The organism is Lentzea sp. NPDC051838 (genome assembly GCF_040681245.1).
Taxonomy (GTDB): Bacteria; Actinomycetota; Actinomycetes; order Mycobacteriales; family Pseudonocardiaceae; genus Lentzea.
On sequence record NZ_JBFAYI010000019.1, the window covers coordinates 114,603 to 162,118 of the forward strand.

A 47,516-nucleotide genomic window follows, 5' to 3' on the forward strand; every position below is an offset into this window, starting at 1 on the left:
ACGCCCTGATCGGCGCGCTGGCCAAGACCGTCGACGGTGCCGCGTGGGACGACTCGAAGCGCGACGCGATGCTGACCAACGTCGGCTCGTACAGCGGCTCCGGCGCCACCGGTGAGGTCAAGTTCGACCAGTACGGCGACAGCACCAACAAGGTTCTGACCGTCTACTCGGTGACCTCTGGCAAGTGGAAGGACGTCGAGACCGGGACCTTCACCGGCTGACGACTACCTAATTACTGATTGAAGCCACGGCGGGGGCGGGCGTTGTTTGCTCGCCCCCGCCGTTTACGGAGGTAGTCGTGTCAGTCCTGTTTCAACAGCTGGTGAACGGGGTGATGCAGGGCGCGTTGATCGCCCTGATCGCTCTCGGGTACACGATGGTGTACGGCATCATCCAGCTGATCAACTTCGCCCACGGCGAGGTGTTCATGGTGGCCTCGTACGGAGGCCTTGCCACCTACACGTGGATCCTTCCTGAAGACCTCAAGAAGGTCCCGTACGTGGCTCTGCCGCTGATGTTCCTCGGCGGCATCATCGTCGCCGTCGTCGTCGCGGTGATCATGGAGCGGTTCGCGTACCGGCCGCTGCGCAACGCGCCCCGGCTCGCACCGCTCATCACGGCACTCGGCGTGTCCGTGTTCCTGCAGGAGTTCGTCCGCAACGTCTACCCCAACGCGACGTCGAACCTGCCCTACCCCAAGGTCTTCCCCGAGGGCGCGCTCGTGCTCGGCGGCGTGACGATCTCGTGGACCGGCCTGATGCTGGTCGTGCTGTCGGTCGGCCTCGCGGTCATCCTGCAGACCTACATCAACCAGTCGCGGATGGGCCGGGCGATGCGCGCCACCGCGCAGGACCCCGACACCGCGAAGCTGATGGGCGTCAACCCCGACCGCGTGATCGTGCTGACGTTCATCTTCGGCGCCGTGCTCGCGGGTGTCGCCGGCATCATGTACGGCGGCTACCTGAGCAACGTCAACATCGACATGGGCTTCCAGACCGGCATCTTCGCCTTCACGGCGGCGGTCCTGGGCGGTGTCGGCAGCATCCGCGGCGCGGTCGTCGGCGCGTTCATCATCGGTCTGATCAAGACCCTGGCCGGTCAGTACGCGCCGGGCGGTACCCAGTACGACTACGTGTGGATCTTCGTCGTGCTGATCCTCGTGCTCGTCTTCCGCCCGCAGGGTCTGTTCGGCGAGCCGGAAAGGGTGCGCGCATGAGCACGGTCACTACTTCTGGCGAGCGTTCCGCACTCGCTCCGCTCGGCAGGCCGTTCGCGATCGCCGGTGGCGTGCTCGCCATCGTCGCCGCGCTGCTGCCGTGGGTCACGTTCACCCTCAACGACGGCAACTGGCCGGACAAGTCGACGCTGCAGTTCTTCGACGCGCCGTTCGCCGTCACGGGCTTCCGCTGGCACATGCTGCTGCTCGGTGTGCTCGTCCTCATCGCGACGTTCGCACCCGTCCCGTCCCGCGGCCGCGTCATCCGGGCCCTGGGCTGGGGTACCGCGATCGTCTCGTTCGTCAACGGCGCGTACATCACCGTCAAGGGTGGTGGCCTCGCCGCCATCACGGCCCTCGACGGCGTCACGGCGTTCGGCAGCATCGTCGGCCTCGTCGCCGGTGTGCTGGCGATCCTGGCGGGCCACGGCATCGGCTTCGAGCCGGTGGGCCAGTGGAAGGTCAAGCTCTCGACCCCGCTCGCGTACCTGGTGCTGCTGGCGTCGTTCGCGGCGGTGCTGTACGCCGTCGCCGCGCTGCTGACCACCGGTGGTGTCGGTGCCGCGAACCCGTACGCGGGTGCGATCTTCCTGTCGTTCCTCGGTTTCGCCGGCGCTGTGCTCGGTGCGCTGAGCGGTGTCGGGTTCATCAAGTGGCTGTCGGCGCTGTCCGAGCAGCACCGCGTGTTCAGCGTGATCGTGCTGGCGGCGTGCGCGCTGCTGCTGCCGTTCACGGACGCGGGCAACGAGTACTGGATGACGGTCGCGGCGAACATCGGCATCTACGCCGCCACCGCGATCGGCCTGAACATCGTCGTCGGTCTCGCGGGTCTGCTCGACCTCGGGTACGTGGCGTTCATGGGCATCGGTGCCCTGGTGGCGGCCAACTTCTCCGGTGCGGCCACCGCGCACTTCGGCATCCACCTGCCGTTCCCGGTCGCCGCGGTGATCGCCGCGATCGTGGCCGGCATCTTCGGCGCCATCGTCGGTTCGCCGACGCTGCGCGTGCGCGGTGACTACCTGGCGATCGTGACGCTCGCGTTCGGTGAGATCTTCACCCGGTCCGCGCAGAACAACATCGGCGGCATCACCAACGGCTCCAACGCGATCCCGGGCATCCCGGCGCTGTCGCTGTTCGGCGCGGAGTTCAACAAGTCGGTCACCCTCGGCGCGGTGAAGCTGCCCGCCGGTGTCCTCTACTACGTCCTCATCGTGCTGCTCGTCGCGGCGACGATGGCGGTGTTCGCGAACCTCAAGTTCAGCCGCATCGGCCGGGCCTGGATCGCGATCCGCGAGGACGAGGACGCGGCCCGCGCCATGGGCATCCGCACCGGCAAGATGAAGATCCTCGCGTTCCTCATCGGTGCGACTCTCGCGGGTCTCGCGGGTGCGGTGTTCGCGCACAAGAACGGCACCGTGTCCTACGAGTCGTTCAAGTTCCTCGAGTCGGTCACGCTGCTCGCGGCGGTCATCCTCGGCGGCATGGGCTCGATCCCGGGCGCCGTCCTGGGTGCGGCGCTGCTGTTCGTGCTGCCCGAGAAGCTGCGCGACTTCGCGGACTGGCGCCTCATGATCTTCGGCCTCGCGCTGATCCTGATCATGCGGTTCCGCCCTGTCGGACTGATCCCCGATGCGCACAGGCGCGCCGAGATGATCGAGCGCGCCGATGAGAACGCCGAAGAGGCGCACGAGGAGGCGAAGCGGGCATGACGCCTGTGTTGGAAGCTCGCGACGTCTCGATGGTCTTCGGTGGCCTCAAGGCGTTGAAGGGCGTCACGCTGACGCTCGACGAAGGCAAGATCGTCGGACTGATCGGCCCGAACGGCGCGGGGAAGACCACGTTCTTCAACTGCCTGACGGGTCTCTACACGCCGACGACGGGTCAGGTGCTGCTCAAGGGCAACGTCCTGCCCGGCGACCCGGCCCAGGTGACGGACGCGGGTGTCGCGCGCACGTTCCAGAACATCCGTCTGTTCCCCAGCATGACCGTGCTGGAGAACGTGATGGTCGGCCGGCACGTGCGGATGAAGCAGGGCCCGCTGGCCTCGCTGTTCCACGGCCCGGCCTACCACCGCGGTGAGAAGGCGGCGCGTGAGCGTTCGCGTGAGCTGTTGTCGTTCGTGGGTCTCAACAACCTGGACGACGAGCTCTCGCGCAACCTCCCGTACGGCGACCAGCGCCGTCTGGAGATCGCGCGCGCGTTGGCGACGGACCCGGCGGTGCTGCTGCTGGACGAGCCCACGGCGGGTATGAACCCGCAGGAGACGGAAGCGACGCAGCAGCTGATCTTCCGCATCCGCGAGACGGGTGTGTCCGTCGTCGTCATCGAGCACGACATCAAGTTCATCTTCGGGCTGTGCGACTCGGTTTCCGTACTCGTGCAGGGCGAGCTGCTCGTCGAAGGCAGCCCCGAAACCGTGCGGGCGGACCCGCGGGTCGTCGAGGCCTACCTCGGCAAGCCGCCGGAGGAAGTCCAGCACGACATCGAGGCCGCCGCTGCTTCTGCTGAGGAGGAGCAGGCATGACCGCGCTGCTCGAAGTCCGCAACCTCTCGGTCGCCTATGGCGCGATCGAGGCCGTCCGCGACGTCTCGTTCACCGTCGAGGCCGGGCACATCGTGTCTTTGATCGGCGCGAACGGTGCGGGCAAGACCACGACCCTGCGCACCATCTCGGGTCTGCTGCGTCCGGCGTCCGGCGAGATCCTGTTCCAGGGCAAGCCGATCCACGCCGACCCGGCGCACGCGATCCTCGGTGAGGGCATCGCGCACTGCCCCGAGGGCCGGCGGCTCTTCCCGCGGATGACCGTGGAGGAGAACCTGCAGCTCGGTGCCTACGTCCGCAAGGACGACGGCGTCGAGGCCGACATGCAGCGGGTGTACGAGCTGTTCCCCGTGCTCGGGGAGCGGCGGCACAACAAGGCAGGGCTCTTCTCCGGTGGTGAGCAGCAGATGCTCGCGATCGGTCGCGCGATGATGTCCAAGCCCCGTCTGCTGATGCTCGACGAGCCCTCCATGGGTCTCTCGCCGATCATGACGCAGCGGATCTTCGACACCATCAAGGAGCTGCAGTCGTTGGGCACCACCATTCTCCTGGTGGAGCAGAACGCGCTGGCCGCGCTTGCCTTGTCGGACCACGGCTACGTGATCGACCTCGGTCGCACCACTTTGGACGGTCCGGGTCACGACCTGCTGGCGGACCAGCGGGTGCGGGACGCGTACCTGGGTGAAGCGCACTGAGGTACTGCTTGTGAGAGCGGGGCGGAGGACTTTCCTCCGCCCCGCTTTTCGTCATGCGCGGTCGAAATCGGCCAGGATGCGGGGCAGGGCGATCTTGGCCGCCTTGCCGTGGTTCACGTCCGCGCCCAGGTCGATGAGCGTGGACTTGGCGTGGTGCTGCTTGAGCCGTTGGTCGCAGTAGGCGGAGGTTTCGAGCAGGGTGTCCTTGTCGCCCGCCGACGAGTAGATCTTCACCGGAACCGTTGGGCGCCAGTCGCAGTAGCTGTCCGCTTCACGCAGCCTGGTCTTCAGGACGCCGGTGGGGTTGCGGAGGCGTTCGAAGTAGGTGTCGGTGAGCAGGTCGCGCATGGTGGCGGGCAGGTGCGGGAAGATGTCCTCGTTGCGGTGGTCGCCGTCGAACAGCGCTTCCACCGACGGGTCCTTGAAGACTTCGGCGGGGTTGTCGTAGAGGTGGAAGAGGCGGTTCCAGGCCACCGTCCAGTACGCCATGTACGCGACACCGTTGGAGATCTCGTCGTTCAGGGCCTTGCCGACGAGCAGGCTCGGCTTGAACGGGCCGCCGATCGGGGCCAGCGCGCCGACCGTGAACTGGCGGTCGTGCTGCAGCGCTTCTCCCATGGCCATGGTCGCGTGGCCGCCCTGCGAGTGGCCGGTGATCATGACGCGCCGGTCGGGCTTGAGGCCTTTCCGCTTGGCTAGTTGGCCGGTGGCGCGGAGTGCGTCCACCGAGGCCGTGACGGTGGACGGGGCGTCCACATAGGGGTGAAAGCCGGGACCGGTGCCGAGGCCCAGGTAGTCCGGCGCGGTGGTGAGGTAGCCGGCCGAGGCGAACAGCAGGGCCGCCGCGCGGTCGTTGCCGTCCGCCACCGAGGCGACAGAACCCCGGTAGCCGGTCGTGCCGTGCAGCCAGGTGACCTGGCGTGGTCGCCGGTCGTCGTTGCGCGGTAGGACGACCAGGGCGCTGGCCGTGGTCGGCTTTCCCGTCGCGTCGATGGTGCGGTAGGTGATGCGCTTCGCGTCCACGGCGAAGCGGACGCGCGAGGCGTCCAAGGCGTGGTCCCCCAGATACTTCGTGACCTGGTTGGTGTCCATCGTGGACACCGGGACGACGTCGAGGAGCTCCCCGCGAGTCGAGTGCGCCGACGCGGTGGCCGGGATCAGCGCCGCGGTCACCACGCCGCACAGGACTGCCGCGGTGGTTCGAGTCGAAAGGGTCATGGGACAACCCTGTCGTGCTGATCTTGGCGAGTCAGTGGTGCGGGCCGCAGTGTCCGTGGTGGGGTGAGCCCTACGCGCCCGGCGGCTTGGGACGCAGGAGGCAGGTGAGGCGGGCGGTGCAGGTGCGCTTGCCCTCCTCGTCCGTCACGACGATCTCGTACGTCGTGGTGCTGCGGCCGAGGTGGATGGGGCGCGCCACGCCGGTCACCACGCCGTCGCGGGCCGCGCGGTGGTGCGTGCAGGACAGCTCGAGTCCTACCGCGATGGAGCCGAACTGGGCCGCGTGCATGGCGGACGCGACGGAGCCGAGCTGTTCTGCCAGGACGGCGTTGGCGCCGCCGTGCAGGAGCCCGAACGGCTGGCGGTTGCCCTTGACCGGCATCGTGCCGATCATCTCCTGAACATCCCATTGGGTGATTTCGATGCCCATGCGGGAAGCCAGCTGCTCGGCTTCGAGGTCGGACGGCAGGTCGAGGGTCACGCGGGCTCCCAGGGCTCAAGCAAAACTGTCAGACCCCCACCCTAGACTCGGGCTCGTGACTCCCTCAGACGTGAAGCGGCTCCTGCTCATCGACGGTCACTCGATGGCCTACCGAGCGTTCTACGCCCTGCCCGCAGAGAACTTCGTGACGAAGACGGGCCAGGTCACGAACGCCGTGTACGGCTTCACGTCCATGTTGATCAACATCCTGCGCGACGAGCAGCCCACGCACGTCGCGGTGGCGTTCGACGTGTCGCGCAAGACGTTCCGCTCCGAGCAGTACCCGGAGTACAAGGCCGGTCGCTCCAAGACGCCGGACGAGTTCCGCAGCCAGGTCTCCCTGATCAAGGACGTGCTGGCCACGCTGGCCATCCCGACCATGGAGAAGGAGAACTACGAGGCGGACGACATCATCGCCACCCTGACCACGCAGGCCGTGGCGCAGGGCATCGACGTGGAGATCGTCACCGGCGACCGCGACGCGTTCCAGCTGGTCAACGACCACGTCACGGTGCTGTACCCGGTCAAGGGCGTCTCGGAGATGGGCCGGTTCACGCCCGCGTACGTCGAGGAGAAGCACGGCGTGCGGCCGGACCAGTACGCGGACTACGCGGCGGTACGCGGCGACTCGTCGGACAACCTGCCGAACACGCCCGGCGTGGGCCCGAAGACGATCATCAAGCTGCTCAACCAGTTCGGCGGCCTCAACGAGCTGGTCGACCGCATCGACGAGGTGCCGGGCAAGGTCGGCGAGGCGCTGCGCGGCAACCTGGCGAACATCATCATGAACCGCCAGCTCACCGAGCTGATCAAGGACGTCGAGCTGCCGTACGAGATCGACGGGCTCGAGGTGCAGACCTGGGACCGCGACGCCGTCCACCGGCTGTTCGACGAGCTGGAGTTCCGCGTGCTGCGCGACCGGCTGTTCCAGACGCTGTCGACCGCCGAGCCCGAGGCCGAGGAGGGCTTCGAGGTGTCCGGTGGCGTGGTTCCCGCCGGCACGCTGGCCGCGTGGCTGGACAAGAACGCGCGCAAGTCGCGGGTCGGCGTGGCGTTGCGTTCGGCGGGCGGCGACCTGGAGGGCGTCGCGCTGTGCACCACGTCCGGTGAGGGCGGGTACGTCGCCGTCGCGGACCTGAACGAGGCCGACGAGAACGCGCTGGCCGCGTGGCTTTCCGACGAGAGCGTGGCCAAGGCGGGCCACGACCTGAAGCTGCCGATGCGCCAGATCCGCGCGCGCGGGTGGAAGCTGCGGGGGCTGACGTCGGACACGGCACTGGCCGCGTACCTGGTGCGTCCCGGTCAGCGTTCGTTCGCGCTGGACGACCTGGCGCTGCGGTACCTCAAGCGCGAGCTGCGGGCGGAGGAGTCGGGCGACGGCCAGCTGTCGTTGCTGACCGATGAGTCCGAGGAGGCGCAGAAGGTCGCCACCAGCACGATCCTGCGCGCGCGTGCCGTCGCCGAGCTCGCCGAGGCCCTCGACTCCGAACTCGTGACGATCGGCGGCGCCGAGCTGCTCGCGAACCTCGAGCTGCCGCTGATGAACGTGCTCGACGAGGTGGAGGCCGTCGGCATCGCGATCGACGTCGAACACCTGTCGTCGCTGGAGGCCCACTTCGCGGCGGGCGTGAAGCAGGCGGCGCAGGACGCGTACTCGGTGATCGGCAAGGAGATCAACCTCGGCAGCCCGAAGCAGCTGCAGACGGTTCTCTTCGACGAGCTGAGCATGCCGAAGACGAAGAAGACCAAGACCGGCTACACCACGGACGCGGACGCGTTGCAGGACCTGTTCGAGAAGACCGAGCACCCGTTCCTGCAGCACCTGCTCTCGCACCGCGACGTCACGCGCCTGAAGTCCACTGTGGACGGCCTGCTGAAGTCGGTCGCCGACGACGGCCGCATCCACACGACGTTCCACCAGACCATCGCCGCCACGGGCCGGTTGTCGTCCACCGACCCGAACCTGCAGAACATCCCGATCCGCACCGACGAGGGCCGCCGCATCCGCCAGGCGTTCGTGGTCGGCGACGGTTACGCGGAGTTGATGACCGCGGACTACAGCCAGATCGAGATGCGCATCATGGCCACACTGTCCGGTGACGAGGGTCTGATCGCGGCGTTCAACAGCGGCGAGGACCTGCACACCTACGTGGCCTCGCAGGCGTTCTCGATCCCGACCACTGAGGTGACGGGGGAGATGCGCCGTCGTATCAAGGCGATGTCCTACGGTCTCGCGTACGGCTTGTCCGTCTTCGGTCTTTCGCAGCAGTTGCGCATCCCGACCGAAGAGGCGCGCGAGCAGATGGAGGCGTACTTCTCGCGCTTCGGTGGTGTCCGCGACTACCTCAACGAGATCGTCGAGAAGGCTCGCAAGGACGGTTACACCGCAACGGTTCTGGGTCGCCGTCGCTACCTGCCGGACCTCACCTCGGACAACCGTCAGCGCCGCGAGATGGCCGAGCGCATGGCTCTCAACGCGCCGATCCAGGGCAGTGCCGCGGACATCATCAAGGTGGCCATGCTGGGCGTCTACCGCGCTCTGGAGTCCTCAGGCCTGCGGTCCCGGATGCTGCTGCAGGTGCACGACGAACTGGTGCTGGAGATCGCGGAAGGCGAGCGCGAGGCCGTCGAAGCCCTGGTGCGCGAGCACATGGGCAACGCCTACGAGCTCTCGGTGCCGCTGGAGGTCTCGGTGGGTGTCGGCCGCTCCTGGGACGACGCCGCCCACTAACCGCTGTGCCGCCGCAGCCCGCCTCCGTGTGGTGGCGGGCTTCAGGGGTTGGGATGCTTCGGGTACCGGTGGAGTGCCGCCAGCCGCTCGAACTCCTCCTCGGAGATCGGGAGCGTGGTGTACCCGACCAGCATGCTGTACGTCCGCTCCCAGCCGCGTGGTGTCCACAGCTCGTACTCGAGCTCGTAGGGGTTCGGCATGCGCTTGGCCAGGAAGAGGATGTTGTCCAGGTCGTAGACGCTGTAGCCCTTGCGGAAGACCGCCTGGTAACCGAAGCTCGGTCCGCGTGTCGTCATCACGGCGATGTAGCGGGAACTGCGGAAACCGCGCTCGCCTAGTTCCAGCACCCACCAGCCGGGCTCCAGCCGCGCGAACAGGTCGGTGGCCTGCCAGCCGAGGTCGTCGATCGTCTCGTCGGCCGAGCCTGTGCGGCGGACCAGGACGTGCTGGTAGCCCCCGTCCTTCACGGCGCCGCCGAGCCAGACGTCGAAGTACCTGACTTCCGCGGTTTCCCTGCCCAGGCTGATCCGTTGGACGTCCTCGCGGCCGACCGGCCGCACGTACCTCTGCCGGGGCTCCTGGCTCAGCACCCACGTCCCGTCGTGCAGGAACAACTCCCAGTTCCCGTGGCCGTCCGCCGGGCAGCGGATCAAGGCGTGCGCGCGGTCGACGTTCACGACGTCGCCCAGCCCGTCGAACTCCGCGAAGTAGTAGTGGCCGTCCACCGGTTCGGCTCGCCGCCGCGCCGCCAGCAGCGCGAGAACGGCGGCCGGCTCCTCGTCCTGCTGCCGTGGCGGTGGCTCTGGCCGTTCGGCGTCGGTCCGGCGCATGAGCTGCTCGATCTCGGCCGGGGTCGCCTCGCGGTACTCGTCGTCGGAGTCGCGCTCGCGGGCATACGACAGATCTCGGCTCGACCCCCACCTGCCGTGGCCCTCGTACCGTTGCTCCTCGTAGACGGTGACAGAGCGGTAGAGACCTTGGGCGTTGAGGACGTCGGACATGCCGCGCCCATCTCTGAACAGCGCGTAGTAGCGGTAGTCGGCCAGGTACGGCTCGAAGATGCGATCACCCCCCAGTGATTGCCCCCATTGGAACTTATAACGCACCGGGGGACTTGCCGCAAGACCCCGGGTCGCCCTCACAATTCGTTCCCTGAAGCAGAGGGGATTTCACGATGCTATTTCTGGTGTCCACGATCGGCTCGCGGGGAGAGGCGCAGCCGGTCACCGCGCTGGCCGTGCAACTGAAGGCGCTTGGCAACGACGTGCACGTGGTCGCGCCTCCGGACTTCGAGGAGCTCGTGACGAGCAACGGGGTCGGCTTCACGCCGGTCGGGCCGATGTTGCGGACGTTCAGGTCTGCCGACGTCAAGCCCGGTGACCTGGCACGACTGGCCGAGGAGTCGGTGCGGGAGCAGTTCCGGGTGATCGGCGAGGCGGCACGAGGAGCGGACGTCCTGGTGGCGGGTGGCGCGCTGCAGCACGCCACGCGGTCGGTCGCGGAAAGCGTGAATGCGCATTACGTGTATGCGAGCTTCTGCGCGAACACGTTGCCTTCGCCCAATCACGCACCGCCCGCGATGTTGGGTCGCGTTCCGGTGAACGGAACGCCCGAGGAAAACCTCCGGCAATGGGAACAGCAACGCCCGCTCTTCGGTCACGCGCGCGAGACCATCAACGCCGAACGCGCCGAACTCGGCCTGTATCCGGTCGACGACGTCCGCGACCACATCTTCAGCGACGCCCCGTGGCTCGCCGCGGATCCGGTGCTCGGCCCGTGGCCCGGTCCTGGCGAGCTCGTCACGACGGGCGCCTGGCTGATGGATGACCAGCGGCCGTTGTCGAAGGAGCTCGAAGCGTTCCTCGACGACGGCGAGCCACCGGTCTACTTCGGGCTGGGCAGCATGCACGGAGCCCACGACGCCGCGCACCAGGCCGTCGAGTCCGCGCGCAAGCTGGGCAAACGCGTTGTCCTGCAACAGGGCTGGGCCGGTTTGCAGCTCGCCGACGACGCACCCGACTGCATCGCGATCGGCGAGGTGAACCAGCAGGCGCTGTTCCGCCGGGTCGCCGCGATCGCGCACCACGGCGGTGCGGGCACCACCACGACCGCCGCGGCCGCCGGCAGGCCGCAGATCGTGCTGCCCCACATGTACGACCAGTACTACTGGGGCAACCAGGTCGAACGGCTCGGCATCGGCCGCTCCAGCACGGCGGTCACGACCGAGGTCCTCGCCGAGGTGCTCGACCTTGCCGACGAAGCCGCCGAGGTGGGCACGCGGGTTCGCACGGACGGCGCCGCGGTCGCCGCGGAACTTCTGATGAAGGGGTGAACCGGACGAACTGAGACGTACGTGTGTTGGGTGTCCGCACATGAGGGGTGACCCGCACATGTCGTACCAGGTTGGGCTCGATCTCGGATCCGCAGGCACCACCATCACCACCGACCGGGGCGTCGCGACCCGCGCCCGGCGTCGTCACGACGCCCCGGCCAGGGAGGTCGCGCAGATTCTCGGCGACCTCGCGTCGAGGCTCGGGGAAGCACCGAGCCGGGTCGCGATGACGCATCCGTTGTCCTGGCCGCACGAGCACCTCGAACAGGTGCGCCTGGACCTCATCGACGAGGGGCGTGCGGACGTGTTGTTCGTGCCCGCACCGCACGCCGCGGCCATCGCGTTCGACGACACGGTGGTGCTGCCGGAGCACAGCGCGGTGGCGGTGTTCGACTTCGGGGCGACGGCCGCGGACATCACGTTGCTGCGCAAGCAGGGTGTGTTCCTCACCGCCGGCCGCCCTGAGCGGGTCGACCTCGGCGGGTTCGACCTCGACGACCTGGTGGTGGAGCACGTCGTGGCGAAGATCGGCACGCACAGCCAGGAGCTCGTCCAGAGCTGCGTCGAGGCCAAGGAACTGCTCGGCAGCTACCCCGAGGTGCGGATTCCGGTGGTCTCGAACGAGGTGCGCGAAGTGCGCGAGGTCAGGCTCAGCCGGCTGGAGTTCGAGGCGATCATCAGACCGTCCGTCGAGCTGGCCGTCGACGCCCTGGAACGGGTCGTCCGAGCGGCCGGACTGTGCGAGCCGGACGTCATCCTGCTCGTCGGTGGCTCGTCGCGAATTCCATTGGTGGCCAAGGAGATCTCCGCGAGGCTGGGCATCGCGGTGATGCGGGCACCGGACGGCGCGGCCGCGATGGGCGCGTACCTCGAAGCCAGGCAGCTGGAACCGGAACCGGCTGAGCAGCCCGCCGTCTGGCTGCCGGAGCCGCGCGAGGAAGCCAGGCCGAAGCGCCACCTTCCGACGACGCCGTTCATCGCGGCCGGGCTGTTGGCGGCCGTTCTGGGAGGCGGGTGGGCCGCGCACGAGGCGATGAACCGCCCGGAGGTGGAGACGACCAGCGTCGAGCTGGCACCGGCCGGAACCGCTTTGCTGCCACGGATCTAGAGCGCGCGGATCTCCTTCAACGTCCGATCGATCTCCTCGGGTGTGTTCAGAATGGACGTTCCGACCCGCGCGTACGGGATGCGGTACGCCGCCGTCGTGACCTGGATGCGTTTCGCGGCGAGCCTTGCCACGACCTGATCTCCGGTCTGGCCGGGAACGTCGAAACACGCCAACCCGGCCGACATCGAAGGATCACGCGGTGTGTGGATCACGACGCCGGGGATCGCGGCGAGACCGTCCTTGAACCGGGCAGCCAGCTCGGCGATGCGGGCGGCCACCCGGTCACGGCCCAGCCCCTGGTGGAACTCGACGGCCGCGCGCACCCCGTAGTAGTGCTCGAACGGGTGGAAGCCACCAGGGCCGAGGGCTGCTGTCGCGCTGCGGTTGCTCAGGCTCGGCAGCAACGGCACGATCTGGTCGCTGACGGCAGGATTCACCCAGACCATGCCGGTGCCGCGCGGCCCGAACAGCCACTTGTGCGTTCCCGCAACGAAAACGTCGGCACCCAGCCGGGCCGCGTCCGCGTCGACGGCGGCCAGACCGTGCACGCCGTCGACGATCAACAGACAGCGGTCGGCAGCAGAACGGCCGCGGTTGGCCTCGGCGACGACGTCCGCGCACGCTCGCACCGGCATCCGCACGCCCGTGCTCGACTGCACCCACGTGATGCCGACGGCACGGGTCTGCGGCGTGATGGAACTCCGCAACCGGGTGGCGACCTCGTCCTCGGTCACGCGGGCCGAACTTTCATAGAGCGTCCCGATTCTGACGCGCGCCCCGGCCCGTCCGGCGGCGAGTTGCGCGGCCTGCTGGTGCCACGCGTGGTCCTGGTCGCTGAGCAGCAGCTCCTGGTCCGCGCGCAGCCGCAGCCCGCCGTAGACGATCGACAGCCCGATGGTCGTGTTGGGCACCAACGCGATGTCATTCGCCGCGCCACCTACGTACTGCCCGAGGGCGGCGGCCACCTCCTCGGCTTGCGCGGGCATCAGGTCGTGCGAGTTGGCGTCGAGCTTGCGCTTGAACGTGTCGACCGCCGCACGCACCGAGCGCGGGTTCGACGCCAGGTAGAACAACCCCAGGTTGGTCAGCGTCGGATCGAGCCGGAACTCGCGGCGCACGGCGCCCCAGTCCAGTCCCGGCGCGGCCGACGCGGCGGTCGGCGTGACGGCGAGCAGCCCGGTTCCGACGAGGAAGTCACGACGCTCCATGCCTCCCATAGAACCGCTCGCGGACGTTGTCGGACAGTGCCTTCTTTTCGGGCGCGAAGGGCACTCCTGTGTTAAGAGCCTTGGCGCCGAGCGTGCACAGCTCGCCGAGCATGCTCACGCCGATCGACAGCTGCGTCGGCGCGTGCCCGCCGACCAGCAGGCCCAGACCGAGCGAGGCGCCGATCGACGTCACCCACACGAGCAACGTCCATGGCGTGTACCGCTGCCACAGGTGGCCGTCGCGGCTGAACAGCTTGATCGTCATGCCCCGCAACGCACCGAACGCGAACCCCACCGCCAGCGGCAGCAGGTAGATCAGGTGAAAGCCCTCCAGCGCCCGGATCCCGAAGAACAGCAGGAACGCGGGCGGCGCCAGCAGGTCCCTGGCGTTCAAGGGCTCGCCAACGAACCGGCGCACGAGCACGTACAGCACACCGGCCGCTATCAGCACATATGTCATCGACATCCCCCTAAGTAGCATGACCTTGCTACTTAAACTAGCAGGGTCATGCTACAAAAGGCAGGTGTCTCCGAGAGTCGTCGATCCCGTGGCCCGTCGCCAAGCCGTCGCCGAGGCGGTGTTCCGCGTGGTCGTCAGGGACGGCGTCGAGCAGGCGTCACTGCGCAACGTCGCCGAGGAAGCAGGCCTCGCGATCGGCTCGATCCGGCACTACTTCGACAGCCACGACGACATGATCATCTTCGCGGTCGAAGCGTTGATCCACTCGATCGACGAACGCGTGATGGCCCACGTGCAGTCGCTCGGAGACCGCACCGGAGATCTCCGCCGACCGGGAGAACGCGTGCTGTCCGAGGTGCTGCCGCTGGACGACCGCAGGCGCGACGAAGCCGTGCTGTGGCTTGCTTTCGTGACTGCGGCGCGCACCCGTCCGTCGCTCAGGCCGCACGCCGAACGGCTCTACGACGGACTCCGCCAATTGTGCCACCGAGCCCTGACAGTGATGACCGAACACGGGACGGTGGGCGAGATCGACGTTCAGCTGGAAGCGGAACGGCTCGCGTCACTGCTGAACGGCCTCACGGTCGACGGCGTGCTGCACCCGGACCGGATGACCCCGGAACTCATGGTGTCGTTGCTGCGCCGCCATCTCGACTCGCTGCGGTAGCTTCCACGACCCACACGGGCAGCGACGGCAGGTCGTTGACGCCGGTCAGCACGATCGTGTCCGACGAGAACCGGGTGATCTCCCAGCCGGCGTCCTCCACCGCGGACCGCAGTTCCGGCGCGCTCACCTCGAACGGCCCGCCCTCGACGGCGAGCGACGTCAGGTTCAGCAACGCCCCATCGGCTGCCGCGGCGCGCAACGACACCATCAGTCCAGGACGTCCTGAAACCGGCAGGCAGTGGAACAACGCACTCGCCAGCACGGTGTCGAACGGTCCGGTGAACGAGGATCCGACCACCCACTCGACGCCGTCACCACGAGAGCGAGCCGTCTCGATCGCGGATGGTGCAATGTCCACACCCGTGACGCGAAACCCGCGCGAGGCGAGGAAGAGCGCGTTGTCGCCCGTCCCGCACCCGGCGTCCAGCACGTGCCCGCGGAACCGCCCGGCGGCCTCCCACGCCACGACGACGGGCTGCGGCGCCCCGATGTCCCACGGCACACCGGTGTGCGGCATTCCCTCGACCAGCGCGCCACCCCGGTAGAACCCCTCGAAATCAACCATGCGCCCAGCCTGGCCAGAGCAAACTCGATCCAGCGGCCAAAAGCAGGAATGCGGCGGAATCCGCCACGAACTACCATCCGAAAGGTGGAATCCCTCGACCGGAGACTGGCGCACGCGCTCCAGATCGACGGCCGCGCCCCGTTCGCGAAGATCGCCGACGTCCTCGGCGTCTCCGAACACACCGCCGCCCGCCGCTACCTCCGCCTGAAGGAGCACGGCATCAGGGTGCGGGGTGCGCTCAACCGGTTCCGCCTCGGCCACCACGCCTGGACGTTGCGACTGCGCTGCACCCCGGACGCCGGCCCCGCACTGGCCCAGGCGCTCGCGAAACGCGACGACACCTTCTGGGTGCACCTGATGTCCGGCGGCACCGAGATCTCGTGCCTCCAACAGGTGCAGACCCCGGACGAGCTGCTCCTCGACCGGCTGCCGAGACGTCTGGTGGACGTGAGCGCCCACAACATCCTGCGGGGCTTCGCGTCGCCCGGCACGTGGCGCGGCATCGCCTGCCTGGAACCGGACGAGGTCGCCGCACTCGACCCGGAAGTCGAACCGGAACCACCCACCGAACTGACCCCGCTCGACGAGGCACTCCTCAAAACGCTCGAAGCGGACGGCCGCGCGAATTTCGCCGAGCTGGCCACCAAAGCGAAGACGTCCGAGTCGACCGCGCGCAGACGGGTGGAGCACCTCAGGAGATCGGGTGTGCTGGAGCTGCAGTTGGACGCCGATCCATCACGATTCGGTTTCCCCACGCAGGCCAGGCTGTGGATGCGGGTGGAACCCCGGAATCTCGCCGGGATCGGGGCAACCATGGCCACCCACCCGGAGGTGTACTTCGCAGCGGCCACAACAGGACCCGCGAACCTGGTCGCCAGCGTGACGTGCCGGAGCGGAGGAGAGTTGTACGAGTACCTGACCGAGAGCCTGGGGAGCCTCGACGGGGTGAGGGAGATCGAGACCGCACCGGTTCTCCGAACGCTGAAACGTGTCGCGATGGGCGAGGATGATGCATTCTCGTACCGCACCTGAAGGTCATCTGGGGGATGGAGGTGTGAGCGTGCGAGCGCTCGTACTAGGGCCGGTCGAAGTGTGGGTCGGCGACAGACAGGTGAGCCTCGGCGGACCGAAGCCGAGAACACTGCTGGCGGCACTGCTGCTGCAACCACGTCAGGTCGTGCCGGTGGAACGGCTGATCGACCTGATCTGGGACGAGTCACCGCCGCAGACAGCGGGCGCGCTCGTGCACACCTACGTGTCCTCGTTGAGACGCGCCGTCGGCAAAGCCCTGGTCACCAGGGCGCCGGGCTACCTCCTGGACGTGGACAGCGACGTCGAGCAGTTCAACAGGCACCTGACCACGGCACGGCAGGCGGAACGGGCGGACGACCCGGCCACCGCCATCACGCACTACCAGCACGGTCTCTCGCTGTGGCGCGGTCCGGCGCTGCACGGCGTCGAGTCGGCGTTCGCCCGCGGGCACGCGCTGACGCTGGAGGAGTCGAGGCTCAGCGCCGAGGAGGGGCTCGGCCGCTGCGAACTGGCGCAGAACCGGGTCGAGGACGCCATCGCCAGGCTGTCCTCGCTCGCCCACGCCCACCCGGCCCGCGAGGACACCCGCGAACTGCTCATGCGGGCGTTCCACCGCGCGGGACGGCAGGCGGACGCGCTCAACGTCTACCGCGACGCCCGCGAGTACCTGCTCGACGAGCTCGGCATCGAGCCCGGCGAGAAGCTGCGGGACCTGCAAACGGCGATCCTCAACGGCACCTTGGAGGTCGCGCCGCCGAAGACCGTCGTGGCGACGGCGCCGGTCGTGACCACGCAGCAGGTCGTCCCGCACCACCTGCCGCCGGACATCAGCGACTTCACCGGCCGCGAGGAAGCGCTCAAGCAGGTCCTCAGACTCACCGAGGGGCAGGAGGAGCGCACCGCGACGCCGACGGTGGTCGTGTCGGGCTTCGGTGGGGCGGGCAAGTCCGCGCTCGCGGTGCACGCCGCGCACCTGCTGCGCAAGTCGTACCCGGACGGCCAGCTGTTCGCGGATCTTCGTGGTGCGGGGCGGGATCTGGAGCCGCAGGAGGTGATCGGGCGGTTCCTCGGGCTGCTCGGCATCCCCGGCCAGGACCAGCCCGCCGCACCGGACGAGCGGGTCGAGCTGTACCGGCGCACGGTGTCGGACCGCCGGCTGGTGATCGTGCTCGACAACGCCCGCAGCGAGGCCCAGGTCCGGCCGCTGCTGCCGGGCAACGCGAACTGCTTCGTGATCATCACCAGCCGCAGCAGGCTCACCGGACTGGAGGGCGCGGAGCCGATCGAGCTCGGGTTCTTCAACTCGGTCGTCAGCGAGGAGATGCTCAGCCGGATCGTCGGCAGCGAGCGGGTCGGCGCGGAACCCGAAGCGGCGCAACGGATCTCGGAGCTGTGCGGCGGTGTGCCGCTCGCGCTCAGGGCCGCCGGGGCGAAGCTGCTGGCGCGCCCGCACTGGCCGTTGAAGACGCTCGCGAAGCGGTTGTCGGACGAGCGCCGGCGACTCGACGAACTGGAAACCGGCGACCTCGCGATCCGGTCGTCGCTCAAGCTCAACTACTCCGAGCTGGACGCCCGGCACCGCAAGGCCTTCCACCTGCTGTCGGTGCTGGACCTGCCGGACTTCGGGGCGTGGATCGCCGCGCCGTTGCTGGACATCTCGCCGTACGACGCGGAAGACGTGGTCGAGCACCTCGTCGACCTGCGCCTCGTGGACGTCGCCGGTGTCGACCAGATCGGCCGGGTGCGCTACCGGTTCCACGACCTGGTGCAGCTCTTCGGCACCGAGCAGGCCGCGGGCGAACCCGTGACGGAGGCCGTGACGCGGCTGCTGGAGACGTGGCTCGCGCTCGTCGAGACCGGCGTGAAGAAGCTGCCGCGCGTGACGCTGGGACTGCGGCCCCAGCTCCAGACCGAGATCGAGGTCGATCCGCGGCTGGGGGAGGACGTCGAAGAAGACCCGACGGGCTGGCTGCACTCCGAGACGGACGCGGTGGTGCGCGCGGTCGAACGCGCTCACGACCTCGGTGTCGACGAGCTGACCACGACCGTGATCACGTCGCTGCTGTCGTCGCCTTTCGCGGCGCGCAACGAGTTCGGCAACTGGCAGCGCACTCACGAGGTCGCGCTGAGGTCGGCCAGGGAACGCCGCAACCGGCGGGCGGAGGCGGTGCTGCTGGCCGGGCTCGGGCAGCTGCGGTACGAGCAGGACGACTTCGCGGCGGCGCTGACGAGCTTCCAGCAGGCGGCGGAGATCGCACGCGAGATCGACGAACCGGAGACGCTCGCCGTCGCGTGCGTCGGCATGGGCACGGTCTACCGCGACCTGGCGGAGTTCGAGCGCGCCCGCGAGCTGCTCGACCAGGCGATCGAGCTCGGTGACGACGGGGTGGTGGCGGCGGCGAGCTACGGCGTCGGCGCGATTCACCGCGACCACGGCGACCTGGCCGAGGCGACGAAGGCGTTCAAGCGGTGCGTCGAGCTCTACCAGGCGCAGGACGACCAGCGCGGTGAGGCGTTGGCGTTGCGCGGCTTGAGCTTGTGCCACCGGGCCGCCGGCGCGTTCGCGGAAGCCGTTGTGCTGAGCCGGGAAGCCGAGCAGATCCTGCGGGAGGCGGGGGACGAGCTCGGTGCCACGTACGCGGCTCAGTCGCTGGCGAAGGCGTCGCTGCGGGCGGGCGAGCTGGAGGGTGTCGACGACCTTTTGGCTGAGTGCCTGGAGGTCTGCACACGGCAGCACGACAGGTTCGGCGTCGCGCTGATGACGCGGACGCTCGGCGAGGTCGCGCTGGCTCAGGGCCGGGACGACGAAGCTGCTGCGCTGCTTGAAGATGCGCTCGCGCAGTGGACCGGGCTGGGGTTGCCGATCTGGCGGGCCCGCACCATGCGTGATCTCGCCGCCGCGACCGCGAACGACGAGATGTGGTTGCAGTCCAAGGAGTTGTTCGCACAGCTCGGCGCACGGGAAGCGAAGGAGCTGGACGGGCTGAGCGCCGGCGGATGGCGCTCAGCCCTGTGACTCACGACAGGCGCGGGGCGTCCACGGCCCAGTACCAGTTGTTGCCGGCGTCGTAGAGCCGCCACGACACCTTGGCGGTGCGCGCACCGGACGGGACGGCCACGGTCAGCGAGATCTGCTGGGCGAGGCCGTCCGCGGTGTGCGTCTTGACGACCTGTGCGGGGCCGCCGTCGAACGACACGCTCACGGCCGCCTTCTGCGCACCTTCCTGGCGGTAGTGCGAGACGTAGTCGAGCTTCACGCTCGTCTTGCCGGTCACGTCGTAACCAGGCGAGGTCATCGTCGAGTCGAACTTGCCGCTCGACGACGGCGAACCCTTGTCGTCCCACTCGTCCGGGTCCGCGACGGCGAAGACGCCACGCGCGCGGACGTTCGCCTCACGCTGCTGTCCTGCCTGGGTGCGCGTCCAGAAGTCGTCGGTGGTGAACGACCAGCCCTGCCACTCCGCGACACCCTGCGGCATCGACGACGAGGTGGTCACCGTCCAGCCTGCCGGACCCTGATGCGTCCATCCGAGAACCGAAGCAGGCACACCGGTTTCGTCCTGGCGCGGCTTCAACGTCACCGAGTCGAACGCGTCGACCGGCGCGCTGCCGAGCGCGTAACCGTCCAAAGTGGCCGGAACACCGAGGTGCTTCAGCGCGGACGCCGCGACGTCGACCAGCTTCGGCGCCACGGCGGGGCGAGCCGCGCCAGTGGAGATCACGAACGTCATCCGCTCCTCGGGCGTGTCACCGCCGTGGCCACCCGCGCCCGTGTGGCCGTGGTCGGTGGTGACCATGATCAGCCAGTCTTCGGACGCGTAGGTCGAACGCGACTCGACAGCGGCGACGAGACGCCCGATCTGCGCGTCGACGGTGCGGATCGCCGCGGTGTACTGCGAGGAGTCTGCGCCGTTGTTGTGGCCCGCGATGTCGACCTGGCCGAGGTAGACGAACGAGGCGTCGGCCGCGTTGGTGCGAAGGTGCTGCTCGGCGTCGACGGTGATCTTCTCGTCGGAACCGGGGTAGCCGGCCGCGTCACCGTCGAGCACGTACTTGCGGTCCTGGCCGCCCCGCAGGATCTGGTCGCTGATCGGCTTCCAGTCCACCGCCGCGTACGTCGACAGCGCGGGGTTCGCCGTGTTCGCGCGCTCCAGCCAACTCGGGTACGACGTCAACGCGTTGCCGGAGAAGGAGTTGTCCTTGACCTTGTGCTTGTCCGGCCACACGCCCGTGAGGATCGTGGACCAGCCGGGGCCGCTGGAGGTCTGGGCCATGCCCGACCCGTACAGCGCGCTGCGGGCGCCGTAGCCGCGGTTCAGCAGCGCGTGGACGTTGGGGGTGTCGGCGGCCAGCAGCTTGTCGTACCGGGTGCCGTCGAGTCCGATCACCAGCACCTTCGGCGTCTTCGCCGGTGCGGCGACAGCGGCCGGGGTCACCAGCAGCAGGGGCAGCAGTAACGCAAGAGCAGCTCTTGTCATGACAAGAAGAGTTGCGGTCTGCAACCGTCTTCAGCAATACGTAGAAGCTCGTGTTCACCCGGGCTTCGGCAGTTGTCAGGACAAGTTCACGAGCGCGCCGTCACCTGCACGTCGCGCGCGCTCAGCTCGGCACCGCAGTCGGTGCACTCGACCTTCGCCCGCACACCGCCGCCGCAGTCGCGGTGGTGCAGGTGGAACGACTCGTCCTCCTCGGTCGACATCCACTTCTCGCCCCACGTCCGCAGCGCCATCATCACCGGGTAGAGCTCGCGGCCCTTCTCGGTGAGCCGGTACTCGTGCCTGGTGCGGCCCTCATCGTGGTACGGCACGCGCTTGAGCACACCCTCCTGAAGTAGCACGTTCAGGCGGTCGGTCAGCACGCTGCGGGAGATCTCCATCGTGGCCTGGAAGTCCTCGAACCGGCGCGTGCCCAGGAAGATCTGGCGGAGCAGCAACAACGTCCAGCGCTCGCCCAGCAGCGCGGCGGGGCGGCCCAGGGTGCAGGGCATGCTGGCGAAACTCGCGTACGGCATGGAGCACAGAATACTCCTTGCGTTCGTTTTTCGAACTCAGCTACAGTTCGGATTCCGAACCCAGGGAGTCGATCCTCATGCGCGTCACCGAGCTCAACCGCGACACCGCGCCGGAAGCTGTCGACGCCGTGTTCGCCGGACTGTCCGCTCGAAGCCGCTACCTGCGGTTTCACTCTCCGACGCCCAGGCTGACCGCGTCCGCGCGACGCGTGCTGGTCGACGTGGACGGGGAACGGCACGCGGCCGTGTGCGCCCGGATTGGCGGTGACCCGGTCGGCATCGCCCGGTTGATCAAGACCGGCGAGTGCGGTGCGGAGATCGCGGTCGCCGTCGTCGACCTGTGGCAACGCCGCGGCGTTGCCACGCGGCTCCTGGAGGAGCTGACCGCGATCGCGGCCCGTCTCGGCGTCGCGGAGCTCAACGGCTCGATGCTGCCGGACAACGAGGGGATGCTCGCCCTGGTGCGCAAAGTCCTGCCGGGAGTGCGTCTGACCAGGGAAATCGACACCATCGAGCTGCGCTACCCGCTCGCCTGGGTGACCGCGGAGATCACGGATGCCGATCTTATAGACAGCTTGCAGAGGACTTAGAGGTTCGCCGCTGACGATGGGCGCGTGACCACCGCACGTGCCGCCGGCCGCCTCATCAGCCGCTCCGAGATCGTGGAGCGCGCCTGTTCGTGGCTGCGCGACTCGGTTCCGTACAGTCAGACGAAGTTCCACCAGAACGAGCACGGCATCTACCGCGCCGACTGCTCGGGGTTCGTGTCGATGGCGTGGGGGCTGCCGGGCAAACCGGAAGACCGCCACGGGGGGCTCGACACGCCCGCTCTCGTCGTGGTCAGCAACCTGATCCTGCCGGAGGAGCTGAAGGCCGGCGACGTGATCATCCGTGCGGACGGCACGAACGAGACCCGGCACGTCGTGATCTTCGCGGCGTGGGCCGAGGAACCCGGCCGGTACTGGGCGTACGAGCAGGCGGGTGGTCACCGCACCCGCCTGCGTTCCGTCACCTATCCCTACGAGACAGGCTCCGAGCTGTACGTCCCGCGTCGCTACGTCAGCGTGCTCGAACCGTGAACGAGTAGTCGCCGGTCTTGCCGCTCTCCGACCAGATGATGATCTGCGTCTTGCCGTTCTCGCCCTCGTGCTTGGGGTTCCAGCAGACGTAGTGCGGCGTGTAGGTCTTCGCCTCGTCCTCGGCTTCGGTCGAGAAGCCGAGCTGGATGTCCTCGCACGGCTTGCCGTCCTCGATCTCCACACTCGCCTCGGCGAACGTGTGGACGTCGACGCGGCCCGGCACGTCGAGCTTGCCCTTGACCTCGCCGGGCTTGGCGTCGAACGCGCGCTTCTTCAGCGTCACCAGGCGGAAGCTGTACTTGCCCTGCGCGCCCTCGTGGCCGGAGACGACGAGCTTGTGCCTGCCGGGCGCGGTGACGCCGAACTGGTTCGGGCCGGGCAGGCCGTTGCCCTTCTGGTTCGCGTCGCTCTCCTCCGCCGTGGCGACCTTGAAGTCGACCTCGCCCTCGACGTCGACGAGCTCGAACTCAGTGGCGTCGCCCAGGTCGATGTCGTACTTGTCCTGCTCGTCGGCGCTTGCGATGTCACCGGAGCGGGAGTCGCCGTCCTTGACCTCGCCGGTCGCGTTGGCCTTCTTGTCCTGCTGCTGGGTGGCCTGCGGTTCGGGCGTCTTCGTCGTGGACGTCGCGGCGGTGCTGCAGCCCGCGAGTACGACAGCGAGCGCGGCGATGATGGTGGTTCTCACTGTTCTCCCTCGTGCACGGTCCAGCCCGACTGGTTCGGGACCAGGACCCTGAATGCGTTGCTCGTGTCCTCGAAGTGGCGCAGCAGTTCGGTCGTCAACGCGGGGACCTCGCTGGTCTGGCAGCGCAGATCGTGGGGCACATGGCGATCGAAGAGCGACTGTTGTTCCACATAGGGCAGTGGACGGGCCTGATCGACCAAAGGCCTTGCCTTCACCCGCAACGGCCTGGCATAAGACGCCCCGATCACCGGGTCGCCCAGGAACGCCGGCACGACCGCGAGCACCCGGCGGCCGACGAGATCACCCGGCACGAACCGTTCCGGCGGTGCCGTGACGTAGGCGGCCAGCCCGGCGAACTCGCGCCCCCTCCGCGCGAGCTCGCCGAGCACCCCCAGTGCGGCAGGCGCGTCCGCCAGCCGGTACAGCAGCACGCCGCCGTAGACCTTGTGGTCCAACGGGTGCAGCTTCAGCGTGACGCTCGTGATCACGCCTTCCGGCTCCTCGGTGGTGACCAACTGGCCGTCGGCCGTGATGCACTCGGCGCGGACCAGGTTGTCCCTGGTCGTTCCGTGCAACGGCGTCAGCCAGCCCTGTGCCCTCCCCAGCACGGCGCCCACCACCGAGGTGCGCGACAGCCTCGGGCCCGGTGTGGCGAGCCCGTGCGCCTGCGTCGCCGCGTCCAGCTCCGCCCAGGTGGCCCCCGCCTGCACCTCGGCCGTGCCGTCCCTGACCGTGATCCCCTTCAACGCGGTCAGGTCCAGCGCCAGCTCGTCCGGGCTCGGCTTCCGGCTCGTGGTGACCCGGATCCGTTGCTGCGACGCGAACCGCATGGTCGCCGAGATGTCGTGCGGTGTGGCCACCCGCACCTCGGCGACCGCGGCACTCCCCCCGGAGTCCGGCGTGCGCACGGTTCCCCTGACCGCCGTGCTCAACGTCGTGATGTCCATGGGTTGAAGCGTGGCGACCCGGCGTTTCACGGACGTCTCACCGGTGAGATGCTGACCTTGTGCCTCTCCTGTCGGTACACCTCCTCGGGCCCGTTGACGTGCGGGTTTCCGATGTCACGATCACGCTGGACCGGCCGCTCGAACGCGCGCTGGTCGCTCGCCTGTCGCTCGCGCGCGGTGTCGCCGTGTCCGACGAGCGGCTCGCCAGGGACCTGTGGGGCGACGTCGACCTGGCCCGGCCGCGCGAGCGTTTGCGGGTGCTCGCGTCGCGGTTGCGGGCGAACCTCGGCGAGGCTGCTTCCGCTTTGTCGCGGACCAGTGCGGGCTACGTGCTGGACGCGTCACCGTCCGATGTGGTCGCTGCCGAGGCCGCGTTGTCCGACGGGTCGCGCGAGGTGATCGCCCAGGCGTTGGCGTTGTGGCGTGGCGACTCGTTGGCGGACTTGCGCGCGGTGCCGTTCGGTTTCGCCGAGGGGGAGCGCCTCGACGGTCTGCGCGTGGATCTCCGTGTCGCGTATCTGGGTGCGTTGCTCGACGGCGGCGCGGGGATCGAGCTGCGGGCCGAGCTGGAGGAGCTGGTCGGCTCGCACCCGTTGCACGAGCGGCTGAGCTGCCTGCTGGCTCTGTCGTTGTACCGGGGCGGGCGGCAGGCGGACGCGCTGGCCGTGCTGTCGCGGTTGCGGGAGCGGCTGTCCGACGAGCTCGGCGTGGATCCGGCGCCGGAGACCGTGTCGATGGAGCTGCAGATCCTGCGCCAGGAGGCTCCCGGTTCCGCTCCGAAGCGGCGGTTGCCTGCCGCGGGGACGACGTTCCTGGGGCGCGACGCGGATCGGGCCGCTGTCGCCGAACGGTTGTCGGTCACGCGGCTCGTGACGTTGACGGGTGTCGCCGGCAGTGGCAAGACGCGGCTGGCGCTGGAGGTCGCACGGGTCGTCGAACGGCCCGTCGTGTGGCTGGATCTCACGGCGGTGCGCGCGGAGGACGAGATCATGCCCGCGCTGATCGCCGAGGCCGGTGAGGACTACCTGGCCGAGCTCGAAGGCGCGGTGCTCGTCGTCGACAACGCCGAGCACGTGCTGTCCGCTGCTTCGTCCGTCGTCTCCGAGCTGTTGTCGCACACGGGGAAGCTGTCGGTGCTCGCCACGTCGCAACGGCCGTTGCTCGTGGAGGGCGAGGAGGTTCGGCACGTCGGTGCGTTGCCTCCGTCGGCCGCGGCTCTGTTGTTCTGCGACCGCAGTGGCGCTGAACCGTCCGCTGACGTGGACGCCATCTGTGCCGCGGTTGATCATCTGCCGCTCGGGGTCGAGCTGGCTGCCGGACTCACCCGCACGTTGTCCGTGCCGCAGCTGGCGCGCCGCCTCGACGACCGGTTGAAGCTGCTCGTCGGCGGGCTGCGGGGGAGCCGGCAGCGGCACAGCAGCCTGCGCGCGGCCCTGGACTGGAGCCACGAACTGCTGGATGACGTCCAACAGGCCGTGCTGCGCCGTGCGGGCGTGTTCCTGGGCGGCTGGACTCTCGAAGCCGCCGAGGAGGTCCTCGCGTTCGACGGGCTGGACGTCGCCGACATCGCCGCGACGCTGACCGAGCTCGCGGACCGCAACCTGATCGCGGTGTCCGAGGGGCCGCGGTTCCGGATGCTCGAGACCGTCCGCCACTACGCGCTGGCCAAACTGGATGAGGAGGCCGAGGCCGTCCGCGCCCGGCACCTCGCGTGGTGCTCCGGGTTCGTGGCGGCGCACGGCGTACATGCGGACGCCGCGACCGTGATGGGCGAGCTCTACCTGGAGTGGGCGAACTTGCTGTCCGCCATGGAGTCCGCCGCAGGCTCGCCGCGTGCCGGGGACGGTCTGCGGCTGGCCGTCGACATGCAGGACGCCTGGATGGTGCGCGGCCTCGTCGTGCAGGCCGCTCGCATCTACGAGGACCTGATCGATGCCGAGGTACCGGACGACGTGCGGGCGTTGGCGTTGTGCAACTACGGCTTCTTCTGCACGCAGATCGGCCGCCTGACGCTCGCCACGTCGTTGCTGGACCAGGCCGCGCCGCTGGCCGTGGACGACATGCTGACCATCCGCGTCTACTACTACCGGGCGATCACGGAGATCCAGCGCGGACGTCCGGCGCAGACCATCTCGTGGGCGGAACGCGGGTACGCCGTTGCGTCGCGCATCGAGAACCAGACGTACATCTCGGCGTTGGGCTGTGTGCTGGCCATCGGGCAGATGTACGCGGGCGACCTCGACGCATCGTTGCGCAACCATCTGGCCGCCAATGCCATCGACCGCTCTCTGGGCGATGAACACGGTCTCGCGCGCGGCCTGGTGAACGAGAGCATGACGTTGTTGTCGGGTGGCGACTCCGTGGGCGCGTTGGAGCGCGCGGACGAGGCCGAGGCCCTCTCCGACCGTCTCGGCGACGCGATCGGCGCGACCCACGTGGGCATGATCAGGGCCAGGGTCGCGTTGCTCGACGGCAGGCTGGACGAGGCGGTCGACCGGCTGCGAACCGTGCTGGACGACGCCGAGGCCGGTGCCGACACAGGACTACTGCGAGTAGACCTCGCCTACGCGTTGGTCCGTCGGGGTGATCTCGCCGAGGCCGCCGCCGAGCTCGCGCTGGCGTCGTCGGTGAGCGACGAGCAGGACCTCACGTGGCTCGCTGTGCAACCGGTGACGGCAATCCTGGCCGCGGAGGAAGGTGATCTCGCCCGCGCGGGCGAGATCGCGGCGGCCGCACGGGCGGAGTTCGCTGCCCGAGGGTTCGGCTGGCCGTTCACCGTTGACCGGCTGAACCTTCTTCCACCGGCCGCAACCAGCTGACAACGGCCTGTTCAAGATCGTCACCCAAGTGGGCGCTCGCCGCGAATTCGGTCCGTTCGACCCGACCAAAACCTCACATGGTCTTGCTACCGTGGCCCGCATGAAGTCGTGGGGGATGTTGGCGGTCGCCGCAGCGGCCATCACGTTCGGCTCGACGCTGGCGATGCCAGACGTCGCGGTCGCTGCTGAGGGCGGGGTGGCCTGCGGAACGTACGCGGCCAACTCCAAGATCACCCGGAGCGAGATCCTGGCGCGCTCGCGCACGTGGATCAGCGCCCGCGTGCCCTACAGCCAGAGCGACTGCTTCGGCAACAAGTACGGCGCGTACCGCACCGACTGCTCGGGCTACGTCTCGATGGCCTGGGGCCTGCGCATCTCCTACACGACCCATATCCTCGAGCAGGTCGCGCACCGCATCGACTGGGCGGACCTCCGTCCCGGCGACGCGCTGAACGACCGGCTGAACCACGTCGCGCTGTTCATCGGCTGGGCGGACGCGGCCAAGACGCGCCCGATCGTCCGCGAGCAGGCGGGCCCGGACGGGTCCCGCCCGGTGCAGCGCGTGTGGAGCGCCGCCACGGCCCGTCAGTACGTGCCACTGCGCTACAACGGCGTGGTCGACGCCTCGGGTGGCAACGAGACCCCCAGCGACACCCCGGTGACGGACAAGCCCGTCGTCAGCTCCGGCCCGCAGATCTCCAACACCGGACAGCAGCAGCTGGAGATCTACGCGCGCGCCGCGGACGGCACGATCATCACGAACTTCCACAAGACGAGCCGCTGGAACGGCTGGCAGCAGCTCGGTCCTGAGCTCTTCGCCGGCGACCCGGTCGCGCTGATGAACCCGCAGACGAAGATCGTCGAGGTGTTCGCGCGCGGCTCCGACGACAAGATCTACCGCCGCACCGACGGCAAGTGGGTCGCGCTGGGCGACACGGCCGTCGCGGGCGAGCCGGTGGTGACGTGGAACGACAAGACCAAGGCCGTCGAGGTCCTCGCTCGCGGCGCGGACGGCGTGCTGCTGCGCTTCACGGACAAGTGGGCGCCGCTGGGCGACCGCAAGATCGCGGGCAACCCGGCCGTGGCCGACAAGGACGTCTACGCGCGCTCCGCCGACGACAAGCTGGTCAAGTGGGACGGCACGGCGTGGCAGAACCAGGGTGACGTCCAGGTCGTGAGCGACCCGGTCGTCGCCGTCGACCAGGTCTTCGTGCGCACCGCGTCCGGCAGCGTCGAGCAGTACGCGGCGGGTGTGTGGAAGTCGCTGGGCGGCAAGGGCACCGGCGCTCCGTCGGCGGTGTTCAACACGACGACCGGCTCGATCGACGTCGTGCAGCTCGGCGAGGGCGGCATCGTGGAGCACGCCCGCGCCACCGCGAACGGCTTCACCTCGTGGGCCAAGCTCGGCACCACCAAGGTCGCCGAGGCGCCGACCGCGATGTACCACGCGCAGACCAAGACGATCGAGGTCTTCGCGCGTACCGACGACGGCAAGCTGATCCGCCGCTTCTACAAGGAGAAGGCGGGCTGGAGCCAGTGGGCGCTGCTGAGCGACCGGGCGATCAGCTGACCTGACGAACGCGAAAGGGCCGCGACTCTCCTGGAGTCGCGGCCCTTTCTGCTTGGGTCAGCAGTGGATGAAGATGTCCCTGCCCGCCGCGTCGACCCTGTTGATGTCCTGGGCGATGGCCGCCGCCCGCAGCTCCCGCGCCGCGTCCCGGCACTTCTGCGACGACGACGCGTCCGACTCCGCCTTCTTCTGCGCGGCCTCGGCTACCTTCTGCAGGTCGACGGCACGCGTGGCGTCGTCCTTGCTCTCCTTGACCTTGCGGGTGAGGTCGGAGATCTCGCGGTCCTTGACCTCGACCTGCTTGGACAGCTCGGCGGAGTGGTCCTTCTCCTGGACGAGGAGCACACCGAACGCACCGGCCGCGCCGAACAGCAGCACGAGGAGCACGCTCACCACGACGACGCCGGTCTTCTTCCGCTTCGGTGCGACAGGAGCCTCCACGACAGGCTGCTGCTGCGGCGGAACGAACGCGGGAGGCGTGTACACCTCGAACGTCGGTCCGGCCGGCGTGATCTCCGGCGCGACCTCCGGCTGAACCGCGGTGTCCGCGGGCTGCTGCGGATCACTGACTGGATTGGTCATGACTTTCCCCCATGAAGTAGCCCCCTGCGCCTATCATCGCCGCACCGTCAACGCTGTTACGCCCAGCAGTTGTTGAAGAGCTCGTCGATCGCGTGCCCCGGGCGATCTCGTCCTCGCCGGTCCACTTCGGACGCGCGAGAGCGCTCATCGAAATCCCCCAGGATTGATGCGTTCGGAGACATATCGTGAGCGCGCCCACGCCGTTACACGAGCCGGGCCACAACGCGAAGGGCCGCGACTCACGTGGAATCGCGGCCCTGTCGTGAAGTCAGATCAGCACTTCGTCATCATGTCGAGGAGAGCGCTCGCGATCTTCTGCTCGTCCTGGGCCATGCCCGCCTCGGTCACCTTGCGCGCGGAGTCGCGGCACGTCTTCATCGCGTTCTTCTCGTTCTCCAGCGTGCGCCGCTGATCGGTGGCGGTCGTGGCGAGCTTGTCCGCGTCCTCTGCCTTCTTGGTGAGGCCGGCGATCTCGGTGTTCTTGCTCTCGACCTGCTTGGACAGGTCGGTCGAGCGGCCCTTCTCGACGAAGTAGAGCGCGCCGAACGCACCTGCCGCGCCGAGCAGCAGCACGGCGACGATCGCCAGCACCACGACACCGGACTTCTTCTTCTGCTGCTGCGGAGCGGCCGGCGCGACGGTCTCCGGCTGGTCAGGCAGAACAGGAGTGCTCATTGTTTTTCCCCCAGGATTGATGCATTCGGAAATATCATCGAGGAGGCGTCAACGCTGTTACGTGAGTCGGGCCACAGCGTCGACGACCCGGTCGAAGAACCGGTCCACGTCGAGCCCCACGGCCACTTTCGCGTTGGGTTTCCTGCCCAGCCGCCCGTGCAGATCCACGACGGTCGCGCCGCGTGTGAGCGTTCCCACGGTCTCGATGCCCACGAACGCCTCGACGCACGTCACCAGCGTCGGGTCGATCACCCGCGCCACCGCCACCGGGTCGTGCAACGGCGGTGCCTCGAACCCGAACACCTCGCGGTAGGTGGCCGCGAAGAACGTCATCAGGTCGCCGCAGATCTGGCCCAGCGGCCCCAAAGCGTTCAACCGCGCCACAACCGGCGGCGTCACCAGCGCCTGGTGCGTCACGTTCAGCCCGATCATCGTGATCGGCACGCCGCTGTCGAACACGATCTGCGCGGCCTCGGGGTCCACGTAGATGTTGAACTCCGCGTACGGCGTGGTGTTGCCGCGCTCGGTCGACCCGCCCATCAACACGATCTCGCGCACCGTGGCGGTTCCGTAGCGCTGCAAGTACAGCGCCACGTTCGTCAGCGCGCCGGTCGCGATCAGGGTTGCGGGCATGTTCGAATACATCACGTCAATCGCGTGATCCTCAGCCACGTCAACGGAAATCGCACCGAACGCCGGTCCGTCCATTCCGGACTCGCCGTGGATGTCCTCCGCCACGTACAGCGGCCGCACCAACGGGCGGTCGCACCCGCGGGCGATCGGCACCGAAATTCCGGCCGCCGAACAGATGCGCCGAGCGTTCAGAGTGACCTTGTCGAGAGTCTGGTTCGCGGCCACGGTCGTGATCGCGCGCAGGTCGATCTCGGGCGCTCCGGCGGCCAGCAGGATCGCGATCGCGTCGTCGTGGCCGGGGTCGCAGTCGAGCACAACAGGGGTCGGCATGGGCACTTCATACGGGCCTGGACGGTTCATGTCCATGAAACAAGCGAAAACGTTTTCGCGGAACCCTTGACGAGGTCAGGGCCGGTGCGGCTAGCGTGTGGAAACCGTTTACCGGGGAGGTTTGCGATGGCCCGCAGGCGCTACGCCGTGGTCGGCACGGGATCACGGGCGGAGCGGCACATCCACGCCATCGCGGTCGAGCACGCCGACACGTGTCAGCTGGTCGCGTTCGCCGACGTGAACCGCACCCGGATGGACGTCCACAACGACCGGCTCGTTGCACAGGGGGTCGAGCCGGTTCCCACGTACGACGCCGATGACTACCTCAAGATGCTGGAAGAGCAGCAGGTCGACGTGGTCGTCGTGACCACCGTCGACCGCTTCCACGACACCTACGTCGTGGAGGCGCTCGACGCCGGTCGTGACGTCGTGACGGAGAAGCCGATGACGACGGACGTGCCGTCGGCCGGCAAGATCCTCGACGCCGTGCACCGCAACGACGGCAACGTCACCGTCACGTTCAACTACCGCTACAACCCGATCCACGAGAAGGTCCGCGAGTTGCTGGCGGACGGCGCTGTCGGCGAGATCGGGTCGGTGCACTTCGAGTGGCTGCTCGACACCCGGCACGGCGCCGACTACTTCCGCCGCTGGCACCGCGACAAGGCCAACTCGGGCGGCCTGATGGTGCACAAGGCCACGCACCACTTCGACCTGCTCAACTGGTGGGTCGGGTCGACGCCGGACACCGTCTACGCGCACGGCCGGTTGTTCTTCTACGGCGACGAGAACGGCAAACGGCACGGGTACACCGACGACGAGCGGTTCACTCTCAAGCTCGAACAGAACGACTGGCTCAAGAAGCTCTACGTCGACGCCCAGCACGAAGATGGGTACCGCCGCGACCAGAACCCGTTCGAGCCGGGTGTGTCCATTGAGGACGACATGTCGGTGATCGTGCGCTACGCCAGCGGCGCGAACCTGACGTACCACCTCACGGCCTACTCGCCGTGGGAGGGCTACCGGCTGATGGTCAACGGCAGCAAGGGCCGGCTCGAGCTGGAGGTCTGCGAGAACTCCTGGGTGTCGAGCCAGAACCCGACCGTGCACGGCGTCAACGCCAACCCCGAGGACGGGTGGGCGAAGCTGTCGGTGCAGCGGCTGTTCGAGCAACGGGAAGAGATCCCGCTGGAGTACGACCGGGACGGCCACGGTGGCGCCGACCAGCGCATGGTCGACGCGCTGTACGGACCGCCCGGGCAGGAAGACCCGTTGGGACGCAAGGCAACGCACTACGACGGCACCCTCTCGCTGCTGACTGGTTTCGCCGCCAACCGCAGCTTCGAGACCGGCGAACCGGTCCGCGTCGTCGACGTCATCGACCTTCGATAGGGGAGATCTGGTGAAAGCGCACAAGGTTGTGGGCTTAGCGATGGCTGCCGCGCTGGTGGCGTCGGGTTGTGGTGCCAAGGGCGGCAGTGACGGCCAGGCCGAGATCCGCTTCATCTGGTGGGGCAACGACGACCGCGCCAAGGTGACCAACGAGGCGGTGAAGCTGTTCGAGAGCCGCAACTCGAACATCAAGGTCTCCACTTCGTTCCAGAACTTCCAGAACTACTTCGAGAAGCTCTCCACCGAGATCGCGGGCGGCAATGCGCCGGACGTGATCCAGATGGACTACCGCTACCTCAACGAGTACGCGGGCCGCAACGTGCTGCTCGACCTGAGTCCGTACGTGGGCAAGGAGATCCGCACCGCGGACTGGAACTCCGGTTTCATCGGCAGCGGCAAGCTGAACGGCAAGCAGGTCGCGATGCCGTTGGCGCAGAACGCGACCGCGATCGTGTACGACCCGAAGCTGTTCGAGGCGGCCGGGGTGAAGGCACCGGAGGCCGGCTGGAGCTGGGCCGACTACAAGGAGCGGTCGGCGAAGATCCAGGCCAGCACGGGCGGCAAGATCGCGGGCGCGACGGACTTCGGCGGCACCGAGGACGTCTTCGAGACCTGGTTGCGGCAGCGCGGCAAGAAGCTCTACGCCGACGACGGCAAGCTCGGGTACTCGAAGGACGACCTGAAGGCGTTCTGGCAGCTCTCCAAGGACTTCCGCGACGGCAACGCCACCACGCCGCCGGAGCTGGTGACGACGCTGAACGCCGGCGCGGAGCAGACGCCGATGGGCAAGAAGCTGTCCGCGTCCGAACACACCTACGACAGCCTCTACGGCGGCTACAACACGGTGCGGCCCGGCGAGCTCATGCTGGGCCCGTACCCCAGTGACAGCAAGGACACGCTCGGCTCGTACCGCAAGCCGTCGCAGCTGATCAGCGCGTCGTCCCGCACCAAGAACAAGGACGCGGCGGTCAAGCTGATCGACTTCCTGCTCAACGACCCGGACGCGGGCAAGATCCTGGGCGCGAACCGCGGCCTGCCGGCGAACCTCAAGATCCGCGAGGCCGTGGCGCAGAACCTCAGCGGTGCCAACAAAGTCATCTTCGAGTACCAGAAGTCGGTCGACGCGAAGCTCGGCGACGCACCGGCGGCACCGCCCAAGGGTGACGGCACGATCTACAAGCTCATGCAGCGCAAGCACGAAGAGGTCGTCTTCGGGAAGAAGACCATTGACCAGGCATCAGAGGAGTTCTGGCGCGACGCTGAAGAAGCGTTGAAGTAGTGGTGCTCGCCGAGCGGGTCTCTCCCGCACCGGTGAAGTCGGTCGCCGAGGGCGCGCCCCCTCGGCGGCCGAAGAACTCGCAGGGCGTCGCGTACCTGTTCCTCGGTCCGTGGCTGCTCGGCGCGATCGGGCTCACCGTCGCGCCGATGGTCGTGTCGCTGTACCTGTCGTTCACCGACTACGACCTGTTCAACTCCCCGCGGTGGGTCGGGTTCGACAACTACGCGAAGCTCTTCGGTGACGATCCGCGGTACCTGGACTCCGTTGTCGTCACGCTGAAGTACGTCGTGTGGTCGGTGCCGTTGAAGCTGGTGCTGGCGCTGGCCGTCGCGTTGCTGCTGAACTCGTTGCGCGGCAAGGGACAGGCGTTCTTCCGCTCGGCCTTCTACGCGCCGTCGCTGCTCGGCGCGTCGGTCGGGCTGGCGCTGGCGTGGCGGGCGATCTTCGACACCTGGGTCGACACGCCGGACTACGCGTTGATCACCATCGTGCTGCTGTCGGCGTGGCAGTTCGGCGCGCCGATGGTGATCTTCCTGGCCGGGTTGCAGCAGATTCCGCGCGACCTGTTCGACGCGGCTGCGGTGGACGGCGCCGGGTGGTGGCGGCGGTTGTGGTCGATCACGCTGCCGATGCTGTCGCCGGTGCTGTTCTTCAACCTGGTGCTGGAGACGATCCACGCGTTCCAGGCGTTCACGCAGGCGTTCGTGGTGAGCGGCGGGCGTGGCGGTCCGGCCGACTCGACGTTGTTCTACACGCTCTACCTGTACGAGCGCGGGTTCACGGAGTTCCGGATGGGCTACGCGTCGGCGATGGCGTGGGTGCTGCTGGTGGCGATCGCGCTGATCACCGCCGTGCTGTTCCGGACCTCGCGGTACTGGGTGTTCTACGGAGACGAACGTTGAAGCGGGCTCTAGTTCTGGTGCTGTGCCTGGCCGCGCTGGCGTTGGTGCTGTACCCGATCGTGTGGTTGATCTCGGCGTCGCTCACCCCGGTCGAGGATCTGGTCTCCAACCTGCGGGCGCTGTTCCCGGGGCGCATCACCGGCGACGGGTACGTGGGCGCGCTGGAAGGCGCGGGCGGCGAGTCGTTCTGGACGTTCCTCGGCAACTCGACGATCGTCGCTTCGGGTGCGGTGATCGGCAACGTCGTGTCGTGCTCGCTGGCGGCCTACGCGTTCGCCCGGCTGCGGTTCCGGCTGTCCGGCCCGCTGTTCGCGTTCGCGCTGGTCACGATCATGCTGCCCGCGCACGTCACGCTGATCCCGCAGTACGTCGTGTTCCAGCAGCTCGACATGATCGACACGTTCGTGCCGCTGATCCTGCCGAAGCTGCTCGCGACGGACGCGTTCTTCGTGTTCCTGATGGTCCAGTTCATGCGCGGCATCCCGTACGAGCTGGACGAGGCGGCGAAGATCGACGGTTGCGGGCCGATCCGCAACTACCGCTACGTCGTGCTGCCGTTGTCGCGGCCGGCGATGGTGACGACGGCGATCTTCACGTTCATCTGGACCTGGAACGACTTCTTCTCGCAGCTGATCTACCTGTCGTCGACCGAGAACTACACGATCCCGATGGGCCTGAGGCTGTTCATCGACCAGACGTCGTCGTCCTCGTACGGGCCGATGTTCGCGATGTCGGTGCTGTCGCTGGTGCCGATCGGGTTGTTCTTCCTGGCGTTCCAGCGGTTCCTGGTCGCCGGTGTGGCCACGACGGGGCTGAAGGGATGAACCGGCTGGAGGCGCTGGCGGACGCGCTGCTGGTGGGGTTGTTCGTGTTCGTCGCCTCGCTGCCGCTGGTGACGGCGTACTCGGCCTTCGGGGCGGGGTGCGCCGTTCTGAAGGGTGATCTTCCCGTTCGGCGGTTCTGGTCGCTGCTGCGCGTGCAGTGGGCGCCGGGGGTGGTGTTCGCCGTGCTGTGGGCGGTGCTGGTGGTGGACGTGCTGCTGGTGGTCACGGTGTTGCCGGCGCCTTGGTTCGTTCGGGGCGGCGTGTTGCTCGCGGCTGCGGCCATCGGAGCGGTTCTTCTTGATCAAGCGCGTCTCGGATGGCGCGGCGCATTGAAATTCGAAGCACCTCGGCCGATGCTGATGGCCGCGTTGGTGGTCGCCGGTGTGCTGGTGTGGGCCCTGCCTCCGCTGGCGCTGGTGATCGGCGGACCCCTGGCGCTGGCAGCGGAGTCCACCCGAGAAGGGTGAGGACGATGCGTGTTGCGCTGGTCGGCGCGCGTGGGCACGGTGCACGGCACGTGGAGAACCTGCTCCGGCTGGGCCACGACGGCCTGGCGACGTTCGTGGGGGTCGTGGACGTCGCGGACGTGGGCGACGTGCCGGTGCCCTCGTACCCGGACCTGCCGTCGCTGGCGGCCGAGCTCCACCCCGAGGTCGTGGTGATCTCCTCGCCGCCGTCGACCCACCGCGATCTTGTGCTGAGTGCGTTCGCGCTCGGCTGCGACGTGCTCGTGGAGAAGCCGGCGCTGCTGTCGGTGACGGACTTCGACGAGATCACCGCTGCCGCCGCCGACCGCGGACTGGTGTGCCAGGTCGGGTTCCAGTCGCAGGGGACAGGGTCGTACCGGCGGCTGTGCTCGTTGATCGGGTCGGGTGCGCTGGGCGACATCTCGGGCATCGGCGCCGCGGGCCGTTGGGTGCGCACGGACTCGTACTACGAGCGGTCCGCGTGGGCGGGGCGGCAGGGTGAGGACGGGACGCTGGTGAACCCGTTCGCGCACGCCCTGCAGAACGCGCTGCTGCTCGCCGACGTCGAGGAACGCACGGACATCGGCGTCGAGCTGGAGCTGTTCCGCTGCCGCGACACGATCACCGCCGACGACACGGCCTGTGTGCGCGTCACGGCAGATGGCGCGCCGCCGGTGGTGGTGGCGACGACGTTGTGCGCGTCGACATCGTTGCCACCGGTCGTGCTCGTGCACGGCTCGTTGGGACAGGCCGTGTGGTGGTACGACGACGACAGGCTGACGGTGAACGACCACAAGATGGCCGTCGCCGCTCCTGTGGACCTTCTGGAGAACCTGATCCGGCACCGGCAGACCGGTGAGCCCCTAGTCGCGCCGTTGGCAGCCGCGCGCGCGTTCACGTCCGTCGTCGAGGCGTGCGGCAAGGCGGACGTGCCGCTCGTACCCGCCCGCCGCGTCACCGACCGGGTGGTGCTCGACGGCATCGACGAGGTCGTCGTGCGCGCCGCGGAGAAGATCGCGACTTTCACCGAGCTGGGCTGCGGTTTCGGACGGTAGTCTCCGCGCGGGTCTGCTCGTTCGGGGAGTTGCGTTGGACACCTACATCGACTTGAAGGACGTCCGGCTGACCGGCTACGTCAGCATGGGCCTCATCACGCTGTCCGCCCTCGAGTCGGTCTGGGGCACGATCACGGACTGGCAGGGCGGCTCCTCCTCGTGGAGCTTCCTCGCCATCGTGCTCGTCGTGCCCGCGGCGGTGGCGTCCCTGCTGTGGTTCCGAGCCGTCACCCACAACGCCGAGGCGATCGCCCTGCACGGTGTGCGGACCGTCTCCCAGGCGTGGAGGGCGAGCGACCCCGCCCAGCGCGAGGTGCCGTTCGACCAGCGCGTGGCCAGCCCGTTGATCAGGCCCTGGCAGTACGCGTTCCTGGCCATGATCGGCTGCGACATCTTCGAGTCGCTGCTCCTCGACACCCCCGCCTACGTGGTGTTCTCGACCCTGTCCACGCTGGCCTCGGTGGGTGCCGCCGGCCTGGCCTGCTACCTGATCTTCCGCGTCTCGGCGATGCAGCGGAAGTTCGCGGTTCCCCAGCCGCGCGGACGCCGCTGACGGCATGCGTTAGACTGTCCTATTGGTTGCGGTTTTGTGTTCGTGTTTCCACACACGCTCGCTGAACTTCAGTTGCGGGCGCGTCTCCTTCTTTGCGGTTGGAGAGGTCGGCTCACGACCAACCACGGAGCTGCCACACAGTGTGGCTCGCTCTTAGTGCATTGAAGGAGTACAGGTAAATGGCCAACGGCACCGTGAAGTGGTTCAACGCGGAAAAGGGCTTCGGCTTCATCGCCCCCGAGGACGGCGGCGCTGACGTGTTCGTCCACTACTCGGCTCTCAACGGTGGCGGCTACCGCAGCCTCGAGGAGAACCAGCGGGTCTCGTTCGACATCACGCAGGGCCAGAAGGGCCCGCAGGCGACGAACGTGTCGGCTCTCTGAGCTGAGCTTTGACAGCAGGGCCTCCGGTCATCCGGGGGCCCTGTTTTCGTGTGTGCGACTTCACCTAGTGGCGTGGCGCAGAACGTGGGCCGGTCAGTTCACGCTCAGCAGGGCGCCTCGCGGCACCGCCCCCGCGCCCCCATATGGTCCAGTATGAGGACGCGGGGGCGGCACCGCGATGCACCCGTCTGACCGCGAACTGGCCTGGCAACGTTCTGCGCCACGCCACTAGCCTGGCCCGATGCCGTTGCTCGGACCAGCTGATCCGCTGCCGCACGTGCCCCGGCGCATCCTCGTCGCGGGCAACGCGGGTTCCGGCAAGTCGACGCTCTGCCGCCGCATCGCCGAACGCCGCGACCTGCGCCGGGTGGAGCTGGACAGCCTCTACTGGGGTCCGCGGTGGACCCCGCGCCCCGAGTTCCTCAGCGACGTGGCGACGTTCGCGGACGAGCGAACCTGGGTGACCGAGTTCCAGTACCACGACGCACGGCCGATGCTCGTGGCCCGCGCGGACACGCTGGTGTGGCTCGACCACCCGTTCTCGATGGTGATGGGACGGCTCGTGAGTCGCACGATCAGACGTCGCGCGGCGAGGGTGCAGTTGTGGAACGGTAACGAGGAACCGTCGCTGTGGTCGGTGTTCACGGACTCCGAGCACATTCTGCGGTGGGGCTGGAAGACCTACCGGCGCAACCGGACCAGGGTGCTCGAGCTGGTCGACGAGGTCGTGGTCGTGCGGTTGCGCGGGCAGGGGCAGGTGGAACGGTGGCTGGCCGGGCCGCTGGCGTCGGTCGGGGAGGAGCGTGCTCGGTGAGAACGGCTCTGGTGCTCGGCGGGACCGGAATGCTGGCGGGATGTGCGGGGAAGCTGGTCGAACGCGGGTGGCAGGTCGTGCTGCCGTCGCGGACCCAGCCCCTGATGGCCGACGACGGTCCTGGACGGGCGGCGCGGGCGTCGTTGCGCACGGGGCACCGGCCGACGTGGATCAAGGCCGACTGGGCCAAGCCCGCTGAGCTGGCCTCGGAGGTCGAGTACGAGCTGGCCAACCGCCGGGTGAACCTGCTGGTCGCCTGGGTGCACGACAACTATCGCGTTGACGTCCTACGAGCCGTGCAGCACCTTCTGGCCGACAACGCTCCGGTGGTGGAGGTGCACACCTGCGGGCCGGTGCCGGACCCGGTGCTGCCGAATCCCACGCAGCAGGTGTTGCTCGGCCACTTCGCCCACGACGCCGCCCAGCGCACGAGCCGTGCGGTGCTGGAGGCCGTCGAACGGGCGTTGGAAGGGCGGGCGCCCTCGCTGCACCACGAGGACGCCCGCTGACCGCTACTTGACGACCTTCGCGCGGCCGATCTCGGCCTGCACCTTGATGCCCGCCGCCACGTCGACGAGCTGCTTCACCACCACGTCCTCGTTGCGGATGTCCGCGATCTTCTGCTTGGTCTTCGTGGTGAACTCGAACTTCGAGACCTCCGCGGCCTCGATCTCGGCGATCTTCTGGAAGTCCTTGCTGAAGTCGACGACCACCGTGACGCCGTCGAGAACCTGCAGCTGGTAGTCCTCCGGGTGAGTGGAGGCGAAGCCCTTCTTGAACGCGCCGGTGACCTTGATGCCGTCGGCCGTCTCCTCGAAGTCGAGGGTGCCGTCGACGGGGGAGAACAGCTTCTCCTGGAAGTCGGCGGTGGCCGTGACGGGCTCGGCGGCGAGCGCCGGAGCGGTCGTGAGGGCGCAACAGGCCAGCAGTGCGACGAGGACGCTCAGCGGTTTCGACATGACTTCGTTCGTACCGGCGGCCATTTAGCCCCGCACGACCAAACACATCGCTCGATCGGGCGTTGAGGTTGTACGCTCCGCGCCGACGTCGGGGGACGTGCGCATTTCTTGGGGGAATGTCGTGAGTGTGGTGAGGCCGGCGCATGCCGTCGGCAAGTTCGCGACGGCCGCGATCTTCGTCGCGGCGGGCATCCAGGTCCTGATCGCCGTGATGCTGTGGAGCTCGGCGAACGAGGCGTCGGGCGTTCTCGTCGACTGGGCCGCGTTGTTCGTGCAGGTGGTGGCCGGCGTGGCCTTCGTCGTGTGGATGAGCCAGGCGCGGCTCAACTCCGACGTCATCACGTCGAAGCACCAGCACCGGTACGCGAACATGTGGGTGTTCGTGGGGTGGATCATCCCGTTCCTGAACCTGTTCATCCCGTTCGTGGTGATGCAGGACATCTGGCGCGGGTCCGACCGGTCACAGCCCATGGTCGGGCTGAAGCAGCGGCCCCAGAGCGGTCTCGTCACCGCCTGGTGGCTCTGCTACCTCGCGTCGAACGCGCTCGTCCTGATCGCGGGCAACAGCGCCGTGCAGGACTACGCGACCGTCTACACCCTGTCTGCGGTCATGAGCGTCGCGGCGGCATCCCTCGCCGCGCGAATGATCAAGCGGGTCAACGCAATGCAGGAAGAAGTTCCAAGTCACCTGGGGGAATCATGAACATCGAACCGTTCAGACCGGTGCGCGGCATCGGTGTCGCCGCGTCTGTCCTCATCGGACTCCAAGCCGTTCTCTCGATCCTGGACGGTATCTCCTCGCAGCGCACCGCTGACGTTGTGAAGGCGTACGCCGAGGGCAACGCCACGATGGAGGACGCACGCGCGGCCGACGCCTTCACGCTGTTGGTGGCCATTCCGACGATGTTCGTGACGATCGCGTCGGGCGTGACGTTCATCGTGTGGATCTACCGGTCCCGCCGCAACGCCGAGCGCGTCACCTACGGCGCGGAGCACCGTCACGGGCGTGGCTGGGTCATCGGCTCGTGGATCACGCCGATCGTGGGGTGGTGGTTCCCGTACCAGATCGTCCAGGACGTCTGGCGCTCCTTCGACCCCGCCCAGCAGGACCGCCCGCTGCAGGCCCGCGACAAGAACGGCTTCCTCACCGCCTGGTGGACGGCGTTCCTGCTGATGTCGTGGGGCGACCGGGTGGTCATGCGGCTCGTGCTGCGCGATGACGCGGACCTGGACACCGTCGCCACCGCCACGTGGGTGACGACGATCGTGACGATCATCGCCGCCGTGCTGGCCGTGGTGCTGATCAAGCGGCTGACCGACCTTCAGGACCAGACGCGGCCGCAGGAGTTCAGCGGGCCTGTCCCAGTCCACGTACCAGGTGCATGACCGACTCGCGCACCTGATCGCGTGACCGCTCCGGCTGGAACACCTGCCAGTCCAGTGCGATCACGAGCAACGTGCCGAACAACGCCGCCGACGCGGTGCCGACCTCCACCCCTTCCGGGAGGCGGCCCGCGTCGGACAGGCGCTTCATCTGACCGCGCACGATCGACACGATGTCGTCGCGCAGCAACGAGAGAGTGCCGTGCCATTGGCCCGGCGTGCGCCACAGCTCGGAGACCAGCAGCTGGCCGAACGCCGGGTACTCGGCCCAGAAGCCGAGCATCTCGTCGACCAGCGCCTCCAGCGAGTTCTCGGACTCCTCGGCGGACCGCAGCCGGCCCGCCAGGATCTCGACCCCGTGCCTGAGCAGCGCTTCTACCAGCGCGTCCTTCGAGGCGAAGTTGTAGTAGATCGTGCCCTTGGCGACCCCGGCTTCGGCGGCGATCTCGTCGACCGTCACCGAGGCCGCGCCCCGTTCGCCGACCAGCTTCAGCGCCGCGTCGAAGAGCTTCTGCTTGGTCGCGGTCGTCCGGGCGCTCACAGCACGAGCTCCGGCTTCAGCTTGGAAGGTGTCCACACCCGCTGCTTGTAGGCCGCCACGGACGACAAGGCTAGGGCCCCGACGAGCCAGGCGAGAAGGATCAATGCGTCCTGTCCCACGCTGCCCAGGTCACCGCCGTACATCAGATGGCGCAGGCCGTCGACCGCGTAGCCCATCGGCAGGCCGTAGTGCAGCGGGTACAGCGGCACCGGGATCGTCTGCCACGGGAACGTGCCACCTGCGCTGACCAGCTGCAGGATCAGCAGGATCAATCCCAGGAACTTGCCCACGGCACCGAACGCGGCGTTCAGCGCGTGCAGGATCGCCACGAACGTCAGCGACATCAGCACGAGGAACCCGAACGTGCCGAAGGGGTTCGACGGCTCGATGTCGACCACGAACCGCACGACCGAGAACATCACGAGCACCTGCACGATGCCGAGCAACGCACCCGGCAGCCATCCGCCCACCGCGACCCTGAGCGCCGACTGACCAGCGGCCAGCGCACGGCGTGAGAGCGGACGCAGCAGCAGGAAGAGCACGAACGCGCCGATCCACGTCGCCAGGCCGAGGAAGAACGGAGCGAGGCCGGCGCCGTACGTGGCGGCCTTCGTCTGCGACAGGCCCTTCACCGCCACCGGGTCACCGATGGCCGCGGCGATCGCCGCACGGGTCGGGTCGTCCTGGTTCGGGATCTTGTCGATGCCACCGTTGAGACCGGTGCTCAGCTCGGCCGCGCCACTGGCCAACTTCGTGGCGCCGTCCTTGAGCTGGGGCGTGCCGGTGGCGGCCTTCTGCAGGCCGTCGCGGAGCTGCGCGTTGCCGTCGGCGAGCTTGGTCGCGCCGTCGTCGAGCTTGCCGATGCCGGCGACGAGGCCGGGCATCTTGGACGAGAGCTGCTCGGCGCCGTCCGCCACCTGGTCCGCGCCGTTCGCGAGCTTGCGCAGGTCACCGGCGGCGCCCTGGACCTTGCCGTTGGCGTCGTCGACCGGCTTGCGGACCTGGGTGATGGTGCCCATCACCTTCTGCACCTGGTCCTCGGTGAAACCCAAGGCGCGCAAGTGGTTCGCGACGTCGCCGGTGGCCTGGTCGAGCCCGCCGACGAGGGCTTGGGCCTTGCGCGCGTACTCCTCGGCCTGCGTCGCGGCGGTCTCGTTGCCGTTCGCGACCTGGCGCGCGCCGTCGGCGACCTTCTTGGCGCCGTCGGGCAGAGGGGCGGTCTGCGACCGGAGCTCGTGCGTGCCGTCCCTGAGCTGCGCGGCGCCGTTCGCGGCGGTCACCGCGCCCGTGGAGAGCTGCTGGACGCCGCTGTCGAGCTCGCCCATCTTGTCGCGCAGGGTGGCGCTGCCGTCCGCGAGCTGCTTGGCGCCGTCCGCGGCCTTGGTGGTCTCCTCGCGGATCGTGGAGAAGCCCAGCAGCAGCTTGTCGGCGGCCTCGGTGGAGACCTTGGCGGTGACGGCGCGGCGCACCTCGGCGACGACCTGGTTCGCGATCGTGGAGCCCAGGTAGTTGTTGGCGTCGTTGGTGGTCAGCGTCAGCACGCCCTGGCGCGGCTTGTTGTCCTCGGCGGACGTGAGCGCCTCGGAGAAGTCCTCCGGCAGCGTCAGGGCGAAGATGTACTTGCCCTTGCGCACGCCCTCGTCGGCCTCGTCGGTGCTGTCGACGACCTGCCACTTGAACTTGTTGCCCTTGAGGAGCTCGTCGCCGACGTCCTTGCCGGCGTTGAGGTCCTTGGCCCCCATGTCCTTCACGACCAGCGCGGCCGGGACGTTGTGCAGGTTCGCGTACGGGTCCTTGTTGGCGTACAGGTACAGCGAGGCGTAGAGCAGCGGCACCAGGGCCAGCGCGAGCACCGCGAGCCTGGGCAGCGTGCCGGAGGTGATCCGGCGAAGTTCGTTGAAGGCCATGCGAAGGGCGCTCATGCGGAGATCTCCATCTCGGAGTCGTTGTCCTCACCAAGGCGCGCGTGCGGGATGTCGAGGATGTGCGCGGTGGTGTTCGAGCACAGGGCGACCACGGACCGTTCTTCGGTCACGTAGGTCTGCGCCAAGGCGAACCACTCGCGCGGGTCGGGGTGGTAGCGGTCCGGGCAGTCGAGGATGAGCGTCGTTGCTCCGGGGCGTGCGGAAGCCAGTTCGAGCATCACCGCGCAACGCGTGTGTGCGGGCACGTGCTCGAAGCGCTTGGTGGCGTGCTCGTCGGCGGCGTGCTCGACCAACCAGTCGTGCACCGCCTTCTTGCCGGAGCGCATGCCGTTCATCGCGAGCTCCTCACCGACGACGGCGGTGAGCGTCAGTGCTTCCTCCGGCTCGTTCACCTCGGGGGCGTCGACGAGCACGACCTGCTTGCGCAGGATCTTCGGGTCCGGCGACACCGTGCCCGTGGAGGGCTTGATGCGGCCGGAGAGCAGCAGCGCGAGGGCGGTGTGACCGGTGCCGGGCTCGCCCGCGACCAAGGTGAGCTCGCCCGGTTTCACGGTCAGCGAAGTCGGGCGGAGCAGGGGACCATGTCCCCCGTTGACGCCTGCGCGACTTGCGTGGATCTCCACGTCTTTACCTTCCGTTTAAACTGACCGGTCAGTACAAATTCTCGCGCAGAGTTCGGGCGTCGGCAAGTCGGACATAGCTCACCTAAGGGCTGCGGCGGGGCGTACTTCCCAGACGGTCCACAGCGGCCGGTAGCCCTGACGGGGCCAGAAGACGCTGCTCAACGGGTTCGGCGGGTTGTAGTAGAGGTACGTGCCGACCGCGCCCATCCGGTGAAGCTCCTGGTGGGCGTAGGCGACGAGCTGCTGGCCGATGCCGGTGCCGCGGGCTCCCGGCAGCACCGAGACGCAGTTCACATAGCCCCAGCGGCCGCGGGGCAGCCTCGTGGCGGCCATCGTGCCCGGCTCGGACGACACGATCGCGCACTCGGCGAGAGCGACCGCGATGCCGTCCCGTTCGGCGAGCCAGATGGGGCTCGCGTTGGCGAGGCGTTCGGCGAGGGCGCGCTGTTTGACGGCCCGTGCTTCCGTGCGCACGATCGTCGACCCGACGAACGACGAGTACTCGAGCTCGGCGAGGGAGAGCTCCAGCACCGCGTCCAGGTCGTGCGGGGTGGCGCGGCGGATCGTCAGCGTGCGGGGGACGCGGGGCGGGGGAGTTCTCAGCCTGACCGCGAGCACGGACAGCGGCACGAGGCCGTGGTCGAGGAACGCGCGCGCCGCCTTCGTGTCGCGGCTCGGCCAGTGCACGACGCACGCGCTGTCGTCGTCGCTCGGCTGGAGCGTGTCGAGGTGCCGGCGGAAGCGGGTGAGCAGCGCGTCCATGCCCTGGCTCGCGCCGACCAGCGGCAGCAGCTCCCACACCTGTGCCGTCGACCACAGCCTGGTCGTGGAGTGTTCCTCGAAGGTCTTGTGGCTGATGACCCCGGCGACGCGCGTGCCGTCCGCGAGCGCGGCCGTGATGACGTGGCCGTCGGTGGGTGGTTCGACGGCCTGCGGGAGTAACGGGTCCAGCGACGTGAAACGAGCCGACTGGGCCGCCACGAGTCCGCGTGCCGAGGTCATGACCGTGGAGATTACGACGTCAGGCGCGTGCGGAAGATCGCGGTGCCGGGGAAGAGCTTGCCCCGCAGCGGGCTCCACTGGCCCCAGATCCGGGTGTGGCCCTTCGGCCACTCGGGTTCGACGAGGTCCTCGATCGTGAACCCGGTGTTCGTGAGGGCCCGGACGTAGTCGCCGAGCGTGCGGTGGTGCTCGACGTAGGTGGCGTGGCCCTCCGCGTCGACCTCTACATAGGGGGTGCGGTCGAAGTACGACTGCGTGACGGTGAGGCCGAGCGGGCCGGGGTCGTCGGGGAAGATCCAGCGCATCGGGTGGTTGACCGCGAACACCCACCTCGCGCCCGGCTTGAGCACGCGGGCGACTTCTTCGAAGACTTCCTGGACGTCGGCGACGAACGGCACCGCGCCGAACGCCGAGCAGGCGGCGTCGAAGGAGTCGTCCTTGAAGGGCAGTTGGTCGGCGCTGGCCTGCACGAGCGGGACCTGGATGCCGGTGTCGTCGTTGTGCTTGCGCGCGTGCCTGAGCATGCCCTCGGAGATGTCGAGCGCGGTGACGTTGGCGCTCTGGGCCTTGAGCCAGCGGGCGCACATCGCGCTGCCGCAACCCACCTCGAGGATGCTCTGACCTGCGGTGTTACCGAGGAAGCCGACCTCTTCCTCGCGGAGGCCCTCCGGGCACCAGACGAAGTCCGCCGCGCCCAGGAAGTCGCCGTGCGTCTCGTGGTAGTCGTCGGCGTCCGCGTCCCACCAGATGCGGTTCGCCACGCGTGACTCGGCGGCGTCCGCTCCCCGCTTGACGATGCCTGCCGTGCCGAGCGCTTGTTCCGCGCTCGCGTGCTGGTTGGACACACTGCTCCTTCACATGGGGGCTGGTTTGCTCACACCTCTCGCGGCCGCGTACGATAACGCCCGCGTAGTGGGTTAGTGCTGCCCATGATCCAGAACGGTCGGGGATTCCAGGTCGCTGCGATGCTGCGCGCGCACCACTACCACTCATTAATGCCAATCCGTACCGGAGCCACCTACCTAATGTCCACCGACACCACCACCGCCCCCGTTGCCGCTGCGCCCAAGCAGGTCGCGATCAACGACATCGGGACGGAGGAGGACTTCCTCGCTGCTATCGACAAGACGATCAAGTACTTCAACGATGGCGACATCGTCGAAGGCACGATCGTCAAGGTCGACCGGGACGAGGTCCTGCTCGACATCGGCTACAAGACCGAGGGCGTCATCCCCTCGCGCGAACTGTCGATCAAGCACGACGTCGACCCCAACGAGGTTGTCCAGGTTGGTGACGAGGTCGAGGCACTTGTTCTCCAGAAGGAGGACAAGGAAGGCCGCCTGATCCTCTCCAAGAAGCGCGCCCAGTACGAGCGCGCGTGGGGCACCATCGAGGCCCTCAAGGAGAAGGACGAGCCCGTCAAGGGCACCGTCATCGAGGTCGTCAAGGGTGGTCTCATCCTCGACATCGGCCTCCGCGGCTTCCTCCCCGCCTCCCTCGTCGAGATGCGTCGCGTCCGCGACCTCCAGCCGTACGTCGGCCGTGAGCTCGAGGCGAAGATCATCGAGCTGGACAAGAACCGCAACAACGTGGTCCTGTCCCGCCGCGCGTGGCTCGAGCAGACCCAGTCCGAGGTCCGCAGCGAGTTCCTCAACCAGCTGCAGAAGGGCCAGGTCCGCAAGGGCGTCGTGTCCTCGATCGTCAACTTCGGTGCCTTCGTGGACCTGGGTGGCGTCGACGGTCTCGTCCACGTCTCGGAGCTGTCCTGGAAGCACATCGACCACCCGTCCGAGGTTGTCGAGGTCGGCCAGGAAGTCACCGTCGAGGTCCTCGACGTCGACATGGAGCGCGAGCGCGTCTCCCTGTCGCTGAAGGCCACGCAGGAAGACCCGTGGCGCCAGTTCGCCCGCACCCACGCGATCGGCCAGATCGTCCCGGGCAAGGTCACGAAGCTGGTTCCGTTCGGTGCGTTCGTCCGCGTGGACGAGGGCATCGAGGGCCTGGTCCACATCTCCGAGCTGGCCGAGCGCCACGTCGAGATCCCGGAGCAGGTCGTCCAGGTCGGCGACGACGTCATGGTCAAGGTCATCGACATCGACCTCGACCGCCGTCGCATCTCGCTGTCGCTTAAGCAGGCCAACGAGGGCTTCACGGTCGACACCGAGTTCGACCCGACCCAGTACGGCATGGCCGCCGAGTACGACGACCAGGGCAACTACATCTACCCCGAGGGCTTCGACCCGGAGACCCAGGAGTGGCAGGACGGCTTCGACAAGCAGCGTGAGGAGTGGGAGCGCCAGTACGCCGAGGCGCACACTCGTTACGAGGCCCACATGAAGCAGATCCGCAAGGCCGCCGAGGCCGAGGAAGAGGCTTCGGCCGAGGGTGCGGGCAACTACACCTCGGGCGGCGACGCTTCCGGCACCACGTCCGTGGGTGCGCCGGCTCAGTCCGGTGGCACGCTCGCTTCGGACGAGCAGCTCGCGGCTCTGCGCGAGAAGCTGTCGGGCGGCATGTGAGCTAGCTAGACAACGGTTCGAAGGCCCCTGCACCTGGCGGTGCGGGGGCCTTCGCCGTTTTTGTGGGTGGTCTTGTTGCGTGCGTACCTTGCTGTTGCGTGCTTTCCCTTGGGAGCTCTGCCCCAAACCCCGCCAATCTGATCTGGGGGCCAGCGCCGTCTGCGGGTTGATGGCACGCCTGTTGGTTTGGGCGGCTTGCTGTTGCGTAGGTGGTGCGGTCCGGCGGGCCCCGTCACGAGCCGCGCGTGAGCGAGCCACGACCAGGCAGGGGTGTCAAGTCGACGAAAAGCGTGTCGACTTGACACCCCC

47 protein-coding genes (1 of these 47 only partly in view) are annotated in these 47,516 nt (G+C 68.3%); 28 read left to right on the top strand and 19 right to left on the bottom strand.

The window, feature by feature from the left end:
• The 5 genes from AB0M24_RS32055 to AB0M24_RS32075 form a co-directional block, all read left to right on the top strand.
• On the top strand, positions 1-221 hold the 3' portion of the coding sequence (locus AB0M24_RS32055; RefSeq protein ID WP_363776370.1) for a branched-chain amino acid ABC transporter substrate-binding protein. Its footprint begins 1,006 nt before the window's first position; the window shows 221 of its 1,227 coding nt (coding positions 1,007-1,227); its start codon lies beyond the left edge, outside the window; its stop codon occupies positions 219-221.
• Positions 222-298: 77 nt separating this feature from the next.
• The gene (locus tag AB0M24_RS32060) at positions 299-1,216 is read left to right on the top strand and encodes a branched-chain amino acid ABC transporter permease (RefSeq protein ID WP_363776373.1); all 918 of its coding nucleotides are present in this window, start codon (positions 299-301) and stop codon (positions 1,214-1,216) included.
• Positions 1,213-2,925, top strand: a complete 1,713-nt coding sequence (locus tag AB0M24_RS32065) for a hypothetical protein (protein WP_363776376.1) — start codon at positions 1,213-1,215, stop codon at positions 2,923-2,925. The genes AB0M24_RS32060 and AB0M24_RS32065 overlap by 4 nt, the downstream gene beginning before the upstream one ends.
• Positions 2,922-3,740: an ABC transporter ATP-binding protein gene (locus tag AB0M24_RS32070; protein ID WP_363776379.1), complete on the top strand. Its 819-nt coding sequence runs from the start codon at positions 2,922-2,924 to the stop codon at positions 3,738-3,740. The genes AB0M24_RS32065 and AB0M24_RS32070 overlap by 4 nt, the downstream gene beginning before the upstream one ends.
• Complete coding sequence (locus AB0M24_RS32075) at positions 3,737-4,453, top strand: ABC transporter ATP-binding protein (RefSeq protein WP_363776382.1); 717 nt, start codon at positions 3,737-3,739, stop codon at positions 4,451-4,453. The genes AB0M24_RS32070 and AB0M24_RS32075 overlap by 4 nt, the downstream gene beginning before the upstream one ends.
• 51 nt (positions 4,454-4,504) lie before the next feature.
• On the opposite strand, the gene AB0M24_RS32080 is transcribed toward AB0M24_RS32075, so the two are convergent.
• Both AB0M24_RS32080 and AB0M24_RS32085 read right to left on the bottom strand, forming a co-directional pair.
• On the bottom strand, positions 4,505-5,671 hold the full coding sequence (locus tag AB0M24_RS32080) for a lipase family protein (protein ID WP_363776385.1): 1,167 nt from the start codon (positions 5,669-5,671) through the stop codon (positions 4,505-4,507).
• Positions 5,672-5,741: 70 nt separating this feature from the next.
• The gene (locus AB0M24_RS32085) at positions 5,742-6,101 is read right to left on the bottom strand and encodes a hotdog fold thioesterase (RefSeq protein ID WP_363776512.1); all 360 of its coding nucleotides are present in this window, start codon (positions 6,099-6,101) and stop codon (positions 5,742-5,744) included.
• Positions 6,102-6,207: 106 nt separating this feature from the next.
• Between AB0M24_RS32085 and polA the strand changes: the two genes are divergently transcribed.
• Positions 6,208-8,883, top strand: a complete 2,676-nt coding sequence (gene polA / locus AB0M24_RS32090; RefSeq protein WP_363776388.1) for a DNA polymerase I — start codon at positions 6,208-6,210, stop codon at positions 8,881-8,883.
• A gap of 41 nt (positions 8,884-8,924) precedes the next feature.
• Here polA and AB0M24_RS32095 read toward each other — a convergent pair whose 3' ends face one another.
• A complete protein-coding gene (locus AB0M24_RS32095; RefSeq protein ID WP_363776391.1) occupies positions 8,925-9,989 on the bottom strand; it encodes a hypothetical protein in 1,065 nt (354 codons plus the stop codon).
• A 68-nt stretch (positions 9,990-10,057) separates the two neighbouring features.
• Here AB0M24_RS32095 and AB0M24_RS32100 point away from each other — a divergent pair, with 68 nt between their 5' ends.
• Positions 10,058-11,215, top strand: coding sequence for a nucleotide disphospho-sugar-binding domain-containing protein (locus AB0M24_RS32100; RefSeq protein WP_363776394.1), 1,158 nt, complete (start codon positions 10,058-10,060; stop codon positions 11,213-11,215).
• Between the two features lie 58 nt (positions 11,216-11,273).
• Positions 11,274-12,323, top strand: coding sequence for an Hsp70 family protein (locus AB0M24_RS32105; protein WP_363776397.1), 1,050 nt, complete (start codon positions 11,274-11,276; stop codon positions 12,321-12,323).
• On the opposite strand, the gene AB0M24_RS32110 is transcribed toward AB0M24_RS32105, so the two are convergent.
• Both AB0M24_RS32110 and AB0M24_RS32115 read right to left on the bottom strand, forming a co-directional pair.
• Positions 12,320-13,531 carry an aminotransferase class V-fold PLP-dependent enzyme gene (locus tag AB0M24_RS32110; protein WP_363776400.1) on the bottom strand — a complete coding sequence of 404 codons (1,212 nt, stop codon included), beginning with the start codon at positions 13,529-13,531 and terminating at the stop codon, positions 12,320-12,322. The two genes, AB0M24_RS32105 and AB0M24_RS32110, sit on opposite strands and share 4 nt — an antisense overlap.
• Complete coding sequence (locus tag AB0M24_RS32115) at positions 13,518-13,991, bottom strand: DUF1453 domain-containing protein (RefSeq protein ID WP_363776403.1); 474 nt, start codon at positions 13,989-13,991, stop codon at positions 13,518-13,520. The genes AB0M24_RS32110 and AB0M24_RS32115 overlap by 14 nt, the downstream gene beginning before the upstream one ends.
• Before the next feature lie 64 nt (positions 13,992-14,055).
• On the opposite strand from AB0M24_RS32115, the gene AB0M24_RS32120 reads away from it, so the two are divergent.
• On the top strand, positions 14,056-14,658 hold the full coding sequence (locus AB0M24_RS32120; RefSeq protein ID WP_363776406.1) for a TetR family transcriptional regulator C-terminal domain-containing protein: 603 nt from the start codon (positions 14,056-14,058) through the stop codon (positions 14,656-14,658).
• Here AB0M24_RS32120 and AB0M24_RS32125 read toward each other — a convergent pair.
• The gene (locus AB0M24_RS32125; RefSeq protein ID WP_363776409.1) at positions 14,615-15,223 is read right to left on the bottom strand and encodes a class I SAM-dependent methyltransferase; all 609 of its coding nucleotides are present in this window, start codon (positions 15,221-15,223) and stop codon (positions 14,615-14,617) included. The genes AB0M24_RS32120 and AB0M24_RS32125 overlap by 44 nt on opposite strands.
• Positions 15,224-15,307: 84 nt before the next feature.
• Here AB0M24_RS32125 and AB0M24_RS32130 point away from each other — a divergent pair, with 84 nt between their 5' ends.
• Positions 15,308-16,255, top strand: a complete 948-nt coding sequence (locus tag AB0M24_RS32130) for an Lrp/AsnC family transcriptional regulator (protein ID WP_363776412.1) — start codon at positions 15,308-15,310, stop codon at positions 16,253-16,255.
• A gap of 22 nt (positions 16,256-16,277) precedes the next feature.
• On the top strand, positions 16,278-19,271 hold the full coding sequence (locus tag AB0M24_RS32135; protein ID WP_363776415.1) for a BTAD domain-containing putative transcriptional regulator: 2,994 nt from the start codon (positions 16,278-16,280) through the stop codon (positions 19,269-19,271).
• Position 19,272: 1 nt separating this feature from the next.
• Here AB0M24_RS32135 and AB0M24_RS32140 read toward each other — a convergent pair whose 3' ends face one another.
• Together AB0M24_RS32140 and AB0M24_RS32145 are read right to left on the bottom strand one after the other, a co-directional pair.
• Positions 19,273-20,733: an alkaline phosphatase family protein gene (locus AB0M24_RS32140; protein ID WP_363776418.1), complete on the bottom strand. Its 1,461-nt coding sequence runs from the start codon at positions 20,731-20,733 to the stop codon at positions 19,273-19,275.
• A gap of 86 nt (positions 20,734-20,819) precedes the next feature.
• Positions 20,820-21,266: a helix-turn-helix domain-containing protein gene (locus tag AB0M24_RS32145; protein ID WP_363776421.1), complete on the bottom strand. Its 447-nt coding sequence runs from the start codon at positions 21,264-21,266 to the stop codon at positions 20,820-20,822.
• Between the two features lie 77 nt (positions 21,267-21,343).
• Here AB0M24_RS32145 and AB0M24_RS32150 point away from each other — a divergent pair, with 77 nt between their 5' ends.
• Together AB0M24_RS32150 and AB0M24_RS32155 are read left to right on the top strand one after the other, a co-directional pair.
• Complete coding sequence (locus AB0M24_RS32150) at positions 21,344-21,856, top strand: GNAT family N-acetyltransferase (RefSeq protein ID WP_363776424.1); 513 nt, start codon at positions 21,344-21,346, stop codon at positions 21,854-21,856.
• A 24-nt stretch (positions 21,857-21,880) separates the two neighbouring features.
• A complete protein-coding gene (locus AB0M24_RS32155) occupies positions 21,881-22,345 on the top strand; it encodes a hypothetical protein (protein WP_363776427.1) in 465 nt (154 codons plus the stop codon).
• On the opposite strand, the gene AB0M24_RS32160 is transcribed toward AB0M24_RS32155, so the two are convergent.
• Positions 22,326-23,030 carry a hypothetical protein gene (locus tag AB0M24_RS32160; RefSeq protein WP_363776430.1) on the bottom strand — a complete coding sequence of 235 codons (705 nt, stop codon included), beginning with the start codon at positions 23,028-23,030 and terminating at the stop codon, positions 22,326-22,328. The two genes, AB0M24_RS32155 and AB0M24_RS32160, sit on opposite strands and share 20 nt — an antisense overlap.
• On the bottom strand, positions 23,027-23,977 hold the full coding sequence (locus AB0M24_RS32165; RefSeq protein ID WP_363776433.1) for an FAD-dependent oxidoreductase: 951 nt from the start codon (positions 23,975-23,977) through the stop codon (positions 23,027-23,029). Before AB0M24_RS32165 ends, AB0M24_RS32160 begins: the two co-directional genes overlap by 4 nt.
• A gap of 59 nt (positions 23,978-24,036) precedes the next feature.
• On the opposite strand from AB0M24_RS32165, the gene AB0M24_RS32170 reads away from it, so the two are divergent.
• Entirely contained in the window at positions 24,037-26,796 is a 2,760-nt protein-coding gene (locus AB0M24_RS32170) for a BTAD domain-containing putative transcriptional regulator (protein WP_363776436.1), read from the top strand.
• A 100-nt stretch (positions 26,797-26,896) separates the two neighbouring features.
• Positions 26,897-28,366, top strand: a complete 1,470-nt coding sequence (locus tag AB0M24_RS32175) for a hypothetical protein (protein ID WP_363776439.1) — start codon at positions 26,897-26,899, stop codon at positions 28,364-28,366.
• 57 nt (positions 28,367-28,423) lie between these two features.
• On the opposite strand, the gene AB0M24_RS32180 is transcribed toward AB0M24_RS32175, so the two are convergent.
• The 3 genes from AB0M24_RS32180 to AB0M24_RS32190 form a co-directional block, all read right to left on the bottom strand.
• Positions 28,424-28,948: a hypothetical protein gene (locus AB0M24_RS32180; RefSeq protein WP_363776442.1), complete on the bottom strand. Its 525-nt coding sequence runs from the start codon at positions 28,946-28,948 to the stop codon at positions 28,424-28,426.
• A 273-nt stretch (positions 28,949-29,221) separates the two neighbouring features.
• On the bottom strand, positions 29,222-29,623 hold the full coding sequence (locus AB0M24_RS32185) for a hypothetical protein (protein WP_363776445.1): 402 nt from the start codon (positions 29,621-29,623) through the stop codon (positions 29,222-29,224).
• Positions 29,624-29,680: 57 nt separating this feature from the next.
• The gene (locus tag AB0M24_RS32190; RefSeq protein WP_363776448.1) at positions 29,681-30,586 is read right to left on the bottom strand and encodes a nucleoside hydrolase; all 906 of its coding nucleotides are present in this window, start codon (positions 30,584-30,586) and stop codon (positions 29,681-29,683) included.
• 126 nt (positions 30,587-30,712) lie between these two features.
• On the opposite strand from AB0M24_RS32190, the gene AB0M24_RS32195 reads away from it, so the two are divergent.
• From AB0M24_RS32195 to AB0M24_RS32240, 10 genes are all read left to right on the top strand, one after another.
• Positions 30,713-31,978, top strand: coding sequence for a Gfo/Idh/MocA family oxidoreductase (locus AB0M24_RS32195; protein WP_363776451.1), 1,266 nt, complete (start codon positions 30,713-30,715; stop codon positions 31,976-31,978).
• A gap of 40 nt (positions 31,979-32,018) precedes the next feature.
• Positions 32,019-33,257: an ABC transporter substrate-binding protein gene (locus tag AB0M24_RS32200; RefSeq protein ID WP_363776454.1), complete on the top strand. Its 1,239-nt coding sequence runs from the start codon at positions 32,019-32,021 to the stop codon at positions 33,255-33,257.
• Between the two features lie 32 nt (positions 33,258-33,289).
• Entirely contained in the window at positions 33,290-34,159 is an 870-nt protein-coding gene (locus tag AB0M24_RS32205; RefSeq protein WP_363776515.1) for a sugar ABC transporter permease, read from the top strand.
• Positions 34,156-34,983: a carbohydrate ABC transporter permease gene (locus tag AB0M24_RS32210; protein WP_363776457.1), complete on the top strand. Its 828-nt coding sequence runs from the start codon at positions 34,156-34,158 to the stop codon at positions 34,981-34,983. The genes AB0M24_RS32205 and AB0M24_RS32210 overlap by 4 nt, the downstream gene beginning before the upstream one ends.
• Positions 34,980-35,450: a hypothetical protein gene (locus AB0M24_RS32215; RefSeq protein WP_363776460.1), complete on the top strand. Its 471-nt coding sequence runs from the start codon at positions 34,980-34,982 to the stop codon at positions 35,448-35,450. Before AB0M24_RS32210 ends, AB0M24_RS32215 begins: the two co-directional genes overlap by 4 nt.
• A gap of 5 nt (positions 35,451-35,455) precedes the next feature.
• Complete coding sequence (locus AB0M24_RS32220; RefSeq protein ID WP_363776463.1) at positions 35,456-36,505, top strand: Gfo/Idh/MocA family oxidoreductase; 1,050 nt, start codon at positions 35,456-35,458, stop codon at positions 36,503-36,505.
• 34 nt (positions 36,506-36,539) lie between these two features.
• Positions 36,540-37,058, top strand: a complete 519-nt coding sequence (locus AB0M24_RS32225; RefSeq protein WP_363776466.1) for a hypothetical protein — start codon at positions 36,540-36,542, stop codon at positions 37,056-37,058.
• Positions 37,059-37,237: 179 nt separating this feature from the next.
• Positions 37,238-37,441: a cold-shock protein gene (locus AB0M24_RS32230; protein WP_363776469.1), complete on the top strand. Its 204-nt coding sequence runs from the start codon at positions 37,238-37,240 to the stop codon at positions 37,439-37,441.
• A 241-nt stretch (positions 37,442-37,682) separates the two neighbouring features.
• Positions 37,683-38,255, top strand: coding sequence for an AAA family ATPase (locus AB0M24_RS32235; RefSeq protein WP_363776471.1), 573 nt, complete (start codon positions 37,683-37,685; stop codon positions 38,253-38,255).
• Entirely contained in the window at positions 38,252-38,764 is a 513-nt protein-coding gene (locus tag AB0M24_RS32240; RefSeq protein ID WP_363776474.1) for a hypothetical protein, read from the top strand. Before AB0M24_RS32235 ends, AB0M24_RS32240 begins: the two co-directional genes overlap by 4 nt.
• A gap of 3 nt (positions 38,765-38,767) precedes the next feature.
• Here the strand turns inward: AB0M24_RS32240 and AB0M24_RS32245 are convergent, their stop codons facing one another.
• Positions 38,768-39,214: a hypothetical protein gene (locus AB0M24_RS32245; RefSeq protein WP_363776477.1), complete on the bottom strand. Its 447-nt coding sequence runs from the start codon at positions 39,212-39,214 to the stop codon at positions 38,768-38,770.
• 121 nt (positions 39,215-39,335) lie between these two features.
• Between AB0M24_RS32245 and AB0M24_RS32250 the strand changes: the two genes are divergently transcribed.
• Positions 39,336-39,917 (top strand): DUF4328 domain-containing protein, encoded by a 582-nt coding sequence (locus AB0M24_RS32250; RefSeq protein WP_363776480.1) that lies wholly within the window; start codon positions 39,336-39,338, stop codon positions 39,915-39,917.
• Complete coding sequence (locus AB0M24_RS32255) at positions 39,914-40,600, top strand: DUF4328 domain-containing protein (RefSeq protein WP_363776484.1); 687 nt, start codon at positions 39,914-39,916, stop codon at positions 40,598-40,600. The genes AB0M24_RS32250 and AB0M24_RS32255 overlap by 4 nt, the downstream gene beginning before the upstream one ends.
• On the opposite strand, the gene AB0M24_RS32260 is transcribed toward AB0M24_RS32255, so the two are convergent.
• The 5 genes from AB0M24_RS32260 to AB0M24_RS32280 all read right to left on the bottom strand — a co-directional run bounded on the left by AB0M24_RS32260 (position 40,563) and on the right by AB0M24_RS32280 (position 45,533).
• Entirely contained in the window at positions 40,563-41,138 is a 576-nt protein-coding gene (locus AB0M24_RS32260) for a TetR/AcrR family transcriptional regulator (RefSeq protein ID WP_363776487.1), read from the bottom strand. The two genes, AB0M24_RS32255 and AB0M24_RS32260, sit on opposite strands and share 38 nt — an antisense overlap.
• Entirely contained in the window at positions 41,135-43,060 is a 1,926-nt protein-coding gene (locus AB0M24_RS32265; protein ID WP_363776490.1) for a YhgE/Pip domain-containing protein, read from the bottom strand. The genes AB0M24_RS32260 and AB0M24_RS32265 overlap by 4 nt, the downstream gene beginning before the upstream one ends.
• The gene (locus tag AB0M24_RS32270) at positions 43,057-43,686 is read right to left on the bottom strand and encodes an ABC transporter ATP-binding protein (protein ID WP_363776493.1); all 630 of its coding nucleotides are present in this window, start codon (positions 43,684-43,686) and stop codon (positions 43,057-43,059) included. Before AB0M24_RS32270 ends, AB0M24_RS32265 begins: the two co-directional genes overlap by 4 nt.
• A 78-nt stretch (positions 43,687-43,764) precedes the next feature.
• A complete protein-coding gene (locus AB0M24_RS32275; protein ID WP_363776496.1) occupies positions 43,765-44,688 on the bottom strand; it encodes a GNAT family N-acetyltransferase in 924 nt (307 codons plus the stop codon).
• Between the two features lie 11 nt (positions 44,689-44,699).
• A complete protein-coding gene (locus AB0M24_RS32280) occupies positions 44,700-45,533 on the bottom strand; it encodes a class I SAM-dependent methyltransferase (protein ID WP_363776499.1) in 834 nt (277 codons plus the stop codon).
• Between the two features lie 180 nt (positions 45,534-45,713).
• Here AB0M24_RS32280 and rpsA point away from each other — a divergent pair, with 180 nt between their 5' ends.
• Complete coding sequence (rpsA, locus tag AB0M24_RS32285; protein ID WP_363776502.1) at positions 45,714-47,207, top strand: 30S ribosomal protein S1; 1,494 nt, start codon at positions 45,714-45,716, stop codon at positions 47,205-47,207.
• Positions 47,208-47,516 lie beyond the last annotated feature (309 nt).

Coding starts and splice junctions, on each gene's coding strand:
- AB0M24_RS32065 (WP_363776376.1), top strand. CDS start 1,213: ATGAGCACGGTCACTACTTCTGGCGAGCGTTCCGCACTCGCTCCGCTC.
- AB0M24_RS32070 (WP_363776379.1), top strand. CDS start 2,922: ATGACGCCTGTGTTGGAAGCTCGCGACGTCTCGATGGTCTTCGGTGGC.
- AB0M24_RS32075 (WP_363776382.1), top strand. CDS start 3,737: ATGACCGCGCTGCTCGAAGTCCGCAACCTCTCGGTCGCCTATGGCGCG.
- AB0M24_RS32080 (WP_363776385.1), bottom strand. CDS start 5,671: ATGACCCTTTCGACTCGAACCACCGCGGCAGTCCTGTGCGGCGTGGTG.
- AB0M24_RS32085 (WP_363776512.1), bottom strand. CDS start 6,101: ATGGGCATCGAAATCACCCAATGGGATGTTCAGGAGATGATCGGCACG.
- AB0M24_RS32100 (WP_363776394.1), top strand. CDS start 10,058: ATGCTATTTCTGGTGTCCACGATCGGCTCGCGGGGAGAGGCGCAGCCG.
- AB0M24_RS32105 (WP_363776397.1), top strand. CDS start 11,274: ATGTCGTACCAGGTTGGGCTCGATCTCGGATCCGCAGGCACCACCATC.
- AB0M24_RS32110 (WP_363776400.1), bottom strand. CDS start 13,531: ATGGAGCGTCGTGACTTCCTCGTCGGAACCGGGCTGCTCGCCGTCACG.
- AB0M24_RS32115 (WP_363776403.1), bottom strand. CDS start 13,991: ATGACATATGTGCTGATAGCGGCCGGTGTGCTGTACGTGCTCGTGCGC.
- AB0M24_RS32125 (WP_363776409.1), bottom strand. CDS start 15,223: ATGGTTGATTTCGAGGGGTTCTACCGGGGTGGCGCGCTGGTCGAGGGA.
- AB0M24_RS32140 (WP_363776418.1), bottom strand. CDS start 20,733: ATGACAAGAGCTGCTCTTGCGTTACTGCTGCCCCTGCTGCTGGTGACC.
- AB0M24_RS32145 (WP_363776421.1), bottom strand. CDS start 21,266: ATGCCGTACGCGAGTTTCGCCAGCATGCCCTGCACCCTGGGCCGCCCC.
- AB0M24_RS32150 (WP_363776424.1), top strand. CDS start 21,344: ATGCGCGTCACCGAGCTCAACCGCGACACCGCGCCGGAAGCTGTCGAC.
- AB0M24_RS32165 (WP_363776433.1), bottom strand. CDS start 23,977: ATGGACATCACGACGTTGAGCACGGCGGTCAGGGGAACCGTGCGCACG.
- AB0M24_RS32175 (WP_363776439.1), top strand. CDS start 26,897: ATGAAGTCGTGGGGGATGTTGGCGGTCGCCGCAGCGGCCATCACGTTC.
- AB0M24_RS32180 (WP_363776442.1), bottom strand. CDS start 28,948: ATGACCAATCCAGTCAGTGATCCGCAGCAGCCCGCGGACACCGCGGTT.
- AB0M24_RS32185 (WP_363776445.1), bottom strand. CDS start 29,623: ATGAGCACTCCTGTTCTGCCTGACCAGCCGGAGACCGTCGCGCCGGCC.
- AB0M24_RS32190 (WP_363776448.1), bottom strand. CDS start 30,586: ATGCCGACCCCTGTTGTGCTCGACTGCGACCCCGGCCACGACGACGCG.
- AB0M24_RS32195 (WP_363776451.1), top strand. CDS start 30,713: ATGGCCCGCAGGCGCTACGCCGTGGTCGGCACGGGATCACGGGCGGAG.
- AB0M24_RS32200 (WP_363776454.1), top strand. CDS start 32,019: ATGGCTGCCGCGCTGGTGGCGTCGGGTTGTGGTGCCAAGGGCGGCAGT.
- AB0M24_RS32215 (WP_363776460.1), top strand. CDS start 34,980: ATGAACCGGCTGGAGGCGCTGGCGGACGCGCTGCTGGTGGGGTTGTTC.
- AB0M24_RS32220 (WP_363776463.1), top strand. CDS start 35,456: ATGCGTGTTGCGCTGGTCGGCGCGCGTGGGCACGGTGCACGGCACGTG.
- AB0M24_RS32230 (WP_363776469.1), top strand. CDS start 37,238: ATGGCCAACGGCACCGTGAAGTGGTTCAACGCGGAAAAGGGCTTCGGC.
- AB0M24_RS32235 (WP_363776471.1), top strand. CDS start 37,683: ATGCCGTTGCTCGGACCAGCTGATCCGCTGCCGCACGTGCCCCGGCGC.
- AB0M24_RS32245 (WP_363776477.1), bottom strand. CDS start 39,214: ATGTCGAAACCGCTGAGCGTCCTCGTCGCACTGCTGGCCTGTTGCGCC.
- AB0M24_RS32255 (WP_363776484.1), top strand. CDS start 39,914: ATGAACATCGAACCGTTCAGACCGGTGCGCGGCATCGGTGTCGCCGCG.
- AB0M24_RS32265 (WP_363776490.1), bottom strand. CDS start 43,060: ATGAGCGCCCTTCGCATGGCCTTCAACGAACTTCGCCGGATCACCTCC.
- AB0M24_RS32275 (WP_363776496.1), bottom strand. CDS start 44,688: ATGACCTCGGCACGCGGACTCGTGGCGGCCCAGTCGGCTCGTTTCACG.
- rpsA (WP_363776502.1), top strand. CDS start 45,714: ATGTCCACCGACACCACCACCGCCCCCGTTGCCGCTGCGCCCAAGCAG.